A 44,937-nucleotide genomic window follows, 5' to 3' on the forward strand; every position below is an offset into this window, starting at 1 on the left:
TAGGGTATAAAAATTATCTGAAAATTCATTGTATTAAAAAAGTAAACCTTTAATATAAAAGAAGAAAGGTGGAGATAACATGGAATGGTTAAAATTGATTGGAATTTTAATTATAGTACTTGGTTTTTTATTCAAGATTGATACGATTGCTGTGATTTTAATCGCCGCTGTAGCGACGGGACTTGTATCAGGTTTAAATTTGTACGTTATTCTTGAAACATTAGGAAAAGCTTTTGTTGATAATCGTTTAGTTACACTTTTTATTTTAACATTACCTATGGTGGGGTTAATTGAGCGTTTTGGTTTAAAAAAGCAGGCCTCGAATATGATTGGTAAGGTGAATAAAGTTACGAGTGGGCGATTGATGACTATCTATTTATTCATTAGAGAATTAGCGGGTGTTGCATCAATACGTATCGGAGGACATCCACAGTTTGTACGTCCATTGATTAATCCAATGGTACAGGGTGCGTTAAGAACACGCTATCATTTGCAAGAACATGAAGTAGACGAAAAGGATATCGAAAAGATTAAAGCGCAGACTTCTGCGATGGAAAATTATGGTAATTTCTTCGGTCAAAATTTGTTTGTAGGGGCAGCAGGTGTATTGTTAATGGTTGGTACGTTTCAGTCTTTAGATATTAAAGTGAATGCCATTGATCTTGTATTAGCATCATTACCAATCGCTGTTATTGTCTTTTTTATTGTGTGGATAAATAATATTAGATTTGATAAATATTTAGATCGGAAATACGGTAAAAAGCAGGTGGAAAGACATGAGTGAGCATACATTAAATCAAATTTTAGAACTATTTTACATATTAATTGGTTTACAATTACTTTATACGGCATATCGCGTGTTAAAAGCATCAACAAATAGCAAAAAATATGGTACAGCTTTATTTTGGATTTTATTAGCTATTTTATTTATTGCCGGTCCTTATATACCTAACGTAATCAATGGCATATTTATCATAGTTATGGGAATATTAACGCTATGTAAACAAGTGGTTATTAAAAATATTATAGATGTCAACGAAGCACAGGGAAATTTAGGTTCACAAAAATATGGAAATAAATTATTTATCCCCGCTATTGTTTTAGCTATAGCTGCGATTATCGTTTCTAATTGGACACCATTAGGAGGAGCAATAGGTTTAGGTGTTTCTTCGATATTAGGGTTACTTGCTGCATATATTGTTATTAAGCCAAATGGTAAATATATACTTTATGACAGTGACCGTCTAACCCAACAAATTGGAACAGTTGGTATACTACCGCAATTCTTGGCTGCATTAGGCGTACTTTTTACAGTGAGTGGTGTGGGGGATGTTATTTCCAAAGGCATATCCTCTTTTTTACCAGAGGGCAATCATCTTATAGGTGCGGCAGCATATGTCATTGGCATGGTGCTTTTTACAATGTTAATGGGTAATGCATTTGCTGCATTTACCGTTATCACAGCGAGTATCGGTATTCCATTTGTTATCGCCCAAGGTGGAGATCCTGTTATAGCCGGTGCACTGGCTATGACTGGTGGATTTTGTGGTACATTATTGACACCTATGGCAGCTAATTTTAATACTTTACCAGTTGCTTTATTAGAAATGAAACAAGAATTCGGCGTGATTAAAGCGCAAGCGCCCATTGCACTTATATTAATTTTGGTGCATATAGGATTAATGTATGTTTGGGCGTTTTAAAATGTAAAAAGTATAAATTAAAAAATGAAAAGGGGATGTTAATGATGAAAATATTAGTAACAGGGTTTGATCCTTTTGGTGGAGAAGAGATTAATCCAGCATTGGAAGCTGTTAAATTATTGCCAAATGAAATTGAAACACATCAGATTGATAAGATAGAAATACCTACAGTTTTTAATAAAAGCAAAGAAACTATAGTTAATAAATTAAAACAAGAACAATATGATGTTGTATTGACAATTGGACAAGCAGGTGGAAGATTTGAATTGACGCCAGAACGTGTAGGTATAAACATTGATGATGCGCGTATACCTGATAATGAAGGTAACCAGCCGATAGATGAAGTTATTCAATCATCAGGCGATGCCGCATATTTTTCCAATTTACCAGTTAAACGTATGACAGAGGCGATTAAGTCTGCAGGGGTACCAGCGAGATTGTCTAATACAGCAGGTACTTTTGTATGTAATCATATTTTGTATCAACTTGGATTTTTACAAGCAACACAATTTCCAAATATTAAATTTGGATTTATACATGTGCCTTTTATCCCTCAACAAGTCACAGACAAACCTGAAAAACCATCCATGTCTATTCAAACGATTGCAGAAGGTTTGGAAGCTGCTCTCAAAGCGATTATAGAATCAGATGAGGACATTAAAATTGCTTTAGGTGAAACGCATTAAATTATTTTTAGAACATATATTAAAATAAAAAAGCAGTGACACATACTATGATGATAGCGGGTGTCATTGCTTTTTTTAGTGCGTAAAACAATGTAGTAATAAAGTCGTAACTTGTTATTTTAATAATAGTGTTCATTTCTTGAATAATTCATACGAACTTCATAATAAGTTTTTCCAAAATAAGTAGCTTGTTTATCATTGCTCAACTTAAATCCAACTTGCTCATAAAAATGAATCGCATTTTTATTTTCTTCAACTACCCATAGGGTTACATTGTCAGGATAAGATAATTCCAAGGCACGTTGTGTAAGTGCATAACCAATCATATGACGCTGATAATCTTCCAATAAATAAAGTGCGAAGATTTCACTTCAGTCGTCAGAAGAAGATGAGGATTCCGTTTTGCCATAAGATATGAAACCTACTACTTCGTTTTCGACGAGGGCAACTAATGTCGGAACATTGTGCAAATAAGACTTTCTGATAAATTGAGCTTTGTCTAGGTTTTCTAAGTAATTATTTTTAGATAAATGGTCATAAGTTTCCAACCAACTTTCATAGTGGACAAGTGCTTTACCATACTTATCTGCTTCAGTTAATGCTCTTATTGTAAACTCCATACATCTTCCCCCTTTGTTTATCAAATTGTAAATATTATAGCATCTAACGATGTGTAAAAGAAATTTTTGAATTCATTACATGTAAATGAAAGAATTTTAAAATTCAATAAAGTAACATGACTCATTGTTTAGTTAATATTTGTTTAATTGAGAGAATCCGCAAGTTTTAAAGCTTCTTGTTTTGCTTGTTTACTGTAATATGAATGAGCAAAGTGCATTTGTAAAATTAAAAACAAACCACTAAATGTCCAATACAAACCAAGTGCTGCTGCAGAATGTAAAGATATGTAAGTTATAAAAATAGGTGATAATATCATCATCACATAATATGTTTTGCGTTGATTTTTAGGATAATGCATTGCATTTACAAGAGGTTGTATGAAATAAATAGCAGCTGCAATTAATGACATCCATAAATCAGGTTTTGTTAAATTGAACCATAAAAAATGAGGGAATTGATCTATTCCACCACTGCTAGGAAATTTAAGTGTCACGATTAAACCAAATAATATGGGCAACTGTATTAAAATTGGTAAACAACCGATAACGCTTTTTATTGGATTAATGTCATAACGCTTATAAGTGGTCATCAAATCTCTATTAGCTTCACGTTTTTCCTCCTGTGTTTGCGCATCTCTTACGCGTTGTTTGATGTTATCAATTTGCGGTTGTACTATCTTTGTTTTTTCTCTGATCAGATGCATGTTTTTAACTTGTATTAACATAAACGGCATTAAGATAAGGCGTATGGTCAGTACAATCATGATGATGGCTAACCCATAATTGTCGTTAAACAACTTTCCCAATCCATGCAAAAACATATCAATGGGTTTTACAAAAATAAAGTAAAACCAGCCACTTCTATCCTCTTGTTTTGAATAATCACAAGCAGTTAAAAGTAAAGGTAGCATCGTCATCATTAAGACAATCCAATTTTTCTTCATATGTTATTTCCTCCTGCTCGGGTTTTGAACAATGTAACTTTAACACAATTGCATACAATTTTTAAATATTATTTAAATAATTTCGAAAAACATTTTAATGAATGACTTACAGGTATGTTTGATATACAGAATGATTTGCTGAACGAAACTTATATGAATACAAGCGGAACATTTAAAGAATATAGTGAAGTTGTGTCATAATGAAATTGTTAAACGAGTAGAGGAATGTGATAAATATGTTAATAGGCATGATTTCAGATTTACATATCGATAGACATAATAAACTAACGCCCAAAGATTATGAACAGGCATTAGTTACAGTAATTGAGCAACAAAAAATTGAATTATTACTTATCGCTGGAGATGTTTCAAATCATTATAAGTTAACGCAATCATTTGTGAAGGAAATCGAGATACAAACAATGATAAAAGTACTGTTTGTACCGGGAAATCATGATTTTTGGTCAACGGATACTGGGGCGACTTCTTCTGAAATCTTGGATACTTATATCAAAATGGATAATTGCTTAATAGATGATCCTTTTGTCATAAATGAAGCGTGGGCGATTGTAGGTAATACAGGTTGGTATGACTATACATATGCACACTCTAAATTCTCTTTGGAACGCATTGCACGTAGGAAATATTATGGCGCTACTTGGCAAGATAAAGTGAAAATAGATTGGCAAATTGAAGACCAAAAATTATCAATGATAGCGGCCAAACAAGCGATGAAGGATATTGAAAAAGTAAAAGATAAAAAAATTATATTAATGACACACATCGTGACTCATCGTAAATTCGCAGTACCAATGCCACATAGAATATTTGATTATTTTAATGCATTTATAGGTACTTCGGGTTTTGATGAAATTTATACCCAATATGATATTAGATATAGTATTATGGGCCATGTTCATTTTCGAAATGTTTTTGAAGAAAACAACGTGACATATATTTGTCCGTGTTTAGGCTATCAACGGGAATGGCGTACACCATATATAGAACAGGAAATCAACCATGCGTTACACAAAATAGAAATTAATTAATTATTTTTGTAAATGAATGCTCATACGACCAGGTGCATTATAACTGCTTTCTAATTTCTGTTTGTTAATTTTTATAATTTGATATTTATTCGGAAAAATAGCAGGTATAATAATTGATTTCCATAAATTAGACCATAATGGATCAATATAATAATAATGGTTATCGTCATAACCAATCAGCACGGTAACATGAATGTTTGATACCAATTGATGATGTGTATTATCAATTTTAAATGTTTTGCTAAAAGGCTTTTGACCTAAAACAGTGTGATAAATGATGACAGGTTGCCCTTTATCAATGACGTCACATAATGAAGCCAGTGATTTCCCAGTACTATTAACAATACGTTTATCATACGTTTGTAAATAAGGTGCTAAGGCTGTAGGGAAAATCGTTTGATGATAACCCCATTTTACCCATAAGTGATGACCTACATAGCCTTTATATGGATTATTTGCGTGTTTCGGCCAGTGTTTCATGATATGTGTTGCTGGTATTTTGTGATTATTGAATTGTAATATCATTGCACTTGCTATGCCTTCGCACCCCATAATCATAGGTATCGGGAACAATTGGCTAATTGGTTTAACGGCTAATATTTTTTTATTCATAGATAGAGACTCCTGTATCGAATATTAAAGATTTATTAACATTGATGATTGCTTTTATTATATATCTATATCGATTTAAGTGACTACAAAGATGCTTAAATCATAGTTAATATTAGATATATTTTAATAAAAATGGTTATAATGTGCGAAAGGGGTTGAAAACAATGGATTATAGAATAGAAACATTACCCGACATTCCAGTGCCAGTTGTAGGGGTAAAAAAAGCATATGCAACTGGACAAAAAGCACAAGAAAATATTTTTAAATTTTGGAGGAATTTGAAGTAATGGGTTACAAAAATCACTTGATATCACAAAGTAATCAATACCTCGAAGGGTTATTAGGTGTTTGTCTTCCTAAAGAAAATGACGAAATGCATTATTTAATAGGTGTGACAAATGAGGAAACGCAAAGTGATTGGGAACAAGTAGAATTAGTAGAAGGCAGATACTTAGTATTTGATGCCAAAGGTCCAGTTCCAGAATCGATTAAACAAGCAATGCAAACCATTCATAGAAAAATCTTACATACTCTAGATTATGAATTGCGAAGCGCTCCTTTTTTGAGTTGTATAAACCAGGTGAATTACATTCAAACGACTATATTACTGAAATTTGGTTTCCAATCAAATAGTAGAATAGAAGTTTGAAATCAACGATGTTAGAAATATAAACACAATTGTGTCATGTAATCGTCCATTTCTATTTCAAGTCAAGTAGAATTGGACATTTATTGTGTTTATAGTATTTTATAGATTGGTATATTGAGCAAGCAAAAGAAAAGACGCCACTAAATAGCATGTTGAAACATGAATTTAGCGGCGTCTATATTAATTTTTTAACCTAAGTTTTCCAAATCAATACATATGTTATTAAATTAATTGTGAATGTTGATAATGCTTTGAATGTATTTTTTAAGCTTTAATTCATGTTATATGCTTATTAATAAGAAACGACTTTAACCCAATTTCTAACCCAATGATTAGCACTGCAGTGATTAGTAAAATAATCGTATATGGTAAGATACTGTATTCACCTTGTAATCCTACTAATGGAGACATGATACCACCAAGTATAAATTGAAATAGACCTAGTAAACTGGAAGCATTACCACTACCACCAGTACGCCCTTCCATTGCTAATGCAAAGCTTAAAGGTCCGAGACCTGTTACAGGACATACATTTAAAAAGAATGCGATAATTAATACCCATAATGGTAAATGCAGTGTTAATGTCACAATAATAAGTACAACCCCAATTATTTGAACGATTGTTAACATAATTAGCAAAAAGTAGCGATTTATATATGCCACAAGTAAGGCTGTAAGTTGACTCATAATAATAAGGCCAATGCCGTTAAAAGCAAACAAATAACTAAATTGCTGAGGCGTCATGTCATAAATTTTTTGTGTAATAAACGGTGCCGCAGATGAAAAACTAAATAACATTACGTACGTTAAGCCTTGTAAAATCATTGGAATAATAAATGCAGGCGTTTTTAACAAATGAGCAAAATCTTTAAAAATAACTTTAAAATTAAGTTTTGCTCGATTTGGTTGATATGTTTCTTCTAAATGGCGGATCGACAAAAATAAAATAATAACACTTACGATTGCCAGAATTACAAATATTGCTTTCCAATTGGATATCGTTAGTGCGTATCCACCTATGATTGGCGCAATAATCGTAATGATACCATTAATTACAAGTAATGCTGCTAGTCCTTTAGCTAATGCTTTTCCTTCATGCTGGTCTCCCATAGTAGCTTTGGCAATTACTATCGCGCCTCCGCCAGTTAAACCTTGAACTAGTCGCAAAGTGAGTAAGACACCCATGGAAGCAGTGAAAACCGCCAGTAAAGAAGCGAGCGCATAGATTGAAATGATAAACAAAGCAACTTTTTTTCGTCCATATGCATCAGACAAAGGCCCAAATATAAATTGGCCAATAGCAAGACCAATCATTGCAAATGATAAAGTAAGCTGTGCTTGAGATACAGATGTACTAAAGTCATGTTGCACATTCGGTAATGATGGCACATACATATCTATGGTTAAAGGGCCAAATGTAGTCATGATACCTAACACAATAATGACCATAATTGGCAGTTGACGATTTGAAATCTTGTCCATGTTTGAAACTCCTTTAAAATACTCTTTAATGTTTAATTATATACATGTTATCTCGTTTTGTAACTACTTATAAAAGTAATATATTAAATACCATGTATATTTAAAAACGAGCATATTAATTGAGCTCGTTGTAATTATTAATATAATACAAAACATACATTTATATGATAAAGTATTATACTAGACATAGCGCGTTAATAATATGTTTTTAATAGCAATTATTCAAAAAGACATGGAAATTTACTAAGGAGTAAAAAATGAATTTGACTAAAACACACTATGAAGTGATTAAATTTGTGATTGTAGGCGGTATGAATACTTTAAATTATTACATTGTCTATCTTTGTTTATTGAAGTTATTAGAAATGAATTATTTAGTTAGTCATATCAGTGGATTTATCATTAGTTTTGTTATTTCTTATTATTTAAATTGTTACTTTGTTTATAAAGTGACACCAACTTGGAGTAAATTCCTAAAGTTTCCATTAACTCAAGTTGTCAATATGGGCATGCAAACTTTATTATTGTACATTTTTGTACAATGGTTTGGTATATCATCTGTGATAGCACCTTTTGCAGGGCTTATCATTACGATACCTATAACATTTGTGCTCTCTAAATATATTTTGAGAGATTAGTTAAATGATTAATAGACCAACATTTTAAATATAGTTATTTTTATGAGATCAAGTTTCGGAATCAAAAATATGATTTGTTTCAAACTTGGTCTCTTATTTTTGCTCAATTTTATAATTAATATTAGGATTGGCTAAAAAAATTAGTTTATTTATATTAAATAATTTTTAAATAAAAATCGTTGTAAATATGTTTGTATTGAGTCATAATAAGTATTCAATCATACTGAAGGTGGAACGTAAGATGAGTCAAAAAGAAAAATTGGAAACAGCACAAAAAGGTGCCTTTTTAAGTTTAATCGTCTATATCATATTATCAGTAACTAAATTTATTGTAGGTTATTTATATGATTCTGCAGCTGTAAAAGCAGATAGTTTAAATAACATGACAGATATTATTGTTTCTTTGGCCGTAATTATTGGGTTGAAAATTTCTATTAAACCTGCAGACCAAAACCATCCATATGGACATTTGAAATCTGAAAATATATCATCATTACTCGTGTCATTTATTATAATGTTTGTAGGTATCCAAGTCATTATAGAGAATGTTCCTGAATTATTCACAAACGAACATCATACTCCTAATATTATAAATATTTATGTCAGTGTCATTAGTGGTTTGATTATGCTAGCTGTGTTTTATATTAATCAAAGAATTGCTAATCATACCCAAAGTAGTTCTCTGAATTCTGCAGCTAAGGACAATTTGTCGGATGCGTTAGTGAGTTTAGGAACTGCAATTGGTTTAGTATTTACACAATTTGGATTTCCAATCATTGATACGATATTAGCCATTATTTTAGGCTTACTTATAATATATACTGGTTTTGGTATCTTTAAAGAATCAATTTTTACATTAAGTGACGGTTTTAACGAGCAAGAATTAGAAGCTTATAAAAATTATGTGTTAGAAATTGAAGATGTAATAGAAGTACAAAATATTAAAGGTCGTTACCACGGTAGTAGTGTTTTTGTAGATGTAACGATTGTAGTAAAATCAGATTTGTCTTTAGAGGAAGCACATCACATTTGCGACAAAGTAGAACAACATATGCATAGCAAAGGCATTTCTTCAGTTTATGTGCATCCTGAGCCACAGTCAATACAGTAACTAAGATGTCGAGAAAGTAAATAATTTTGATTATTATCATGACTTATATTCATATTAAGTTAATAAACTACTAAAGGATAACCTGAATTAAGGTATTTAATGAATATTGATGTATAAACTGAAATTTTATTAGCTTATTTTATAGTAAAAAAAAACGAGTGGAACAGAAATCTATTTTTATCAAAAAGATTTCACTGCTCCACCCTGGTAAGAATGACTAGAATTTTAAAAAAATATAGAGGAACACCTGAGATTCAGCCCATGCATAAGCCCCACTAACTCAATAAATTGAGAAGTGGGGCTTTATTTTTTTACATATTGAAGAAATGCATAAAATTCGTTTTACCACCAACCATTTGCAGCACGGAATTCAATTGCTGCATCAATTGAGCCATAACGTTCTTCAGCATATTGAATCATACCTTTTGTTTGTTCAGTTACAGATCCAGTACCCCAAGCTTCCTTCGTTTGTCCTAAACCTCTATATCCTAATTCATTCACCGCATCTGGGTTACCGCTTGATTCTGGCATTACAATGTTATCCCAAAGTGCTTTTGTACCACCAGCAGCAATAAATTCACTATATACATCATTGTTTGCTTGAGTAGTTTCTGCAGCATCAGCTGTAGATGTATTTGAAGTTAAACCAACACCAGCAGTAGCGATTGTTACTGATGCGAATGAAGCTAATAATAATTTTTTCATTTGAAAAATCCTCCTAATAATTGTTTGTTTTAAATAATTTCAAATTGTATTTGTTAATCTGCATAGTTGTTTTAAAAGTGCTTATTTTTGTCTGTCGTATTGCTCGGTTTATCAACGTTTACAACTATAACATCATTTTTTTATAGACAGGTTACAGTAAAATAAAAATAAAAAGTCATTTATGAATAAATGAATACAATCATTTCAAAATTAAGTGTAAATTGTTATAATTTTAATGTATGGCATGAGAAATTATAGATAAAGTATTGTCGTAACAAGATTTATATCTGTATATCACTGTAATATTTTTGTAAAACGGGTGATAATATAATTTTATTCAATGGAAAGAAGGAATATTATGCCAAAACTAATTTTATGTAGACATGGACAAAGTGTTTGGAATGCTGAGAATCTATTTACAGGTTGGGCTGATGTAGATTTATCAGAACAGGGAAGAACTGAGGCAGTAACGTCGGGAAAAAAATTAAAAGAACAGGGTATAGAGATTGATATCGCCTTTACGTCTTTATTACAACGCGCCATTAAAACTACATTTCACTTATTAGATGAATCTCAACAGTTATTTATTCCTGTTATTAAATCTTGGCGCTTAAATGAGCGTCATTATGGTGGATTGCAAGGTTTAAACAAAGATAAAGCAAGAGAAAAATTTGGAGAAGAACAAGTACATATATGGAGACGTTCATATGACATAGCACCACCTGAACAAAGTGAAGAACAAAGAAAAGACTATTTAAATGATAGAAAATATGAACATTTAGATAGAAGAGTTATGCCTGAATCAGAAAGTTTGAAAGACACTTTAATTAGGGTGATTCCTTATTGGAACGACCAAATTTCACAACAGTTATTAGATGGAAAAACTGTGCTTGTTTCTGCACATGGAAATTCATTACGTGCATTAATTAAGTATTTAGAAGATGTATCAGATGAAGATATTGTAGGATATGAAATTAAAACTGGAGCGCCTTTGATTTATGATTTAACAGATGATTTAAAAGTAATAAATAAATATTACTTATAGTTTTTCAATAAATGTAAGTAAAAAAAGACCTCATAAATAGATAATGAATCGTTTAAATAAAATAATGGCTGATCCTGAAGTATATAAATGTATATTTTCAGGAATCAAGCCACATTTTAGAAGTAATGCGACAAAACCAGAAATAAATTACCATTGGTTTTGAAGTGTTACTTCTATTTTTATTTATTGCGCTTATGTTGTTGGATAATTTTGCGTGCACGTTTCCGTGTTTTAATATTAGGACTATTTAAATTACGACGTGCTGTTTGTAAATCTAATTTCATGGTGAGGACCTCCTTTATCTATAGATATTATGTAAGAAAAAACCTGAAATGTAAATAGTAATTATTACGATTTATGACTATTTTTTAAATCTCTCAAAATAAAAGATTAAAATAAAACTAATATTTTAAGTATTTTTAATGATAAATTAAACTAAAATATGTATAATGCAGAAATGCGACTAAAAAGAGTTGATAAATTAATAGAAAATAGGAGTACAAAAATGGATCAAAAGACGAAAATTATAATGATTTTGATGATGTTGTGTGGTGGATTTTTTGGATTATTAAATGAAACCTTATTAACTACAGCATTACCAAGCATAATGAAAGATTTTAAAATAGATTACACACAAGTACAGTGGCTTACTACGGCCTTTTTATTGACCAATGGTGTAATAATCCCATTGTCAGCAATGATTATTCAAAGATACTCAACAAGAAAAGTATTTTTAACTGCAATATTTATCTTTTTTATCGGGACTTTAATTGCAGGATTTAGTCCAAACTTTTCTGTTTTATTAAGTGCAAGAATTGTTCAAGCACTTGGTTCTGGTATCATGATGCCACTGATGATGACGACGATCTTAGATGTATTTGAACCTCATGAAAGAGGTAAATATATGGGGACTTTTGGTTTGGTGATTGGTTTAGCTCCAGCAATTGGTCCGACACTGTCTGGTTATTTAGTAGAGTATTTAAATTGGCGTTCATTATTCCATGTCGTTGCTCCAATAGCTGCACTTACTTTCATTGGTGCACTTAAATTCGTCAAAAATGTTGGTACTAATCGAAAGACACGTATTGATATTTTATCAATAATCTTATCTGTGTTCGGTTTTGGTGGTTTGCTATACGGTACAAGTTCAATTTCTCGTGATGGCTGGAACGATCCAATTGTATTGACTACTGTAATTGGTGGCATTATTTTAGTTGCTGCTTTTATATTTCGTCAAACACGTTTGGAAAATCCACTGCTTGATTTTTCAGTATTCAAAGACAGTCAATTTGCCGTAGGTATTATCATAATGGCTTTTACGATGATTTCAATGATTGGTTCTGAAACTGTGTTACCGATGTTTGTGCAGAATATTATGAATGACTCAGCACTTCAATCAGGATTGATTTTATTACCTGGAGCTATCGTAATGGGGATTATGTCAGTGATTTCAGGTTTACTCTATGAAAAATATGGTGCTAAAATATTAGCATTCATTGGTATGTTTATTGTAGTTGTAACAACTTCTTATTTTGTAATCATGGATGAACATACTTCATCAGCGATATTAGCTACTGTATATGCTATTCGTATGATTGGTATCGCACTTGGTTTAATGCCATTAATGACACATACAATGAATCAATTAGCGCCAGAAATGAATGCCCATGGTTCATCGATGACAAATACTATACAACAAATATCTGCATCAATTGGTACAGCAGGTTTGATTACAATTATGAGTCAGGTTGCTAAAAACTACACACCAAATATGTCTGAGTTTAAAGATATGAGCCAAAAACAAATGACAGCAGAAATTCAACATCAAGCATTGCTAAGTGGGTATCACGGTGCCTTTTGGTTTGCAGTCATTATATCAATTATTAGTTTAATAAGTGTGTTTATGTTGAAAAGCAAAAGACAACTTAAATTAGAAGAAAAGAATGCTGAATAATTAAATTTGCGACATCGTACTGCATTAAGCGAAATTGTCTTGTAAATGATATTAATATTATGATACTTTGATATCAATATAAATATTATGAATGGAGCGTATGGATTATAGAACACTCGATGCATTTAAATAATGAACCTTTTCAATTAATGAAAAACGAAGTCAAAACGATTGAAATTAGATTGAATGATGAAAAAAGACAAGAAATTAAAAGCGGCGATTATATTGTATTCCAAAATTTAATGAATGAAGAAACATTAACAGTCCAAGTTAAGGAAATTGTAGTGTTTTCTTCGTTTCAGTCACTGTTGAATCAATATACAAATGAAGAAGTTGGAGCGAAAGCAGATGATCAACTTTCTCAAAAATTAGCGGCTATATATCAAATTTATTCACAAACAGATGAACTTAATTACGGTGCATTAGCAATCAAAGTGGCACTAATATGATGAAAATGAAAATAATTGAGTTATAGCTAGGATAAAGTTGTACCATAGGTGAAAATTTAATTTTTTACGGTAAATATGACACTTTCGTTAAATTCATTTATGAATGAATTTTTCGGAAGTGTTTTTATATAAATATAAAAATAATGTTATAGTTCTAGCACATCAAAGATTTTCGTTGTAAGATAAAACTTATGGTTAAATAATATTAGATATGAGAAGTAATATTAGGAGTGTAAATATGAAAAAATTAATGACGATGGTGTTCATTTCAATAATCATTATAGCTGGGTGCAGTAGTGGGAAATATGCTGATGAGATTGACAAAGCAGTGCATCAACAGAAAAAACAACAAAAGATTTTAGCTGATAAGCAAAATGGCGATGTGGAATCTAAGTTTGAAAAAAAGAATGCGAATATCTATGTGTATGACAAAGGTAAATATGTGACTATTGCTTATAAACCATTAAAAGATGATGATGAAGTTCATTTTTATACATATAAAATAACAGATGGTAAAGCACATTACTTAAAAAACTTTAATTCAAAATCATATTCACATGCACATGATGCGGATTATAAAGAAGAAAATATGAACTTAGAAGAATAAAACAAGATAAGAAGGTGTGTTTTTAACAAATGAAGAAATGTTGGTTAAGTTTGTTATTAATGGCAGTAGTCATTTTTGTTTCCGCATGTTCGAATGACAATCAAAATGTACATCAAGATGACAAATATGGAAAAGGTGGAAAGATTAAAATTATTGAGTATGGTGATTTTAAGTGCCCATATTGTAAAAAAGTAGAAGAACATATTATGCCTAAATTAAAAAAAGAATATATTGATACGAAAAAAGTAGATTATCAATTTGTTAATATGGCATTTTTAGGAAAAGATTCAATTATAGGTTCAAGGGCAGGTCATGCAGTAAGGCAATATGCACCTAAACAATATTTAAAATTTCAAAAGTTAATGTTTAAGCAACAACCGAACTCAGAAAAAAAATGGATTACCGAACAACTCGTTGATCAACAAATAAATCTATTGGAAATTTCAAATGGTAAAAAAGAAAAGATAAAAGCGAGTTATAAAACAAAAGATAGTGAATCATGGAAAGCAGCCGAACAAGATCAAAAACAATATAAAGAAAACCATATTGAAACAGCACCTACAGTTTTTGTAGCAGGTAAAAAAGTAGAGGACCCGTATAAATATAAGAACTATAAAAAAATACTTGAAGAAAGTTAAATATTAAAATTTAGATTTAAACTTTAATATCAAAAGCCCGTTCCTGAACGTTTTATAAAACATTTAGGAACGGGCATTTTTAGTTTATATGAAAAAGAAGGACTAACTTATTGAATCGAAACAATTACGAAAAAAATCAAAATATGTATTGCATATCTCGAAAAGTACAGTTATAATTTTAAATCGTAATGATTACTATCTGAGGAGGAATAAGAATGAAAAAGTCAATATACATACTGTCATTTGTCATTATATTAGCGATCATCGTTACTGCTTGTAGTGCCACAAAGTCTAACGAATCAAAAGATAATGACAAAATAAAAATTAATACTACTGTATTTCCATTAAAATCATTTGCCAATCAAATAGGTGGAAAGTATGTTTCAGTTAAATCTATTTATCCTACTGGTGCAGATTTACATACATATGAGCCAACACAAAAAGATATTATGAATGCGAGTAAAGCAGATATGTTCCTGTATACAGGTGACGATTTGGATCCTATTGCTAAAAAAGTGGCAGCAACAATTAAAAAGGATGATAAAAAGGTATCGTTAGGAGATAAAATTGATAAAAGCGAATTATTAACTGATCAACACGACGAAGAACATGAAGAACATGGTGACCATCATGAACATGGACATCATCATGGTGGCTATGACCCTCATGTATGGTTAGACCCAAAATTTAATCAAGTCTTTGCAAAAGAGATCAGAGATAAATTAATAAAACAAGACCCTAAACACAAATCTTATTATGAAAAAAACTATAATAAGTTGAAAGAAGATTTGATGGGTATAGATCAAAAAATGCAAAACATCACTGAAGATAAGCAAGGTAATACCGTATATATATCACATGAATCTATTGGTTATCTTTCAGAAAGATATGGATTTGTCCAAAAAGGTATACAAAATATGAATGCTGAAGATCCATCTCAAAAAGCATTAGCAAAAATTGTGAAAGAGATTAATGATTCAGGCGCAAAATACGTTTTGTATGAAGCCAATGTTTCTAATAAAGTCACAGATACGATTCGCAAAGAAACAAAAGCAAAACCATTGAAGTTTAATAACATGGAGTCATTATCAAAAGAACAAGCAGAAGATAATAAACTGACATATCAATCCCTAATGGAAAAAAATATAAAACATCTTGATATGGCATTAAATGACGATGTTAAAACAGATGATGAACACGCACATGATAAACATGAAAAAGCAATTGCTGATGGCTACTTTAAGGATAGTCAAGTAAAAGATAGAAAATTAACTGATTATGAAGGAGAATGGCAATCAGTTTATCCGTTTTTAAAAGATGGCACGTTAGATGATGTCATGAAACACAAAGCAAAAGAAGATAATCAAATGACTGCAAAAGAATATAAAGCATATTACCAAAAAGGATATAAGACAAATATTAGTAATATAAATATTACGGAGGATACGATTACTTTTAAAAAAGACGGTAAGACCTTAACTGGCCAATACAAATACGATGGGAAAGATATTTTGAAATATGAAAAAGGTAATAGAGGTGTCAGATATTCATTTAAACGAGTAGGCTATAATAAAGATTTACCAAAATATGTACAATTTAGCGATCATAATATTGCACCTAAAAAAGCAGTACATTTCCATATATTTATGGGAGATAATAAACAAAAAGTATTAAAAGAATTAGACAATTGGCCAACATATTACTCAAGTGAATTAACAAAAGCACAAATTAAAAAAGAAATATTAGCACATTAAAGTCTAAATCAATGTGTGGATTTAAGTGAAATTAATTATTTATATAGATAATGAGTAAAATTTTGTTTTACGGGAATATTTTTCATAGAAACACAAATATGAGCTTTTCTATCGATATATAAAATATACCTGATATAATAAATGCATCAATAGAAAGTTAATAATTTGGAGGTATGAATTTTTATGACAAAATTTAATTTTGATCCAGCACATTCAGTAGTAGAATTTTCAGTTAAACACCTGGTGATTTCAAATATAAAAGGTAGATTTAATGAATTCGAAGCTTCACTTGAAGGAGATTTAAATGATTTAAGTACAATTAAAGGTGGTTTAACAATCAAAGCAGATTCAATTGACACTCGCGTTGGTGATCGTGATAATCACTTAAAAAGTGGTGATTTCTTAGATGTTGAAAACTACCCTGAAATTAAATTTGATGTAACAAAAGTAGATGGAAATTCAGTTACTGGTAATTTAACAATTAAAGATGTAACTGAAGAAGAAACTTTTGAATTATCATATGAAGGTCAAAGTAAAAACCCATTAAATGGAGCTACAACAGCAGGATTCATCGCTAATGGCACAATTAACCGTGAAAAATATGGTGTGACATTTAACCAACCACTTGAAACTGGTGGCGTAATGATTGGTAAGGATATAAACTTCCAAGTAAGCCTTGAATTTGCATTAGAAGATTAATAACAAAAATTATAGTAAAAAGGTCCAAGACTGATGTTTGTCTTGGATCTTTTTTTGTTATATAAAATTTAAAATCCTTTTATGCGGGTATAAAGTATTAAAAAGGGAGATTTCAGTGGCAACAATGTTACCTAAAATTGGTCGTCCAGCAACGAATGCGTTAGCTTCGATCGGTATAAATACTTTAGAAGAATTAGCAAAATATGAACGAACTACTATATTAGATACTCATGGCGTAGGACCTAAAGCAATCAGCATATTAGAAAATGCGTTAACAGAAGCAGGACTATCATTTAAAAATGAAGCGGCTTCAGAATTTCCATTTGAAATGGTTGGAGATTTAGGGTGTGATAATGCACCCAAACGGCGAATCATGTTAGATTTTCTAATTGGATCTGCATTAGCTGATAAGAATAAGTTATCACAAACAGTTGTGTCAAATTTCAAGTGGCAAGTGCCTGGTGCTTTTGAATTGAACAGTTTAGATGAATTTCACAATGAAATTGAAGCGCATAAAGTAGATATTAAAAGAATAGAAGTGACGCATAATTTAACACACGGAAAGTTTGGTGCAATGCATGGTACTCAGTTAAATAGTGATGGCACAGCAGTCTACTTTGCGGATTTTATTGAGTTTGAAAGCAATCGTAAAAATGCCAAAATTAAAACAGTGACATCTTATGTAATTATGAATGATGAATAAAAAGGAGCGTTTTAAGTGAGTATAGAAGTAAATGAAAATAAAATTATATTTAAAAGAGATTTTGAAGCAACTGTAGAAGAAATATTTGACGCATATACTGAGCAGTCTTTATTTGAACAATGGTTCCACCCTCAAGGTGCAACAACAAAAGTGTTCGAATTTAATATTGTGACTGGAGGTCAAGCGTTTTTTGCAATATATACTGATCAAGGTACAAGTTATACATTAACAAAGTATAATGAAGTCAAAGCACCTTATTTAATTGATTATAACGATTACTTTACTGATAAAGAAGGTAATATTGATAAAAATATGGCTAGTATGCGTAATGTCATTCAATTAGAACAGAAAGGTGAGAATTCAACACGTATTATATCCACTGCAGAACTACCAGATCCTAAATCAGCACAACAATTACTTGATATGGGTGTAGAAGCGGGTATGAATAGCACATTTGATAATTTAGAAACACTTTTAAAAAATAAATAGTCATAGATATGTAAGAATTGAAACACTTGTACACTTTAGCTTTTAGTTATAATAAAAGTGAAAAGAGGTGAGTGTATTGAATAAACGTTATTTAAAAGTATTAGGGTTATATACGATAAGTACGCTTGGACCAGCTATGATGTTAAATGAAAAATGTTTAAGTAGCAGTACATTCAAATGGTTATTACGTACTTTAACAGGCTATGGTATTTTTGCTTATGGCCTACATATATTAACAAAATTTAAAAAATAACAGCAAGCAGCGCGATTAAGTTAGAGCTATCCACGCTCCAATATGAGCGCTAATTCGTTATGAACTGTCTCTAATATTTGGAGTGAAATAAAGACACTTTCGTTGAATTCACATTAATAAGAATTTATACGGAGGTGTTTTTTTATGTAAAATAGAAGTACGTCTATTAAACTTGAATAAAAAATAATACAATGAATCTGTAAGTTTGAAATCTAAATATTTTAAAGGGGAAGGGTGTCGATGTTGATAGATAATAATAAAGCCATCAAAGATACATATATGTCAGGCGAAACAATTAAGAACATTAATAATCAAGTTCAAATGAAGGATGTAATGTTTGACCAAACACCTGGACGTTATGCATTAAAATCGATTATGTCTGGATTTTTGTTAGCCATTGTAACAGTTTTCATGCTTGCAATAAAAACACAATTTGATGGTGCAAATGAAGGACTCATTAACTTAATAGGCGCTATTTCATTCAGTTTAGCCTTAGTATTAATCGTACTAACACATTCAGAATTATTAACGAGTAATTTTATGTATTTAACAGTTGGATGGTATTATAAACTTATCGGTATGAACAAGGCTTTACTCATCATGTTAGTATGCTTCTTTTTTAATATTATTGGAGGTTTTGTATTATTTGGGTTAATGAAGTTTACGCCTATAATGACAACGGAAATGGTGACAAGTTTAACAACGCTTGTAGATGGAAAGACCATAGATACGACATGGTATGCCATTTTAGTAAAAGCCATTTTCTGTAATTTCTTCATAAATATTGGAATTTACGTATCAATTCAATTTAAAGATGGTTTATCTAAAGCTTTCTTCATAGCCTGTGGTGTTATTGTCTTTGTATTTATGGGTTATGAACACGTAGTATTTAATGCAGGTTTATATGCTGGTATGGTTTTTTATAATTTTGACGCTGTCGCATGGCTACACGTTTTAAAAAATATAGTCTTTGCTTTTATAGGTAATTATATTGGTGGAGGTATATTTGTTGGGCTGGTTTATGCTTATTTAAACGGTAAACGCGATAGTTTGCGCAGTTGATTTTAAGATAAAGTAGAAAGACAATTCGGTTTCGTTAATGAAATCGTATTGTCTTTTATTTTTTATCTATAAAACAAAAAAATTGACTCATTTATCAAGAAACCATATTGTATTACTGTAAATTAATGTTTGAGATTTAATAAAATGAAGCTTTAAGAGAAACGCTAAGGAGTGACAAAATGTCTGACTATAATATTAGAATTGCTGAAATAGATGATGCTGAAGCATTGCAAAAATTAATGCATGAAGCATTTACACCATTAAGAGAATTAGGTATTGATTGGCCATCTGTCAACGCTAGTGTTGAAATGGTCGAAAAAAATTTACAAACGGGTACGACTTTTGTCTTGGAAAATAACACGGAAATTATTTCAACGATAACTGTACGTTATCCTTGGGAGACAAAACGACGTATTTCTATTTATCCGTTTGTATGGTGGTTTGCTACAAAACCTTCGTATGATGGTCAAGGATTGGGCGGCAAGTTATTAAAATACGTTGAAGAAACCTTTCTTAGAGATACGCTTAAGGTACCAGCAGTGACATTGGGTACATCTGCACGCAAACATCCATGGCTATTAGATATATACAAAAGAAGAGGTTATGAAGTTTATGCGGAACATGAAAATGACGATGGTGATTTAGGCGTTATTATGAGAAAAGTATTAATTCCAGATCGTTTTGATGAAGAAGTATTAGGACAACCGCCATTTTAAGTGATGATATGTAGTAGGGGATTCCTTTAGGTTTTAGTTAAGGGAATTCCCTATTTTTATATTTTAGTAAAGAGGCAGGTACTGCAAATGGTATTGTTTCTATGATGGGCGGTTTGGGGGATTCTTCCCACCGATTGTTATTTCTTATGTCACAATAGTTACAGGTTCCAGTCATTTAGCGTTTTTATTACTAGCGATATTTGGAATTATAGCATTAACAACAATGTCGAGAATGGTTAAAAATGTAAACTAAAACTATAAATTTCATAAAAAAAGCAACACTTCACTTTTAGGAAGTGTTGCTTTTAATGTTTAATCAATTTGAATATTATAAGAAGACTCTTTTTTCTCTTTTTTAGGTAGCGTCACATTTAGCATGCCATTTTCGTAAGCAGCTTTAATGCCATTTTCATCAACATTATCAAATTGATATTGACGTTTTACATCACTAAAGCTGCGTTCTTGATGAATCATGCGTCCATTTTCATCTTCTTTATTATTTTCAAATGATTGTTTACCTTCTATTGTTAAAACATTATTTTCAAATTGAAGATTAATATTTTCTTTTTTCATACCTGGTAATTCTGCTTCTACTACGTAAGCATCTTCAAGTTCTTTGACATCTGTTTTAATGCTATTACTTCCTGGAAATTGATCGAAAAATTGACGTCCAAAGTCTCTGAATAAATCACTAGGATTTGCATCGAAAAATGAATTATCGAATGGTTTCATATTGAATGCCATAAAGCATCTCTCCTTATATAATAAATTTATTTTGTTACGATTTAATCAATATTAATTTGTTTTTTTGTATGGTTAATAGGTAACGTAACATTTAATATACCATCCTTTAGCATTGCTTTAATATTAGGTTCATCTACATTTTTAAATATAAATTGTCTACTTTGATTATTAAAATTGCGCTCTTTAATCAAGTAATTATCTTGGTTTTGAGTTGTTGTAGAAGTATTTGTAACACTGATTGTTAAAGTCTTTTCATCAAATTGAATATCTATATCTTCTTTACTGTAACCTGGCAGTTCAGCCATGACTTGATATGCATCACTTGATTCATATACATCTACGTTAAAATCATGATGCTCGGTTAATAAATTTTCTAGAATATCTGTAGAAAGATTTTGAGTGTTTTGCATCATTTTTCACCTCTCCTTTAACCTTATATTTATATTATAATACATTAGTCAAAGAAAGTCAAAGTCAAACTATGAGCGTTGATTATTCTAAATATACGATCATATCAAAAATGGCGTATCAATGATTGTTAACGTAAGTATAATTAGAAAAAATAAAAAAGAGGCAAGTTTAAGTTTAAAATAGCATAAATAAACTACACACTTTAAACGTTTCTTTGCCTCTTAATATATTAAATTTCTTTAGTGAAATGTTTATTCACAAAATTTTGTAGTGTCTCTTTTAAGTGAACGGCTTCATCGATATCCATATCAAATTCACCAAAAACTTTTCTAGAGACACCGGATAATGAATCTTGAACTTTTGCACCATGTTCGGTAAGTGCAATTTGTAAATTACGTTCATCATCAATCTCACGTGTTCTACTAACAAACCCTTTTTTTTCTAATTTTTTTAGTAATGGTGTTAGCGTACCTGAATCAAGATAAACGCGTTGTCCAAGTGTTTTGATGTTGATTTTTTCATTTTTTTTAATTGCGAGCATAACAATATAACCAGTATATGTTAAATCATACTCTTTTAAATATGAAGTATATCTTTTTATTATTTCTTTTGATGAAACATAAAATAGAAAACACAGTTGTTCTTCTAAGTAACTTAATTTGTCCTCCATTTAATCACCCCTTTTGAAATTTAACCTTATTATGAACTACGTACATTGTCAAGGAACAGTTGTGTCTTTATTCATAATATTTTTATACTGATGTGAAAGTGTTATTTGAGTTATTTTATTGATTTCATTCATATTAAAGTTAGGTGAAATTGTCCTGAACGGATTATTCAAAAAGTAATAAAGAATATATGTATATTTTATAATATATACAGTTATGCATAAGCGAAAAATTAAGAACATTTTGTTACAAAAGGTAATAATACTTTATAATTTATTTGTTATCGTTCATAATATTAATATTATGAATTTTAATAAGTAGTCTAGGAATTTAAGAGTATGAGGATTAACAATGGAGTATGTATAATAATTGTTTTTACTTAAAAGGAGATAAATAATGAAGACGTTTTTGAAAATACTAGGACTATTAATTATTTCGTTAATTTTGGCTGTAATTTTTTTCTTTGGTTTAAGAACTTATCAAGGTCACAAAAATTTAGAGTTAGTTGATAACTATTTAGATGAAACTCATCTAACTGATAAAATCCAAACAGAGAAAACATTATATAGTGCTAAAAAAGGTTTGTATTATAAAGAAATTAAATTTAAAGATGATTCAGATCATACTTATGTCGTTCAACCGATTAGTACATATAAAGGTATATTGGTGCAAGGTTTTGATCCGGAAACTAAGAAAAATGTCAAAGGCGCAAAACATAATGCTTTTAAAGAAAAATATCAACCTAAAGATTAAAAGTTATTTTTAATGATGTTATTATTTTATAGATTAAAGCAAAACAGGATAAAGTTGGCTGGTACCGTATTTATTTATGGCATCAGCCATTTTTTATTAAATGCATTTATCGTATAGATTACTTTAGTAAAAATTAAAAAACATAAGCATTTTGAGCACTATTTCAAGTGAAATGTATATAAAAATCATACCGATTTCTTATGTTACTTAAATAAAAAATAGACTAAAAGAGTAGTGGTTTTATTTGTGATTATATCATTATATCTAACTTTTAGTAAGCGATCATAGCGTGATATCATAGTCTTTAACGCCAATTTTGTATATTTGTCAAAATAATTATGTTACTTATATATATATATAATGAGTAAAAATAAAAATTAAGTGTAATATCAACTCTTTTTGCCGAAAAAATTTATATCTATATAAAAATTATTTTGATATAATTAAGCAATGTCAGAAAAAGGGGAGAAACATCATGGCAATTATAAGAAGAATCAGTTTACCAATGCAAGTTATTATCGCTTTGGTATTAGGTGTTATCGTAGGCCTATTACTTTATGGGCACGATGAAATTGCAAATTACATTAAGCCTTTTGGCGATGTCTTCTTGAATTTAATAAAAATGATTGTAATTCCAGTTGTTTTTTGTTCACTAGCATTATCTATATCCAATGTAGGTGAATCTAAAACAGTGGGACGTTACGGTTTTAAAACAATTTTATATTTTGAAATTATAACAACAATAGCTATAGGACTAGGTATACTTTTTGCGAATATATTTAAACCAGGGAAAGGTTTAGATCCAGATAAATTACCCAAAGGTGATATTTCAACATATGAATCCTCGGCAAAAGCTGCCGAATCATCTACATATGGAAATCACTTTATCGATACAATTGTAAACATTGTGCCTCAAAATCTTTTCGAGGCATTGACTTCAGGTGAATTACTACCAATCATTTTCTTTGCAGTGTTTTTTGGTGTTGCATTATCAGCAATTGGTAAAAAAGCAGAACCTGTAAAAGCGGTTTTAAGTGGTTCATTAGAAGCTGTGTTTTGGATGATTAATAAAATATTGAAATTAGCACCTATTGGCGTATTCGCATTTATTTGTACGACAATTATGACTTTTGGTGCTTCAGCATTAATACCATTATTAAAATTACTATTAGTGGTTATCGGTGCAATGATATTCTTTATTATTGTTGTACTTGGTATCGTAGCTAGATTATGCGGTATTAGTATTTTCTCTATTATTAAAATACTAAAAAATGAACTAGTATTAGCATTTTCAACATCAAGTTCTGAATCTGTGTTACCAATAATAATGAAAAAAATGGAAAACTTTGGTTCTCCAAAAGATATTACTTCATTTGTAGTACCAATTGGATATACATTTAACCTTGATGGATCTGCATTATATCAATCAATAGCAGCCTTATTTGTTGCTCAGATGTATGGCATCGATATGTCCATCGGCCAACAAATCATGTTAATGGTTACTTTGATGGTTGCTTCAAAAGGTATGGCGGGCGTACCAGGAGTATCAATTGTAGTACTTATTACAACATTGACAACAATGGGATTACCAGCTGAAGGACTGGCATTGATTATCGGTGTCGATAGACTATTAGATATGGTACGAACTTGTGTAAATGTATTAGGTAACGCATTATCTACCATTGTTATTGCAAAATGGGAAAATGCTTATGACAAAGAGAAAGGTCAAGCCTATCTAAAATCGATATAAACTAAATTAAAATTCTGACATTTTGCACTGAATAGAAAATAAATCTATTCAGTGCTTTTTTGTTAATTACGGTTATATTATGTTAATTATAAAACAACAACAGTAGGATGTTTTTGAAAACAAGTGATGGGTTAAACAAAATTAATGTTATTTAAGGCAAAAACAGCCCCATAAGCACTTCTAAGAAATGCTTATAGGGCTGATTTGTGACGCGGTTTTATTTATTTACATGCCTTTCATGTCCATATCGTGAATTTTCATCATTAGACCATGCGGAATGTCATCGTGATCAACGACTTCCATTTTACTATAAGTGTCTTCGTCCTCAGATTTAATAAGTTTTACAAAATCACATTTTTTAGGATTAAATCCTGATTTAGAAGGTATTTTTACATTTTCCTCTACTTCATGGTCTTTTTCACTCACTACTTTATCAGCAGTTGTACTATTTTTCATGTAGCCAAAGTATGTCTCTTTTTGACCACCAGAAACCATCATAATAACTAAGACAATAGCTACAATCACCATTACTGCACTGATAATAATTGCAAACATTTTATTTTTCAAAATTAGATTCTCCTTTATATATCTTTACTTCAGTTATATCTGATATTTTAGCATAATGCAATTGAAGTATAAGCGATGACAAAACTTTTAAATTAAATTTTGCTAATATGTACTTATTTTTAAAGTTTCATGTCTATGCTGCACTATTATTTATTTGTAGGTGATAAGCGAATGTATTTCACCTCATCTCGACCAATATCAAACTCAATAGGTGTGTGTGGATAGGTAGTGTGTCGTAATTCTGATTTCGGCATATTTGAACGTTCTATATTTTTTAACAGTGATTGTTCAATGAAAATATCATTAAATATAGGAGATAAAGCATAATCTATAAAACCATGTTCTCTATTTAACGTACGTATAAATAAAATTAATTTTGAAATAATTGTTTGTTGTTTTAATATAAACTTTCGCTTGTTTAACGTTGTGTGCGTATTGGCATTGAATAATAGTAAATGTGTACATTGTTTATCTTTTGCAACTAAATAATTAGGTTGTATTAATATCGCTTTTCCATAAAATGGCTTTAAGAATTGCATTATATATACAATGGGTTCATATATACCGTGATAATTCATTAATGTAACGTCATATATACATTTATTCATTAGTTCATAGCCAACAGCAGAACCATTTTTAATCAATTGTATTGTATGTTGTATAATTTCTGATAATCCTAAAGGCGCTTTTTGATTATATTGAGTGAAGTGATTTTTAGTAAGTTTTGAGTACACACATTTATTAGGTTGTAGCTTAGAAAGTGTGACGAATTTATTATAATAATCACTATAACTTGATACATTATCGAATTGATGGCTATGCTTTAATAACATTGTACGTAATTCGCTACGTTCTACATCAATAAAATTAAAGTCAAAATTAAATCTATGTAAGAGTGTAAAAGTGTGTTTAAGACTTTGAGTTTGGGTTAACACGCCTTCTACATTGATTGCTAATTTGATATTAATATTTAAACTTCTGACTTTAATGTACAATCTGTTTATATCATTTAACTTTAAGTATTCTGAATCAAATAGAATCATAAAGTTATACATATTACCATTAGCATGATATTTAGGTTTGAATATTAAAAATTGGGAAATCACTTGTTCTATTTTTTTATATTCTTCCATGGATTTAATTCTAATAACTACGCCTATACAGTTAGAAAAAATAGCATCGATTAAATTGACAATCCCATTTAAATTGAGTGAAGATGATGCTAGATTGCTCACATTATTTATAAGTAAATAGCAGTTTGTAAGGTCACTAAAATTAAGTTTTTGATTTAAATTTGTTTGAATTATATCCATTAGATTATCAATATGAATAAAGATGGTAGGTTGTTTTCCCAAATCATTATACTTTAAGTGGTCTAAATTGATAATTTCGTTATCAAGTGATTGATTATTGTCATCTAAGTAGGCTTTGAAATAGTGTGAATATCCGCTAATATCAGTAGTTAATAACGTAATAGGATTATTGTGCAATATATTAAGCTTTTTTCTATAAGCAAGCGGTGTTAACTTGAGATGATATTTGAATTGATGAGTATAGTTAGCATAATGATTGAAACCCATATTCTCAGAAATAAGATAAATGGTTTTGTTACTATTAATAAGTTCATTAAGAGAAAGCGCAATTTTTAAACTTACTACATAATGTTTAAAGCTAATACCTAAATATTTTTTAAATAAAATCGATATGTATGAACTAGAAATATAAAAAATTGAAGAAATTTCTTTGGACATGATATGTTGTGTAATGTGCTTTTGAATATAATCTGATATTTTATTTAAAAGTTCATTTTCAGAATGGATTGTCGGTATATAAGCATAATCAGTTGATTTTTTAGTTTCTTGCTCTAAGGTAGAAATAAGCTCAGTTAATTGAGGTAATTCCATTGAATTCATAGTATTTAATTTTTCAATCATGTTTAGTATTAAATACTTCAAGTATTCTTGAGCATGCAATGCTTTTGCATCATAATAACAATTAAAAAATAATTGATTAAGCGGGATGATTTGTTGTATTGGTATTTTTAGTTCAACAAGTTGTTCTGCGTGAGTTATACAAAATAAATCACTATGATTGATGATAGCGATATTGTTTTCAACCGAAGTTTGTTTACCATTAATATTGATATTCAATTTACTATTTAATGAAAATAACAGTATGACTTGGTTGATACAACGTTGCGTGTCTGTAGTTAAAAAATCGTGGATACATAATGTGGCATGTTCCATTCTATCTAGCAACTCCTGATAACATATTGTTATATTGACTAAATTACATTATATAATAAATAGTTGTGAATATTAATATATTAAATATAACTATTTTCTTATTTCAAGCGCTAATTCAATCGATAAAATTAAATTGTGTACACCATTAAATTTGGAAAAAATAAATTAAACGAACTAATGATGAAAAATTTAAATATTTAAATATTAAAGAGGGAAAATAATGGAGCATATATACTCAAATTATTATGAAATAGAAGAGAAAATCACTGAACGAAAAAAAGATATTTTAGGTGTCGTTCTACACGATGATGCCGAAAATTATTCTGCCAAAAATTACATTACATGGTTAAATAAGCGCATTGAAAAAAACGAATTAGAAAAAGGATGGGCGAGCGTCTACATCGACCAAGACACATGTTACTGGTTTCATCCAACACAATATACTGAATGGCACTGCGGAAATATATTTGCCAATACGCATTATATTGGTATCGAGAGATGTCAGTCTAAAATCAATGGTATATTAACAGATAGTGCATTTATGAAGGTAGAAGAGGTTAGCTTTTGGCTAGCAGCTGCAATTTTAAAGAAATATCAATTGCCTGTTAATAGAGAAACAGTAAGAATCCATAAAGAATTTTATGATACTGAGTGTCCAGCAAGATCGTGGTTAATTCATTTGGAACAAGCTTCAAGCACATTGGAAAACATGAATAGATTGAAAGATTATTTTATCTATAAAATAAAATATTATTACGATGATATTACTAAAGAAGATATTATGCCTTTAGGTTAAGGCCAGTATCAAATTAAAGTCAGCTAATATTCATTTTTACCATCAGCAAAAAATAGTTTGGATTATAATATTTAAAAAACGTCAATTCTAATCGTATAGAAATTGACGTTTTTATTTTTGAAAATTAACCTGATGTGACAAGCTATTCTCAATATATAAATTTTAATAAAAAAGTGAAATAAATTTAAAAGGCATGTCTCCTAAATTTTTGAGGAAACAAGCTTTTAGAATATTACAGAAAACCAAAGTACAAATTTCAAGATTCAGTACAATAACACATGATAGAATCTTTCATATTGAGCATAAGCTTTATATCTAGTTATTTTTAAATGTGTGTTTGCTCTATATCAAAACTTTTGCTTTCGCCATAGAAATGCACCAACACATGAAACGATAATTAGTGAAATAGCGATCACGATAACCCAAGAGACATAGCTATGTTCATCAATAGGTAATGGAACATTCATGCCGAAAAAGCTAAATACTAAAGTTGGTAATGTTAAAAAGACAGTAAATAATGTCAATGTTTTCATCGTATTATTCATTTCATTTGAAAGTAGTGATGCATATGAAGTTGTAATACTTTCTAATATATCCGTGTATAATCTTGTGGTCTCTAAAGCTTGATTATTTTCTATGACTAAATCTTCCAACAAATCTTCATCTTCTTCAAATCGTTTAATTGCAGGTAATCTGAAAAGTTTCTTTACTATCGTTTCATTACCTTTTAATGCTGCTAAGAAATAAACTAAACTCTTTTCAACTTCCATTAAATTATATAGTTGTTTGTTTGTAACATTATTTTTTAAATCACGTTCTATACGTAATCTCGTTTTATTTAATAATCTAAGGTTTCTATTATAATGATTCGCGATCGTTAATAATATATTGAGCGCGAATCGGCTATGAAAATGTAAATTTAAATTTTGATGGCTAAATTTTTCTAGAAATTCGTTCTCCACATTACATACAGTAAATATTTTTTTATTACCAATAATAATACCTAGAGGAATTGTTATAAACGAGAGCACATTAAGATTTGTATCATTAACAACTGGCAAATCAAGGATTATGAGGGAATAGCCTGTTTCTTCATCGTATTCAACACGAGAACTTTCCTCAGTATCTAGAGGGTCTCTAATAAAATTTTCTGGTAAATGGTATAAATCTATTAAATGTTCTATTTCTTCCCAATTTGGGTCAACGACATTGATCCATGAAGCATCATGGTCTAAAGTTGATGTTATTATTTCTTGTGTTTGAGTATGTTTATAAGCAGTAATCACAATACAAATCTTCCCTTCATTAAATTCTTAATTATATTAGCGAAGATTAGAGCGGTTGACAAGTATCTTTCAATTTTAATTGTAATACTTATAAAAAGAATTAATTTAAGGATATTATAAGTATCATATTGTAAAATCTGCATGGTTAACGAATTTAGAAAGGTTTGCATGTATTGGTGAAATAAGATTACAGAAATGTTGAGAAAATACGATGTAATTTTAAAGATAAATTAACATTAGCTTAACAAAAATTAGTTATACTTCACATAGTTTACAAATATTTTAAAGAGGTGTAACGATGGATTCTTCTGTAATGGAGATTATTTTTACCTTTATTGGTGGATTAGGTATTTTTCTATATGGTATTAAACAAATGGGAGACGGTTTACAAGCCGCAGCTGGTGATAGATTAAGAAGCATTTTAAATACTTTTACAAGTAACCCTTTAATGGGTGTCTTGGCTGGTATGATTGTAACGATATTAATTCAAAGTAGTTCGGGCACAACAGTAATTACTATAGGTCTTGTTAGTGCAGGCTTTATGACAATGCGTCAGGCAATTGGAGTAGTTATGGGAGCGAATATTGGTACTACAGTTACTGCATTTGTTATAGGTATTGATATCGGTGAGTATTCGCTGCCAATTTTAGCAATTGGTGCATTTCTAATTTTCTTTATTCAAAAACGTAAAGTGAAAAATGTGGGTATGATTTTATTTGGTTTTGGTGCATTGTTCTATGGTTTAGAACTTATGAGTGGTGCAGTTAAACCATTAGCAAATTTAGACGCTTTTAAACAAATTATGTTAGATATGTCTTCGAATCCATTATATGGTGTGGTAGCAGGTACATTATTAACAGTAATTATCCAAAGTTCAAGTGCCACAATTGGTATTTTACAAGGATTCTTTGCCAATGATTTAATTAGTTTACACGGTGCACTTCCTGTACTTTTAGGCGATAATATTGGTACGACAATCACGGCAGTACTTGCCAGTTTAGCAGGCTCGTTGGCGGCAAAACGTGTGGCAGCTGTACATGTACTCTTCAATGTAATTGGCGCTATCATTTTCTTAATAATCATGCCTCTCTATCAATTAGTTATTGAATGGATGCAAGGGATTATGAATTTAAAACCTGAAATGGTTATTGCATTTGCACATGGTACGTTCAATGTAACAAACACAATTATTCAATTGCCATTTATTTTCATCCTAGCATGGATTGTGACGAAGTTAGTACCAGGCGAAGACTTGAATGAAAAATATAAACCAAGAATGTTAGATAAAAATTTAATCAACAGAGCTCCTAACTTTGCATTACAAGAAGCTCAAGATGAAATTCAAAATATAGGTCATATGACTTTCGATATGTTTAGATATGCTAAGAACTATGATGATAAAACAGAAAAAGATATAATTCAGAAGCATGCAGCTGTGGAAAGTATGTATGACAATGTAAGACAATATTTAACAAAAATCTCTGAGAAGAAGATATCCAAACAAGATGCAGAAAGAATGTCTGTGTTATTCGATGTTAATCGAACGTTTATTAAAGTAGCAAGTTTAACAGAAGCTTATTTATTGGATTTAAAGAAAAAAGAAACAGAATCAATTCAAATATCTGCAAAAGCAGAACAAAGTATTGAAAGACTATATGACCATGTCGATGCGTCACTTGAAAAAACAATTGATATGTTTAACGTATATGACAGAGTTAAAAAAGATGAAATCGTTCGTTTGAGTAACGATTCGTATACATTAGAACATGATCTTAGGAAGAAACATATCAAGCGCTTAAGTTCTGGAGAATGTTCTTTAGAAGGTGGTTTGCTATATCTAGATATGATAGCTATCTTAGAGCGTATTGGTTACCATTCTAGAAACATTTCAGAATCTATGATTGATATAGATAATATTGAACATGAGGATGATGAAGTGGAACATACTTTGGGTTGGTCATATTAAAAAGTAATTTTTACCACAATGTATGCAAAATTTAATATCATATAATGAGGCAAGCCATAACAGAAATAAATTTTATGCTTAGTCTTTTAAATTAGAGCGGAATAACATCACTTTATTAAAGGGTGATGTTACTCTGCTCTTTTTTTATGAGAAAAGTGTACTTGGTTAACAATTTTCAATTTAAATGATAAATGGTATGTAAAAAATGGAGTACTCGAGATGGCAAAAGCAACCCCTCTCTTAATCCTTAGTAAAACGATAAGGATACTTGACAAAATGTTACCGTGAGCATAAGATTGAAACTAATATAATTTTCAGAAATCGATGGGGGGATTGTTTATGACATCTATTAGTATACTTGATCAAAGTCCGATAGATCATAATGAAGCAGTTAGCGACGGGATAAAGAGAACAGTTGAACTCGCTCAATTAGCAGAAAACCTGAATTATACAAGATATTTTGTTGCAGAGCATCATAATATACAAGAAGTCGTTGGTACGAGTCCTGAAATATTAGTTACACATCTATTAAACCAAACAAGTAGAATAAACATTGGTTCTGGTGGGGTTATGCTACAGCATTATAGTCCATTTAAAGTGATTGAGCAGTTTCATTTTATGAGCCAAATCGCTCCGGGAAGAGTAGATTTAGGTATAGGTAAAGCACCTGGTGGTTTTCCTCTAGCGACACAAGCATTGCAAGAAGATATCAAAAGTTCACCTACATCTTTCAATGATAAATTTCATCTATTAAATCAATTTAATAATGGAAACTTTCCTAAAGAAAATCCATATTCAAATTTAAAAACAACGATTCGTAATAAAGAGGTTGAAAAACCACATGTTTTTCTTTTAGGTGGCAGTGAACGATCAGCGCGTTTTGCAGCAGAAGAAAAAGTAGGATTTATTTATGCATATTTTTTGAATTCGGATAATGAACTTTTACAAAAAGCCATTCGTACATACAAAGCATTTTACCCTGAGGGGAGAATAATTGTTGCCTTGGCTGCTGTTGTATCGAATAGCGAAGCGGAGTACACATTAATTGAAGAAGGGCGTACAAACTATGTTTTACACTTTGATGACGGTCAAAAATTAACAGTATCAAGTGAACACCAAATTGATGATTTTAAAAAGCAAAGTTCAAGGACATTTGAAATTGAAGCACAACAAATAGAGGTATTTAATGGTACAGCTGAGTCCATAAAACAACAGATTCATGAATTAAATATAGATGATGAAGTTGATGAATTTATGTTTCATATGCCCGTTCAAAATCATTCATTACGATTAAAAACAGTAGAGCAATTAGCGCGTGTATATAAAAAATCGACTTTGAAAGCAGGGGTAAAATGACAAATAAAAAAATAGATTTTGGAATTATGTTGAACGGTCCTGGTAGTCATATGCATGCTTGGAAATCAAGTGAGGTTCCAAGTGATGCAAGTACAAATTTTGAATTTCAACTTGAAATTGCTCGCAAAGCAGAAAAAGCTGGCTTCAGTTTCGTTTTTGTAGCAGATGGATTATATATCAATGAAAAATCGATACCACATTTTTTAGATAGACATGAACCTTTAACATTTTTAGCAGCTCTTTCTCCTATAACGCAGCAAATTGGATTAGTTGGTACGATTTCAACTTCGTATAGTGAACCGTTCACAGTGGCCAGACAACTTTCAACCATTGATAACATTAGTAAAGGTCGTGCAGGCTGGAATGTGGTAACTTCGCCTTTAGCTGGGAGTGCTGACAATTATAGTAAAGGAGATCATCCAGAACATGATGTTCGATATGATATTGCTGAAGAACATATCCAAGTTGTACAAGGATTATGGGATTCGTACGAAGATGACGCGTTTACGTTCGATGTTGAAAATGGTGAATATGTTGATAAAAGTAAAATGCATACTTTAGATTACAAAGGTCAATATTTCCAAGTTAAAGGTCCTTTGAATGCAAGTCGGTCAGAACAAGGACAACCTGTTATATTCCAAGCAGGAGCTTCTCCTAAAGGACAGGCATATGCAGCTAAATATGCTGATGCCGTTTTTACACTTGGTGAGTCACTTGAAATTGCTAAAAGTAATTATGACAGTATTAAAAAACAAGCCCAAGCATTTGAGCGTAATCCCGACCATGTTAAAGTCTATCCAATGCTAGCACCAGTCATTGGAAAAGATAAAGCCGAAGTAGAGCGACGATTAAATGAACTTAAATCATTAGCAACAATTGAAGAGGCTTTAGACTACTTGGGAAGATATTATGATCACCATGACTTTACTCAATACGAATTAGATGCACCATTTCCAGAGTTAGGTGACGTAGGGAAAAATAGTTTTCGTGCAACTACTGATGCAATTGCTGAACGTGCGAAATCACAAAATTTAACGTTAAGAGAAGTTGCTCTAGAAGAAACTGTAAGACGTTCACCATTTACAGGCACTTATGAAGAAGTAGCAGCATTAATAATTGAATGGTTTGAACAAGGTGCAGCAGATGGCTTTATCTTTGGACCACATGTCTATGGTGAAATATATGATGAATTTTTAAGAGAAGTGTTACCGATATTAGAAACAAAAGGTTATTATTCGAAATCTTATGAAGGTAGTACATTACGTGATCATCTTGGTATTCCGTTTAAAGAAAATCGATATCGAAACACAAAAGTAGAGCATATCTAATCTAAATGATTTTTAAGGAGTGAAATAGAATGTCTGAATATAGTGCAACTTCACATCATTCGCAAACAGATGTTGAACAAGACCAATTAAAAATAAAAGAAAAAAGAAAATTTCAATTGCCACACGTGTTATTAATGATGTTGATGATGATGATGTTTGCATGTTTACTGACATATGTCATTCCAGCTGGTGAATTTGACACGACAAAAAGTGGTGAAATTGTACAAGGAACTTATCATGCTATTTCACAAAATCCAGTTAATCCGTTTTATGCAATTACCTTAATATTAAATGGGGGTATACAATCAGCTCAAACTGTAACTTTATTGCTATTTGTTGGTGGGGCAATTGGAGGTATGTTGCAATTGGACTCAGTGACAAAGTTAACTAATTATATGATATATAGATTTGAACACGCAGGTGCTTTACCACTTATTATAGGATTATTTTCTTTAATGGCGTTTATAGGGTTTTTTGTAGGTGGCGATCAGATGATTGTTTTTGTTACGCTCGGTGTCATTTTAGCGAATAGGTTAAAATTAGATCCAATTATTGCCCTTGGCATGACCTTCCTACCTTTGTATATGGCATTTTCAGTTTCTCCTTCAGGTATGGCTAAAATTGGTCAAATCGTTTATCCGGAAGTCACATTATATTCAGGATATGGTGGGAGAGCAATTATGTATACAGTGTTTTTATTGGTCACTTTATTATATGTTATCTGGTATGCGAGAAGGGTTATTAAATCACCAAATAAAAGTTTGATGAATACTACATCTTGGCAACAAAATAATGTGCAAACAACAAATACAGAAATTGATTTGAAAGATAGAACAATTAATTGGAGAGATTTGGTTGTAGTAGGATTAGTGATTTTTACACCTATAGTGTTAGCAATAGGTAACGGCATGTTAAGTTGGACTGAGAAATATGGAAATGGTGTATTCATTACTGTTTTTGGTATTAGTTTTGTGCTTGCTTACTTAATAAAAAGTAAACGGCCTAGTGAAATGGTGGATGGATTTCTAGCAGGAGCTAAACCAATGCTAGTGGTTGCTTTTGCTATTATCATGGCAAACACAATCAGCGTCATTCTAGAAAAAGGTAAGATTTTAAGTACGATTGTCAACGGATTAACGACACAACTTGATGGTTCTTCAGCCGGTGTCGTATCAATATTAATATTTTTAGTAGCAACAGTATTTAATTTTTTAGTACCATCTGGTTCAGGTTTAATGAGTGTCATGGTTCCAATATTACAACCAGTTACGCATACACTTGGTGTGAATGACCAAATACTGTTAACTTCACTATCTTTTGGCGGTGGATTAGGTAATTTAATTACGCCAACATTGGGTGCGACAGTAGGTGCGATTGCTATTGCGAAAGCTAATTTTAGTTCATGGTTTAAATTTATGGCACCATTGTTTTTAATTTGGGTCATCGTAGGTTCAATTGTGTTGTATATCTTCACTACTGTTGGATGGTCAGGTGGTATATAAAAAGATTGGATAATTATTTTAAGTAAAAAAACTGTATCAATTAGGTATTAAATTATTCTAATTGATACAGCTTTTTAAATTGTTAATTTTGAAATTAAACAACAGTTAACTTAAATGGCATGTTTTGTAGCCATTTTTTTTGGGGGGGTTCATCAGTAATAACTTCAGTAATATCAGTGATTTTAGCAAATGATAAAGTAGATGAAATATCAAATTTACTGTGGTCTATCAGAGCAATTACTTTTTCACTTTCTTGAACCATCTGCTTTTTGAGTTGAACTTCAGGTAATGAAAAATCAGTCAAACCATTTTCTAAGGTGAAACCGTTTGCAGATAAAAAGAAATAATCAATATGATACATTTCTAAAATTTGTGAATCAATGTTTCCAGTAATTGCATTTGAATCTTGTGATACAAACCCTCCAACTACGAGCACTGTTAAGTTAGGATTTTCTTTTAAGAGTACTGCATTTTCCAATCCATTTGTAATAATCGTAAGTTCCATTGTTGTCTCAGATATTAATTTTGCAAGCTCATATGTAGTTGAACTTGCGTCGATGAGTATGCATTGTTGCGGTTCGATTTTATTTAACGCATGCTCACTTATTTTATGTTTTTCACGATGCTTTTGTGTTAAGCGGTAAGAAAAGTTTAATTTAGAAGTCATCGTATCATTTACTTTTGCTCCGCCATGTGTACGTGTAATCTTATTTTCACTTTCTAAAAGCCTTAAATCGCTCCGAACTGTTGCTTCTGTCACGCTTAAGTAATCTGAAAGTTGTTTTACAGTAGCTCTTTTATGTGACTTTATATAAGTATATATGTGCTCTCGTCGTTCATCTGCATACATTTTCATATGATTCGCAACCTCCTTATGTTCATAATTTAGTTTAACACAATTTTTTATAAAAATAACAAAACAAAAACAAAACGAAAATAAACGAAAAAATATTTGAAATAAATGAAAATATATATTAGAATTATAGGTATAAATGAAAGCGTTTTCTAATGAAAGAAGGGGTTGTTGAAAATGACGAATAAAAATTAACCAGACAAAATGAATGCAGTTGTAGCATATGCGCCAGGGGATTATAAATATGAAACAGTAGAGACGCCAACAATTGAGAATTCAAAAGAAATTATAGTGAAAGTTGAAGCATGTGGTATTTGTGCAGGAGATATTAAAGCGTATGGCGGAGCACCAAGTTTTTGGGATGATGAAACGCAACCTTCTTATATTAAAGCACCGATGATACCGGGCCACGAATTTATTGCACGTATTGTTGAGAAAGGCGAAGATGTGACTGATTTTGAAATAGGTGATCGTGTCATTTCTGAACAGATTGTACCTTGTTGGGAATGTAGATTTTGTAAACGTGGAGAGTATTGGATGTGTGAAAAACACGATTTATACGGTTTCCAAAATAATGTCAATGGCGGTATGGCTGAATACATGAAATTCACTAAAGAAGCAATAAATTATAAAGTTCCTGCAGATCTACCTATAGAAAAAGCAATTCTAATTGAACCATATGCTTGTAGTTTACATGCAGTGCAACGTGCAAACATCAAATTAGGAGATTTCGTTGTATTATCTGGTGCTGGAACACTGGGGCTTGGCATGATAGGAGCTGCTAAAAAATCTGGCGCTGAAACTTTGGTTGTACTAGATATGAAAGATGATCGTTTAGAATTAGCGAAACAGTTTGGTGCAGACATTGTAATGAATCCAGCAAAAGTTGACATAGTAAAAGAAATTAAGGATATGACTGAGGGCTATGGTTGTGATACTTACATTGAAGCGACAGGACATCCTAAATCTGTTGAACAGGGTTTGAGTGCAATTAGAAAACTAGGAAGATTTGTCGAATTTTCTGTATTTGGGGATCCAGTAACTGTTGATTGGAGCATCATTTCTGATCGTAAAGAACTAGATTTAATGGGTAGTCATTTAGGACCTTACTGTTATCCGCTTGTGATAAATGGTATACAAAATGGTGATTATCCAACTGAAGGCGTAGTAACACATCAATTGCCACTGCAAGATTTTGAAGAAGGCTTTGAATTGATGAAAAAAGGAGATAAGTCATTGAAAATCGTGCTTGTACCTTAAAACAGCAAAGTGATAGATAACATAGATAGTTAAAAGGAGAGACTTTAAATGAAAAAGATGATTAATCATCCTGATGACGTTATAGAAGAATTAATGGCCGGATATTTAATTGCTTATCCTGAATATATTAGACGTTCAAACTTGCATCAAAGAGCATTAATTGGAAAAAAACGACACCCTAATCGTAAAGTGAGTGTTTTAATTGGTGGAGGATCAGGACATGAGCCAGCTTTTATCGGATATGTTGGTCAAGGTATGGCTGATGGTGTGGCAGTAGGTAATATTTTCGCTTCACCTTCACCAATTCCTATACAAGCTGTAACTAGAGAAATTCATGACGGAAATGGTGTGTTATATATTTATGGAAATTATGCAGGAGATTTAATGAATTTTGAAATGGCCAGCGAAATGACAGAAGTCGAAGATGATATTTAAACAGCAGTAGTAATAGGAAATGATGATGTTGCTTCAGCGAAGGAAATTGAAGAGAGACGTGGCATAGCAGGTGAATTACTGGTTTATAAAGCTGCAGGTGCTGCTGCTGATTTTGGCTATGATTTGAAGGAAGTACGTCGTATTGCACAACTGGCAAATGATTATACACGTTCGATGGGCATTGGGTTAAGTCCTTGTTATTTACCGCAAACAGGAAAACCAAGTTTTGATCTTGAAGATAACGAGATGGAAATTGGATTAGGACATCATGGTGAACCAGGTATTGAAAAAACAACGATTCGCACAGCAAAAGAAACCGTCCAAGTTATTATGAAAAACATTTTGAAAGAAGGTCTTTATCAATCAGATGATGAAGTGGTTGTGTTAGTAAATGGGTTGGGTGCAACCTCACAAATGGAATTATATATTATCAATAAAGAAGTTGATGCAATATTAAATGAAAATAATATAAAGACGTACAAATCGTATATTGGTAATTTTATTACATCAATGGAAATGGGTGGCTTCTCAGTAACATTGATGAAGGTGGACGAGACGTTAAAGTCATGTATAGATCATCCTGTCGATTGTCCAAATTTTAAAGAAGTCTAGGAGGAAATTGTAATGACATTAACAAGTGAAACATATAAATCATTCATCCTAGCATTAGCTGAGTTGTTTGAAGAACAAAAAGATAACCTATGTGAATTAGATAGAAAAATAGGTGATGGTGATCATGGTGTGACGATGAATATTGGTTATCAAGCTGTAAAAAGTACGATTCATAACGAGTTACAAGTACAAGATGATATTGCAAAAATCAGTGTTGCTGTTGGTAAAAGCTTTTTGGATGCAGTCGGGTCATCTGTAGGTCCTTTATATGCTTCAGGTTTTTTAAAGTCAGCAGTTGCAGTGAAAAATAAAACTGAATTAGATGATACAGACTTATATCAATTTTGGATTGCATTCAGTAAAGGAATTAAGGCAAGAGGTAAAGCTGAAATAGGTGATAAAACGATGATTGATACACTTGAACCATTCTATCTTTCATTAGAAACATCTAAATATCAAAGTATTAATTTCAAGGAAGCATTTGAGATTGCACTTTTAGAGGCTAAAAAAGGTATGGAAAGTACAAAGGATATTGTTTCAAATAAAGGCCGTTCTAAGCGATTAGGCTATCGTGCGCAAGGTCATGTAGATCCTGGCGCGATGTCAGCGTATCTGATGTTAAATACATTTAAATCATATGTATAAGTGAAGTGATAAGTATATAAGGAGGAGTTAGAATGAAAATAGCAATCGGTGCAGACCACAATGGTTACGACTTAAAAGAGGCAGTGAAAACGCATATAGAAGCACTGGGCCATGAAGTCGAAGATTTTGGTTGTCATCATTGTGCAGAGACGGATTATCCAGATGTTGCTGCTAAAGTTGGTAAAAGCATCCAACAAGGAGATAAGGAACGTGGTATTCTTATTTGTGGAACTGGCATTGGCGTTGCGATAACAGCCAACAAATTAAAAGGCATACGCGCTGCTTTGGCGCATGATTACTATTCTGCAGAGCGTGCACAGTTAAGTAACAATGCTCAAATACTGACTATGGGTGCACAAATTATTGGTATAGAAGTTGCTAAAAAAAATGTTGAAGCATACTTAAATGTAAGTTGGGAAGGTGGTTCTCAACGTAAAGTAGATAAAATTGTGCAAGTTGAACAAGATGAATTTTAATGCGTTATATTTATGTAAACCATATCATTCTTGAAGAATAAGAAGTTGAGGCCTAAAGCGCATAATTAAAGCAAAGGACTAGTCCGTGTGAGAGTCGACGGATTAGTCCTTTGCTATTTAAATTTATACATAATTTGTAACTTAGCATTTCTAATAAAAACAAATTTAGCATTAGTTTAATACTTATTTTTATAACAACACATTATAAATATTTTTAATGGAAACAAAACTAATATTTTATTTCTAATTAATTGGAACAATAATATTTAATTTATAATTATTTGTCCAAAAAATGACAAAATGAAATTTATATTGTGAATATATATTTCTTTTATTTCATTGATAATATAAACTTTTTGAAAAAGGGGGATGAAAGTGCAATTAACATTTAAACTTCATAAGTTTTCTTATGTTATATTTATAATTTCGTTAATCATTGGGATAGTTACTTGTTCTCAGCAAGTTTCAGCACATGCAACTTTAGAAAAAGTTACTCCAGCACAAAATAGTGTTGTTGAAAACGCGCCAAAAGAAATAACATTACAATTTAATGAACCAGTCCATTCAAAGTATTCAAGCATAAAGATTTATGATGACAATGGTTCTGAATTGACTGAAGTAAAACCAAGTACAACAGGTTCCTCTCAAACATTGACATTTCCTATTGAAAATTTAAATAAAGGTACGCACAGTATAAAATGGCATACAATGTCTGCAGATGGCCATGAGATCAATGATAGTTTTGAATTTTCAGTTGGAAAACAGACAGCAAATGGAATTGATACAGCACCACCGTTTTATGAAAAGGCAGATTTTTGGTTTGGGGTTACGCGCTTTATAATAGAAGGATTATTGATTACACTTACCGGCCTTTATTTTGTCAACCGCTTAGCTAAAAGACAAAGTTTACCTCATTTAAATTTTAAAACATACACGATGCCAACCATTTTGACGTTGGTCATGATTTCCGTTATCACAGTTTTAATTTATATGATGACTTTATCTTCTAATGTTGTGTCAGATGTGTTAAGTCTACAAAAAGCAACTTTATTGCAAACACCATTCATATTAACAATGATTGCAGTTATCATATTATTATTGCTTTTCACTTTGAAAAATATGGCTACAAGTTGGTATATATTCATTCCAAGTCTAATATTAATTGCGCTTAGTATGTCTGGACATGCTTGGTCTCAATCTGTACCAATATGGTCGATTTTTATCAGGGTGATCCATATTACTGGAATCTCATTTTGGTTAGGGCTTTGATATACTTAGTGGTGATGGTATTGGGTAAAAAACAATTTGCAGTAAATCAAATGAGGCCTTTTTTATTAAAAGTAAATATTAGCGCTGTCATGTTAATTGTCATATCAGGTGTCCTTATGTCAATTGACCAAACGAATGTCTTAACATTGTGGAAAAATATTCAAACGTGGAGCGTTTTATTACTTATTAAGATTCTGCTAACATTTGTGATGATGACGTTAGGATTTTATCAAACAACTAGAGCGCTTGGTAAGCATCGTCAGACAAATAGATTTGCATTAATCATAGAACTAAGTATAGGTATTTTACTCATATTAGCAGGTGTAATTATGAGTCAATTAAATATCCCAGGATAGGAGTTTAAAAGATGAAAAGACAATTTATTTTAGCCATCGCAGTTTGTTTTACTGTTTTAGTATTTTCCAAAAGTGCTCATGCACATGTGACTATGAATCCTGACACAAGTGAACCAGGTTCTTATGAAAAATATGATGTTAGAGTTCCAGTAGAAAAAGAAGCGAACACGACAAAAATAGAGTTGAAAGTACCCAAAGGTGTAAATGTTGTAGGTGTTGCACCACAGGAAACATTTGATCATAAATTAACTAAAGATGACGATGGTAATATTACCAAAATCACTTGGACAGCTAAAGATAAAGGTATTGGACCCAATGAATTTGTCGATTTACCTATTCAAGTAGCAAATCCTGATAAAGAAGGCGAATTTAAATGGGATGCTTATCAAACTTATGACGATGGAGAAACTGTAAAATGGAATGGTGATGAAGACGCAGAAAAACCATCACCTATGACTAAAGTATCCAAAAAAGCTGATGTTGATTCTGAAAATAATCAATCGGGCAATGATTCTATCGCTTTATGGATTGTATCTATCATAGCTATTATTTTAGCGCTCATAGCAATTTTTAAAAAGTCTCGTAAAGAAAGATAAAGTATAAGTGATTAAGCTAGTAATCAGATTTTGATTACTAGCTTTTTTGTGAAGTTTGGTGAATTGTCACTGTATTTTAATTAAATTTATTTTATAATAATTTTTAAGGAGGATTTTGAATGCGCAGAATATTATACGCTTTTTTAATTTATACAATCTTAGGATTGCTTAGTGGTTTTTATTATCGTGAATTAACACTTGCTTATGACTTTACAGGTGATACACAATTAGTAGTAGTACATACGCATACGTTAATATTAGGAATGTTTATGCATCTCATTTTATTACCAGTAACAAAAGTATTTAATTTGAGTAGTTATTATTTATTTAATTGGTTCTTTATCGTGTATAATATAGGTGTATTGGTAACGATTGGTATGATGTTTACGAAAGGCACTTACCAAGTGATGGGACTTAAAGTTCCAGAATCATTTGCTGGCTATGCAGGAATGGGGCATACAGTTATTACAGCTGGTTTTATTTTATTATTCTTCTTGCTTAAAAACGCCATTGTCAAAAAATCAGAAAAATAATTTCTCTAAATAGATTTTTAAAACAAATATAGCAATCATAGATATAGCAGACGATCGATACGAATTTGATCGTCTTTTTATTTTATTTTAAAGCCATTATACATATAAAGTAATTAATTATTTAAAAAGTCACCCTTTTTAATTGATAAGCATTATCAATAATAGGATAATAGGTATTAATAAGTAGTACATGTAGGAGGATTATTATGGATGATGTAATCATTATCGGTGGTGGACCAGCCGGTTTGTTCGCGAGCTTTTATTCTGGATTAAGAGGGATGAATGTAAGAATTATTGATATTCAAGATAAGCTAGGAGGTAAAATGCACGTGTATCCTGAAAAGATTATTTGGGATATCGGGGGCTTGGCACCGAAACCTTGCTATGAAATTATACAAGATACTGTTAATCAAGGACTACATTTTAATCCTAAAGTAAATTTAGAGGAACGTGTGATAGATATTAGGAAATTGGCTGAACGTCATTTTGAAGTAGAGACCAATAAAGGAAATATATATAAATCCAAATCTGTTATTATCGCCATTGGTGGTGGCATCATTAATCCAAAACAACTTGATATCAAGGGAGCAGAAAGATATCAATTAACAAACTTACATTATGTTGTGCAATCTTTAAAACATTTTAAAAACAAAAACGTATTGATTTCAGGGGCAGGTAACTCTGCTCTAGATTGGGCAAATGATTTAAGTGGCTATGCTAAAAGTGTGACATTAATTTATCGAAAAGCGGATATCAAGGGTTATGAAGCAATGAAAAATATATTAGATGGATTGTCAGTAGAAAAGTTACCCAACACACATATCTATCAATTAATAGGAGACGTTACCCAGTCGCGTATAGAACAAGTGATATTGGAAAATATTGAAACAGGGGAACAAGAGGTACGTGCTTTTGACGAAGTCATCGTCAGTCATGGATTCGATAGAGAAAATACATTATTAGAACAATCTACAACTCAAGTTGATATGCATAGTGAATATAATATTAAAGGTTTTGGTAACACTGCAACGAGTATTGAAGGTCTATACGCTTGTGGTGATATTATTTATCATGAAGCAAAAGCACACTTAATCGCGAGTGCTTTTAGCGACGCAGCAAACGCAGCTAATCTAGCAAAGCTTTATGTTGAACCAGAAGCAGCTCCTGAAGGTTATGTATCGAGTCATAATGATGCATTCAAAGAATCTAATAAAGTAGTGATGAAAAAATATTTATAAATCATGGTTTAGCAGTCTGGGGGATGAAAATACATGGTTAAAATAAAGTACGAAGCGCCAACAGTACAAGATTATAGAAATATGAGAAAAAAAGCTGGGTTAAGTGAAAAATCACAAAAGGCGACAGAAAAAGGGATATCAAATGCATGCTTTGACATTACAATATATGATGATGACTTATTAATAGCGATGGGCAGAGTAATTGGAGATGGCGGTACTGCTTTTCATATTATTGACATAGCAGTAGAACCACGTTATCAAGGTCAGGGTTATGGTAAACAGGTTATGACTAATATTATGAAATATATATCATCTGTTGCAGAAGATGGTACTTATGTGAGTTTAATGGCAGATTATCCTGCAGATCAATTGTATGAACAATTCGGATTTACGACTACGGAACCTCATTCTTGTGGGATGTATATCAAATACTAAATTTAAATATGTTGAAGAATGTTTAAATGCGAAGCAGTAGTTTAAAGATAGTTATCTATGAAACACACGTCCATTGCTCTATCATAAAGATAGAATCTGACGTGTGTGATGTTGTGCTAATTGATATCATTTTTTAATGATAATACAACGCGTTCACATTCAGAGTGAATGATACCAAACCATCTTTTAGAAAACTATACGGATTAATTTGCGAGATGCAAAGAGAGCTAATCCAGAATGATATGCTCCCTTCAAAGTAGACACTTAAAAATGTAAACTTTGAAGGGA

The 44,937-nt window shown here is 31.1% G+C and carries 50 protein-coding genes and 2 pseudogenes; 38 read left to right on the top strand and 14 right to left on the bottom strand.

Translation table 11 applies throughout. The features are described 5' to 3' along the window. The first annotated feature begins 79 nt into the window (after positions 1-79). The 3 genes from CD032_RS05810 to pcp are packed head-to-tail and all read left to right on the top strand — an operon-like array spanning position 80 to position 2,389. Positions 80-784 (top strand): DUF969 domain-containing protein, encoded by a 705-nt coding sequence (locus CD032_RS05810; protein ID WP_019468807.1) that lies wholly within the window; start codon positions 80-82, stop codon positions 782-784. Further along, positions 777-1,703, top strand: coding sequence for a DUF979 domain-containing protein (locus CD032_RS05815; RefSeq protein WP_019468808.1), 927 nt, complete (start codon positions 777-779; stop codon positions 1,701-1,703). Before CD032_RS05810 ends, CD032_RS05815 begins: the two co-directional genes overlap by 8 nt. Positions 1,704-1,747: 44 nt before the next feature. Then, positions 1,748-2,389: a pyroglutamyl-peptidase I gene (pcp, locus tag CD032_RS05820; protein WP_040030127.1), complete on the top strand. Its 642-nt coding sequence runs from the start codon at positions 1,748-1,750 to the stop codon at positions 2,387-2,389. Between the two features lie 119 nt (positions 2,390-2,508). On the opposite strand, the gene CD032_RS13365 is transcribed toward pcp, so the two are convergent. From CD032_RS13365 to yidC, 3 genes are all read right to left on the bottom strand, one after another. Next, the gene (locus CD032_RS13365; RefSeq protein ID WP_256217599.1) at positions 2,509-2,754 is read right to left on the bottom strand and encodes a GNAT family N-acetyltransferase; all 246 of its coding nucleotides are present in this window, start codon (positions 2,752-2,754) and stop codon (positions 2,509-2,511) included. Between the two features lie 6 nt (positions 2,755-2,760). Beyond that, the gene (locus CD032_RS13370; protein WP_019468811.1) at positions 2,761-3,009 is read right to left on the bottom strand and encodes a GNAT family N-acetyltransferase; all 249 of its coding nucleotides are present in this window, start codon (positions 3,007-3,009) and stop codon (positions 2,761-2,763) included. A gap of 143 nt (positions 3,010-3,152) precedes the next feature. Continuing rightward, positions 3,153-3,953: a membrane protein insertase YidC gene (gene yidC, locus CD032_RS05830; protein ID WP_019468812.1), complete on the bottom strand. Its 801-nt coding sequence runs from the start codon at positions 3,951-3,953 to the stop codon at positions 3,153-3,155. A 236-nt stretch (positions 3,954-4,189) separates the two neighbouring features. Here yidC and CD032_RS05835 point away from each other — a divergent pair, with 236 nt between their 5' ends. Continuing rightward, a complete protein-coding gene (locus CD032_RS05835) occupies positions 4,190-5,002 on the top strand; it encodes a metallophosphoesterase (protein WP_019468813.1) in 813 nt (270 codons plus the stop codon). Here CD032_RS05835 and CD032_RS05840 read toward each other — a convergent pair whose 3' ends face one another. Beyond that, positions 5,003-5,614 (bottom strand): C39 family peptidase, encoded by a 612-nt coding sequence (locus CD032_RS05840; RefSeq protein ID WP_019468814.1) that lies wholly within the window; start codon positions 5,612-5,614, stop codon positions 5,003-5,005. A 164-nt stretch (positions 5,615-5,778) separates the two neighbouring features. Here CD032_RS05840 and CD032_RS13375 point away from each other — a divergent pair, with 164 nt between their 5' ends. Continuing rightward, on the top strand, positions 5,779-5,901 hold the full coding sequence (locus CD032_RS13375; RefSeq protein WP_258026234.1) for a hypothetical protein: 123 nt from the start codon (positions 5,779-5,781) through the stop codon (positions 5,899-5,901). Continuing rightward, on the top strand, positions 5,901-6,263 hold the full coding sequence (locus tag CD032_RS05845; RefSeq protein WP_230620698.1) for a GyrI-like domain-containing protein: 363 nt from the start codon (positions 5,901-5,903) through the stop codon (positions 6,261-6,263). The genes CD032_RS13375 and CD032_RS05845 overlap by 1 nt, the downstream gene beginning before the upstream one ends. A 276-nt stretch (positions 6,264-6,539) precedes the next feature. On the opposite strand, the gene tcaB is transcribed toward CD032_RS05845, so the two are convergent. Beyond that, the gene (tcaB, locus tag CD032_RS05850; protein ID WP_019468816.1) at positions 6,540-7,745 is read right to left on the bottom strand and encodes a putative multidrug effflux MFS transporter TcaB; all 1,206 of its coding nucleotides are present in this window, start codon (positions 7,743-7,745) and stop codon (positions 6,540-6,542) included. A gap of 257 nt (positions 7,746-8,002) precedes the next feature. On the opposite strand from tcaB, the gene CD032_RS05855 reads away from it, so the two are divergent. Both CD032_RS05855 and CD032_RS05860 read left to right on the top strand, forming a co-directional pair. Continuing rightward, positions 8,003-8,383: a GtrA family protein gene (locus CD032_RS05855; RefSeq protein WP_019468817.1), complete on the top strand. Its 381-nt coding sequence runs from the start codon at positions 8,003-8,005 to the stop codon at positions 8,381-8,383. A gap of 241 nt (positions 8,384-8,624) precedes the next feature. Beyond that, positions 8,625-9,494 carry a cation diffusion facilitator family transporter gene (locus tag CD032_RS05860; RefSeq protein WP_019468818.1) on the top strand — a complete coding sequence of 290 codons (870 nt, stop codon included), beginning with the start codon at positions 8,625-8,627 and terminating at the stop codon, positions 9,492-9,494. Between the two features lie 342 nt (positions 9,495-9,836). Here the strand turns inward: CD032_RS05860 and CD032_RS05865 are convergent, their stop codons facing one another. After that, positions 9,837-10,199, bottom strand: a complete 363-nt coding sequence (locus tag CD032_RS05865) for an aggregation-promoting factor C-terminal-like domain-containing protein (RefSeq protein ID WP_019468819.1) — start codon at positions 10,197-10,199, stop codon at positions 9,837-9,839. Between the two features lie 358 nt (positions 10,200-10,557). Between CD032_RS05865 and CD032_RS05870 the strand changes: the two genes are divergently transcribed. Continuing rightward, positions 10,558-11,244 (top strand): 2,3-diphosphoglycerate-dependent phosphoglycerate mutase, encoded by a 687-nt coding sequence (locus tag CD032_RS05870; RefSeq protein WP_040030126.1) that lies wholly within the window; start codon positions 10,558-10,560, stop codon positions 11,242-11,244. Positions 11,245-11,423: 179 nt separating this feature from the next. Here the strand turns inward: CD032_RS05870 and CD032_RS05875 are convergent, their stop codons facing one another. Beyond that, the gene (locus CD032_RS05875; RefSeq protein ID WP_017722768.1) at positions 11,424-11,528 is read right to left on the bottom strand and encodes a putative metal homeostasis protein; all 105 of its coding nucleotides are present in this window, start codon (positions 11,526-11,528) and stop codon (positions 11,424-11,426) included. 221 nt (positions 11,529-11,749) lie between these two features. Between CD032_RS05875 and CD032_RS05880 the strand changes: the two genes are divergently transcribed. From CD032_RS05880 to CD032_RS05930, 12 genes and pseudogenes are all read left to right on the top strand, one after another. Further along, on the top strand, positions 11,750-13,198 hold the full coding sequence (locus CD032_RS05880; protein WP_019468821.1) for an MDR family MFS transporter: 1,449 nt from the start codon (positions 11,750-11,752) through the stop codon (positions 13,196-13,198). Positions 13,199-13,317: 119 nt separating this feature from the next. After that, positions 13,318-13,647 carry an ASCH domain-containing protein gene (locus tag CD032_RS05885; RefSeq protein ID WP_019468822.1) on the top strand — a complete coding sequence of 110 codons (330 nt, stop codon included), beginning with the start codon at positions 13,318-13,320 and terminating at the stop codon, positions 13,645-13,647. A gap of 238 nt (positions 13,648-13,885) precedes the next feature. Then, positions 13,886-14,254, top strand: a complete 369-nt coding sequence (locus CD032_RS05890; protein WP_019468823.1) for a DUF4467 domain-containing protein — start codon at positions 13,886-13,888, stop codon at positions 14,252-14,254. Between the two features lie 29 nt (positions 14,255-14,283). Further along, a complete protein-coding gene (locus tag CD032_RS05895) occupies positions 14,284-14,892 on the top strand; it encodes a DsbA family protein (RefSeq protein WP_019468824.1) in 609 nt (202 codons plus the stop codon). A gap of 215 nt (positions 14,893-15,107) precedes the next feature. Further along, positions 15,108-16,646 carry a zinc ABC transporter substrate-binding lipoprotein AdcA gene (gene adcA, locus CD032_RS05900; RefSeq protein WP_103211261.1) on the top strand — a complete coding sequence of 513 codons (1,539 nt, stop codon included), beginning with the start codon at positions 15,108-15,110 and terminating at the stop codon, positions 16,644-16,646. 183 nt (positions 16,647-16,829) lie between these two features. Then, positions 16,830-17,345 (top strand): YceI family protein, encoded by a 516-nt coding sequence (locus CD032_RS05905; RefSeq protein ID WP_019468826.1) that lies wholly within the window; start codon positions 16,830-16,832, stop codon positions 17,343-17,345. A gap of 124 nt (positions 17,346-17,469) precedes the next feature. After that, entirely contained in the window at positions 17,470-18,048 is a 579-nt protein-coding gene (locus CD032_RS05910; protein ID WP_037539911.1) for a helix-hairpin-helix domain-containing protein, read from the top strand. A gap of 15 nt (positions 18,049-18,063) precedes the next feature. Then, positions 18,064-18,537, top strand: a complete 474-nt coding sequence (locus CD032_RS05915) for an SRPBCC family protein (RefSeq protein ID WP_019468828.1) — start codon at positions 18,064-18,066, stop codon at positions 18,535-18,537. 76 nt (positions 18,538-18,613) lie between these two features. Next, positions 18,614-18,790, top strand: coding sequence for a hypothetical protein (locus tag CD032_RS13085; protein ID WP_019468829.1), 177 nt, complete (start codon positions 18,614-18,616; stop codon positions 18,788-18,790). Between the two features lie 243 nt (positions 18,791-19,033). Continuing rightward, positions 19,034-19,852 (top strand): formate/nitrite transporter family protein, encoded by an 819-nt coding sequence (locus CD032_RS05920; protein WP_026034775.1) that lies wholly within the window; start codon positions 19,034-19,036, stop codon positions 19,850-19,852. Positions 19,853-20,031: 179 nt separating this feature from the next. Next, positions 20,032-20,568 carry a GNAT family N-acetyltransferase gene (locus CD032_RS05925; RefSeq protein WP_019468831.1) on the top strand — a complete coding sequence of 179 codons (537 nt, stop codon included), beginning with the start codon at positions 20,032-20,034 and terminating at the stop codon, positions 20,566-20,568. A 59-nt stretch (positions 20,569-20,627) separates the two neighbouring features. After that, a pseudogene (locus CD032_RS05930) lies at positions 20,628-20,821 on the top strand (MFS transporter); the annotation flags it as partial. A gap of 59 nt (positions 20,822-20,880) precedes the next feature. On the opposite strand, the gene CD032_RS05935 reads toward CD032_RS05930, so the two are convergent. The 3 genes from CD032_RS05935 to CD032_RS05945 all read right to left on the bottom strand — a co-directional run bounded on the left by CD032_RS05935 (position 20,881) and on the right by CD032_RS05945 (position 22,393). Then, positions 20,881-21,312: an Hsp20/alpha crystallin family protein gene (locus tag CD032_RS05935; RefSeq protein WP_019468832.1), complete on the bottom strand. Its 432-nt coding sequence runs from the start codon at positions 21,310-21,312 to the stop codon at positions 20,881-20,883. A 41-nt stretch (positions 21,313-21,353) separates the two neighbouring features. Continuing rightward, entirely contained in the window at positions 21,354-21,725 is a 372-nt protein-coding gene (locus CD032_RS05940; protein ID WP_019468833.1) for an Hsp20/alpha crystallin family protein, read from the bottom strand. A gap of 227 nt (positions 21,726-21,952) precedes the next feature. Further along, a complete protein-coding gene (locus CD032_RS05945) occupies positions 21,953-22,393 on the bottom strand; it encodes a MarR family winged helix-turn-helix transcriptional regulator (protein ID WP_019468834.1) in 441 nt (146 codons plus the stop codon). Positions 22,394-22,787: 394 nt separating this feature from the next. Here CD032_RS05945 and CD032_RS05950 point away from each other — a divergent pair, with 394 nt between their 5' ends. Both CD032_RS05950 and CD032_RS05955 read left to right on the top strand, forming a co-directional pair. Continuing rightward, entirely contained in the window at positions 22,788-23,144 is a 357-nt protein-coding gene (locus tag CD032_RS05950; RefSeq protein WP_019468835.1) for a DUF3139 domain-containing protein, read from the top strand. Positions 23,145-23,619: 475 nt separating this feature from the next. Then, positions 23,620-24,894, top strand: coding sequence for a cation:dicarboxylate symporter family transporter (locus CD032_RS05955; RefSeq protein ID WP_019468836.1), 1,275 nt, complete (start codon positions 23,620-23,622; stop codon positions 24,892-24,894). A gap of 225 nt (positions 24,895-25,119) precedes the next feature. Here CD032_RS05955 and CD032_RS05960 read toward each other — a convergent pair whose 3' ends face one another. Beyond that, positions 25,120-25,461 carry a DUF4889 domain-containing protein gene (locus CD032_RS05960; RefSeq protein WP_103211262.1) on the bottom strand — a complete coding sequence of 114 codons (342 nt, stop codon included), beginning with the start codon at positions 25,459-25,461 and terminating at the stop codon, positions 25,120-25,122. Positions 25,462-25,607: 146 nt separating this feature from the next. Beyond that, on the bottom strand, positions 25,608-27,707 hold the full coding sequence (rsp, locus tag CD032_RS05965) for an AraC family transcriptional regulator Rsp (protein WP_103211263.1): 2,100 nt from the start codon (positions 27,705-27,707) through the stop codon (positions 25,608-25,610). A gap of 220 nt (positions 27,708-27,927) precedes the next feature. On the opposite strand from rsp, the gene CD032_RS05970 reads away from it, so the two are divergent. Next, a complete protein-coding gene (locus tag CD032_RS05970; protein WP_019468838.1) occupies positions 27,928-28,503 on the top strand; it encodes a peptidoglycan recognition protein family protein in 576 nt (191 codons plus the stop codon). A 347-nt stretch (positions 28,504-28,850) separates the two neighbouring features. Here CD032_RS05970 and CD032_RS05975 read toward each other — a convergent pair whose 3' ends face one another. Continuing rightward, complete coding sequence (locus CD032_RS05975; protein ID WP_019468839.1) at positions 28,851-29,789, bottom strand: magnesium transporter CorA family protein; 939 nt, start codon at positions 29,787-29,789, stop codon at positions 28,851-28,853. 298 nt (positions 29,790-30,087) lie between these two features. On the opposite strand from CD032_RS05975, the gene CD032_RS05980 reads away from it, so the two are divergent. From CD032_RS05980 to CD032_RS05995, 4 genes are all read left to right on the top strand, one after another. Next, positions 30,088-31,755: a Na/Pi cotransporter family protein gene (locus CD032_RS05980; RefSeq protein ID WP_019468840.1), complete on the top strand. Its 1,668-nt coding sequence runs from the start codon at positions 30,088-30,090 to the stop codon at positions 31,753-31,755. 339 nt (positions 31,756-32,094) lie between these two features. Continuing rightward, positions 32,095-33,111, top strand: coding sequence for an MsnO8 family LLM class oxidoreductase (locus CD032_RS05985; RefSeq protein ID WP_019468841.1), 1,017 nt, complete (start codon positions 32,095-32,097; stop codon positions 33,109-33,111). Continuing rightward, positions 33,108-34,439: an LLM class flavin-dependent oxidoreductase gene (locus CD032_RS05990; RefSeq protein ID WP_019468842.1), complete on the top strand. Its 1,332-nt coding sequence runs from the start codon at positions 33,108-33,110 to the stop codon at positions 34,437-34,439. Before CD032_RS05985 ends, CD032_RS05990 begins: the two co-directional genes overlap by 4 nt. Before the next feature lie 29 nt (positions 34,440-34,468). After that, a complete protein-coding gene (locus CD032_RS05995) occupies positions 34,469-35,941 on the top strand; it encodes a Na+/H+ antiporter NhaC family protein (protein ID WP_040030123.1) in 1,473 nt (490 codons plus the stop codon). A 94-nt stretch (positions 35,942-36,035) separates the two neighbouring features. Here the strand turns inward: CD032_RS05995 and CD032_RS06000 are convergent, their stop codons facing one another. Then, a complete protein-coding gene (locus tag CD032_RS06000; RefSeq protein ID WP_019468844.1) occupies positions 36,036-36,797 on the bottom strand; it encodes a DeoR/GlpR family DNA-binding transcription regulator in 762 nt (253 codons plus the stop codon). A gap of 201 nt (positions 36,798-36,998) precedes the next feature. Here CD032_RS06000 and CD032_RS06005 point away from each other — a divergent pair, with 201 nt between their 5' ends. The 10 genes and pseudogenes from CD032_RS06005 (at position 36,999) to CD032_RS06045 (ending at position 44,649) form a co-directional block, all read left to right on the top strand. Continuing rightward, entirely contained in the window at positions 36,999-38,054 is a 1,056-nt protein-coding gene (locus tag CD032_RS06005; RefSeq protein ID WP_103211264.1) for an MDR/zinc-dependent alcohol dehydrogenase-like family protein, read from the top strand. 48 nt (positions 38,055-38,102) lie between these two features. Then, positions 38,103-39,101, top strand: a pseudogene (locus tag CD032_RS06010) (dihydroxyacetone kinase subunit DhaK). 12 nt (positions 39,102-39,113) lie between these two features. After that, complete coding sequence (gene dhaL / locus CD032_RS06015; RefSeq protein WP_019468848.1) at positions 39,114-39,746, top strand: dihydroxyacetone kinase subunit DhaL; 633 nt, start codon at positions 39,114-39,116, stop codon at positions 39,744-39,746. A gap of 32 nt (positions 39,747-39,778) precedes the next feature. Continuing rightward, the gene (gene rpiB, locus CD032_RS06020) at positions 39,779-40,222 is read left to right on the top strand and encodes a ribose 5-phosphate isomerase B (RefSeq protein ID WP_103211265.1); all 444 of its coding nucleotides are present in this window, start codon (positions 39,779-39,781) and stop codon (positions 40,220-40,222) included. A gap of 369 nt (positions 40,223-40,591) precedes the next feature. Then, positions 40,592-41,491, top strand: coding sequence for a copper resistance CopC/CopD family protein (locus tag CD032_RS06025; protein ID WP_233422173.1), 900 nt, complete (start codon positions 40,592-40,594; stop codon positions 41,489-41,491). Positions 41,492-41,511: 20 nt separating this feature from the next. Then, positions 41,512-41,847: a hypothetical protein gene (locus tag CD032_RS13380; protein ID WP_230621699.1), complete on the top strand. Its 336-nt coding sequence runs from the start codon at positions 41,512-41,514 to the stop codon at positions 41,845-41,847. 11 nt (positions 41,848-41,858) lie between these two features. Further along, complete coding sequence (locus tag CD032_RS06030; protein WP_019468850.1) at positions 41,859-42,443, top strand: YcnI family copper-binding membrane protein; 585 nt, start codon at positions 41,859-41,861, stop codon at positions 42,441-42,443. A 119-nt stretch (positions 42,444-42,562) separates the two neighbouring features. Further along, positions 42,563-42,976, top strand: coding sequence for a DUF2871 domain-containing protein (locus CD032_RS06035; RefSeq protein ID WP_019468851.1), 414 nt, complete (start codon positions 42,563-42,565; stop codon positions 42,974-42,976). 206 nt (positions 42,977-43,182) lie between these two features. After that, positions 43,183-44,214: an NAD(P)/FAD-dependent oxidoreductase gene (locus tag CD032_RS06040; protein WP_019468852.1), complete on the top strand. Its 1,032-nt coding sequence runs from the start codon at positions 43,183-43,185 to the stop codon at positions 44,212-44,214. A gap of 33 nt (positions 44,215-44,247) precedes the next feature. Next, positions 44,248-44,649: a GNAT family N-acetyltransferase gene (locus CD032_RS06045; protein WP_019468853.1), complete on the top strand. Its 402-nt coding sequence runs from the start codon at positions 44,248-44,250 to the stop codon at positions 44,647-44,649. Positions 44,650-44,937 lie beyond the last annotated feature (288 nt).

The organism is Staphylococcus cohnii subsp. cohnii, from assembly GCF_002902365.1.
Taxonomy (GTDB): Bacteria; Bacillota; Bacilli; order Staphylococcales; family Staphylococcaceae; genus Staphylococcus; species Staphylococcus cohnii.

Bases quoted from the DNA above. Each gene is read 5' to 3' on its own strand.
- CD032_RS05810 (WP_019468807.1), top strand. From the start codon at position 80: ATGGAATGGTTAAAATTGATTGGAATTTTAATTATAGTACTTGGTTTT.
- CD032_RS05815 (WP_019468808.1), top strand. From the start codon at position 777: ATGAGTGAGCATACATTAAATCAAATTTTAGAACTATTTTACATATTA.
- pcp (WP_040030127.1), top strand. From the start codon at position 1,748: ATGAAAATATTAGTAACAGGGTTTGATCCTTTTGGTGGAGAAGAGATT.
- CD032_RS13370 (WP_019468811.1), bottom strand. From the start codon at position 3,009: ATGGAGTTTACAATAAGAGCATTAACTGAAGCAGATAAGTATGGTAAA.
- yidC (WP_019468812.1), bottom strand. From the start codon at position 3,953: ATGAAGAAAAATTGGATTGTCTTAATGATGACGATGCTACCTTTACTT.
- CD032_RS05835 (WP_019468813.1), top strand. From the start codon at position 4,190: ATGTTAATAGGCATGATTTCAGATTTACATATCGATAGACATAATAAA.
- CD032_RS05840 (WP_019468814.1), bottom strand. From the start codon at position 5,614: ATGAATAAAAAAATATTAGCCGTTAAACCAATTAGCCAATTGTTCCCG.
- CD032_RS13375 (WP_258026234.1), top strand. From the start codon at position 5,779: ATGGATTATAGAATAGAAACATTACCCGACATTCCAGTGCCAGTTGTA.
- CD032_RS05845 (WP_230620698.1), top strand. From the start codon at position 5,901: ATGGGTTACAAAAATCACTTGATATCACAAAGTAATCAATACCTCGAA.
- tcaB (WP_019468816.1), bottom strand. From the start codon at position 7,745: ATGGACAAGATTTCAAATCGTCAACTGCCAATTATGGTCATTATTGTG.
- CD032_RS05855 (WP_019468817.1), top strand. From the start codon at position 8,003: ATGAATTTGACTAAAACACACTATGAAGTGATTAAATTTGTGATTGTA.
- CD032_RS05860 (WP_019468818.1), top strand. From the start codon at position 8,625: ATGAGTCAAAAAGAAAAATTGGAAACAGCACAAAAAGGTGCCTTTTTA.
- CD032_RS05865 (WP_019468819.1), bottom strand. From the start codon at position 10,199: ATGAAAAAATTATTATTAGCTTCATTCGCATCAGTAACAATCGCTACT.
- CD032_RS05870 (WP_040030126.1), top strand. From the start codon at position 10,558: ATGCCAAAACTAATTTTATGTAGACATGGACAAAGTGTTTGGAATGCT.
- CD032_RS05875 (WP_017722768.1), bottom strand. From the start codon at position 11,528: ATGAAATTAGATTTACAAACAGCACGTCGTAATTTAAATAGTCCTAAT.
- CD032_RS05880 (WP_019468821.1), top strand. From the start codon at position 11,750: ATGGATCAAAAGACGAAAATTATAATGATTTTGATGATGTTGTGTGGT.
- CD032_RS05885 (WP_019468822.1), top strand. From the start codon at position 13,318: ATGCATTTAAATAATGAACCTTTTCAATTAATGAAAAACGAAGTCAAA.
- CD032_RS05890 (WP_019468823.1), top strand. From the start codon at position 13,886: ATGAAAAAATTAATGACGATGGTGTTCATTTCAATAATCATTATAGCT.
- CD032_RS05895 (WP_019468824.1), top strand. From the start codon at position 14,284: ATGAAGAAATGTTGGTTAAGTTTGTTATTAATGGCAGTAGTCATTTTT.
- adcA (WP_103211261.1), top strand. From the start codon at position 15,108: ATGAAAAAGTCAATATACATACTGTCATTTGTCATTATATTAGCGATC.
- CD032_RS05905 (WP_019468826.1), top strand. From the start codon at position 16,830: ATGACAAAATTTAATTTTGATCCAGCACATTCAGTAGTAGAATTTTCA.
- CD032_RS05910 (WP_037539911.1), top strand. From the start codon at position 17,470: ATGTTACCTAAAATTGGTCGTCCAGCAACGAATGCGTTAGCTTCGATC.
- CD032_RS05925 (WP_019468831.1), top strand. From the start codon at position 20,032: ATGTCTGACTATAATATTAGAATTGCTGAAATAGATGATGCTGAAGCA.
- CD032_RS05935 (WP_019468832.1), bottom strand. From the start codon at position 21,312: ATGGCATTCAATATGAAACCATTCGATAATTCATTTTTCGATGCAAAT.
- CD032_RS05940 (WP_019468833.1), bottom strand. From the start codon at position 21,725: ATGATGCAAAACACTCAAAATCTTTCTACAGATATTCTAGAAAATTTA.
- CD032_RS05945 (WP_019468834.1), bottom strand. From the start codon at position 22,393: ATGGAGGACAAATTAAGTTACTTAGAAGAACAACTGTGTTTTCTATTT.
- CD032_RS05950 (WP_019468835.1), top strand. From the start codon at position 22,788: ATGAAGACGTTTTTGAAAATACTAGGACTATTAATTATTTCGTTAATT.
- CD032_RS05955 (WP_019468836.1), top strand. From the start codon at position 23,620: ATGGCAATTATAAGAAGAATCAGTTTACCAATGCAAGTTATTATCGCT.
- rsp (WP_103211263.1), bottom strand. From the start codon at position 27,707: ATGGAACATGCCACATTATGTATCCACGATTTTTTAACTACAGACACG.
- CD032_RS05970 (WP_019468838.1), top strand. From the start codon at position 27,928: ATGGAGCATATATACTCAAATTATTATGAAATAGAAGAGAAAATCACT.
- CD032_RS05980 (WP_019468840.1), top strand. From the start codon at position 30,088: ATGGATTCTTCTGTAATGGAGATTATTTTTACCTTTATTGGTGGATTA.
- CD032_RS05985 (WP_019468841.1), top strand. From the start codon at position 32,095: ATGACATCTATTAGTATACTTGATCAAAGTCCGATAGATCATAATGAA.
- CD032_RS05990 (WP_019468842.1), top strand. From the start codon at position 33,108: ATGACAAATAAAAAAATAGATTTTGGAATTATGTTGAACGGTCCTGGT.
- CD032_RS05995 (WP_040030123.1), top strand. From the start codon at position 34,469: ATGTCTGAATATAGTGCAACTTCACATCATTCGCAAACAGATGTTGAA.
- CD032_RS06000 (WP_019468844.1), bottom strand. From the start codon at position 36,797: ATGAAAATGTATGCAGATGAACGACGAGAGCACATATATACTTATATA.
- CD032_RS06005 (WP_103211264.1), top strand. From the start codon at position 36,999: ATGAATGCAGTTGTAGCATATGCGCCAGGGGATTATAAATATGAAACA.
- dhaL (WP_019468848.1), top strand. From the start codon at position 39,114: ATGACATTAACAAGTGAAACATATAAATCATTCATCCTAGCATTAGCT.
- rpiB (WP_103211265.1), top strand. From the start codon at position 39,779: ATGAAAATAGCAATCGGTGCAGACCACAATGGTTACGACTTAAAAGAG.
- CD032_RS06025 (WP_233422173.1), top strand. From the start codon at position 40,592: ATGAAAGTGCAATTAACATTTAAACTTCATAAGTTTTCTTATGTTATA.
- CD032_RS06030 (WP_019468850.1), top strand. From the start codon at position 41,859: ATGAAAAGACAATTTATTTTAGCCATCGCAGTTTGTTTTACTGTTTTA.
- CD032_RS06035 (WP_019468851.1), top strand. From the start codon at position 42,563: ATGCGCAGAATATTATACGCTTTTTTAATTTATACAATCTTAGGATTG.
- CD032_RS06040 (WP_019468852.1), top strand. From the start codon at position 43,183: ATGGATGATGTAATCATTATCGGTGGTGGACCAGCCGGTTTGTTCGCG.
- CD032_RS06045 (WP_019468853.1), top strand. From the start codon at position 44,248: ATGGTTAAAATAAAGTACGAAGCGCCAACAGTACAAGATTATAGAAAT.